This window comes from Clostridium chromiireducens (assembly GCF_002029255.1).
GTDB lineage: Bacteria > Bacillota > Clostridia > Clostridiales > Clostridiaceae > Clostridium > Clostridium chromiireducens.
Genome location: NZ_MZGT01000004.1, coordinates 1 through 57,671 on the forward strand (window position 1 = coordinate 1; position 57,671 = coordinate 57,671).

The following is a 57,671-nucleotide window of genomic DNA, read 5'->3' on the forward strand; positions in this document are numbered from 1 at the left end:
TATTATGGCTTTACAAATTGTATATAAATAAAAATGGGGGAGAGGCGATTAAATATTGAAGTTAAATACTTCATTATTATTTATTACCATATTAAATTTATTTATACATATTTTAGAGTGAAAATTTTATTATTGAATGGAATGATTACTTTAAAGTCTTGATAGCTAATATTTTACATAAACTATAACATTTTTAAGGCATCGCATAAAACTTTTCCAAAAGAATCATTAATGACTAAATCAGCTTTAGAATCAGCTGAAGTAGAACTTTTATTTATCAGCACAAGATTCTTACCTTTAAAATAATTTATAAGCCCTGCCGCAGGGTAAACAACAAGTGATGTTCCACCAATGATAAGTGTATCAGCTTTAGAAATTGCAGCTACTGCACTGCTAATTACCTTATCATCTAGGCCTTCCTCATAGAGAACCACATCTGGTTTAACAGCTCCACCACATTTAGTACAGGTAGGAACTCCTTCAGCGGCTAAAATAAATTTGGCATCATAGAATTCATTACACTTAATACAATAATTCCTATGAACAGATCCATGAAGCTCGAATACATTCTTGCTGCCAGCCATTTGATGAAGTCCATCTATGTTTTGAGTTACTATAGCTTTTAACTTTCCCATTTCTTCAAGTTTAGCTAATGCTAAATGTCCATTATTCGGTTTAGCCTCAGGATAGATAAGTTTTGATTTATAAAACCTAAAAAACTCTTCTGGATATCTAATATAGAATGTATGTGATACTAATTGTTCTGGGGTAAATGTAGCGTTTAATTTTTGGCTAAATAAACCTGTTGAACTTCTGAAGTCTGGAATATTGGACTCAGTGCTAATACCAGCTCCGCCGAAGAAAACTATGTTATTACTTTCCTTTAAAATCTTTGATAATTTTTCAATACTCATAAAAAACCTCCAATTATGATTTATTTTAATTCTTTAAAATACTGGTTATTAATTTTATTATTGCACAATTATTGGAAAAGATAAAATAGATATATTTCTCTAAAAATAATTGCTAAATTAAACATTTGATGATAAAATGGAAAAAATAATAAAAAGTTTAGTGTAAAAAATTAATACAATTAAAACTGAAAAAAGAAAAGAATTTATCATAAAATGATGTTTACCTCAATTTTGTTATTTTTAGTTATTTAGTACTTAGATTTTGACAATATGGAGGAAAATATAAATATTAGTTTAAGAAAGAGGGGAAGTAAAATGATTAGTTTAAAACATCATATTTTTGTTTGTGCAAGCTGTAGAGTTAATGGAATGCAAAAGGGAATGTGCTTCAGTAAAGATTCGGTAAAGGTTGTGCAAAAGTTTATGGAAGAAGTCGAGGATAGGGATCTAATAAATGAAGTAATGGTTACTAACACTGGATGCTTAGGAGTATGTAACAAAGGACCAATCGTAGTGGTTTATCCAGAAGGTACTTGGTACGGAAATGTAACTATTGACGATGTTGAAAGAATTATGGATGAACATATTGAAGGTGGAAAAGTAGTAGAAGAATTAGTTATCTAAAGAATCTATTTTGCATATAAAGAAAGAAGTCTAAGTATGAAATTGCTTACATTTTACATATATGCTCAATCTAAATGGAAAGAAGAGGTATACATGCCTCTCTTTTTTAGTTTATTAGAAAAATTTATAGTAGAGAAATTTCAATATTTCTAGTTGCAATATATAATCAAAAATATATTTTAACATCAAATAATAAATAATGATAAATTAGCTTAATTAAAAGATATAGAAGTTTGCTGTATTAATTTAGTTAAGATATGATGCACAAAATGTACTGGCGTTAATTTTTTATATATTTAAGATAAAATTAGTGATTTAATATGTAGTGCATGAAGAATGTACTTTTGATTTGAAAAAATTATTAAAAAAATTTGAGAAATGTGTTGACATAATATCCATATCTCGATATAATACTACTTGTATCTGGTGATGACGGCGTAGAGGTAACACTCCTTCCCATTCCGAACAGGAAAGTTAAGGTCTACAGCGCTGATGGTACTGCATGGGAGACTGTGTGGAAGAATAAGACGTTGCCAGGTAATATGGCTCGATAGCTCAGTCGGTAGAGCAGAGGACTGAAAATCCTCGTGTCACTGGTTCGATTCCAGTTCGAGCCACCAAAATAAAAAGCACTAACTTAAAGTTAGTGCTTTTTATTTTTAGAATAATGTCTGAAATAAGTGACATTTAGAATAGCAAGATTGCACTTCTAAATAGCACTTATTAATTTTTTAGGTGTTAAGGAATGTTAAACCGTACATTGTTCAACATTTATAGAGTAGTTACCACAGCTAGGACACACTGTTACGCTAACTATATAGCTATCATCAATTTTGCCTAAGCCAAAAAGTTTGTTGAAAGATGTATTTTTGTATTCATTACTAATAGTATTAATTATATACTCATTATCCTTTGTATAAATGTAATAGTGGTATTCGAGATAACGATATGATTTATTTATTTGTTCTTGAGCATCGCAGGAACATTTATCAGCATAATATTCATTTGAAAAACTTACTTCTTCGCCTTCGTTTAAAGCATTTAAGACCATATCTACTGATAAGCCATTAACTTCGCTTTCGTCAGCAAAAAATATTCCGTCACAATTATTTTGTGTTAGTATGTATTCTTTATTATCATAGGTAAATTTATAATCCATAAAATAATCCTCCTAAGACTAGAGTCTAGATTTTATATTTGGATACTCAAGCTTACTAAGCCAAGATACTTAATTGAGTTTCCATATAATCATTATACACTAAATAAATTAGTTATTAGTGCAGCCCTTAATATTTTTTCTCATACATGTGAGCATATTATAAAGAATAACATAAAGTAAACAGATTTACTTTATGTTATATTTTTATATATTTTCAATTTGCCAATCAATTGGTGCCTGGTTTGTAGATATGAGGAATTCATTTGTTTTTGAAAAAGGTTTGCTGCCAAAGAATCCTCTTGCTGCTGATAATGGACTAGGATGAACAGATTTTATTATGTAATGCTTAGAATTAGTAATTAAGCTAGTTTTTGAAATGGCATTATTCCCCCAAAGAATAAAGACTATAGGAGTATCTTTTTTATTTAAAATTTCAATGATTTTGTTAGTGAACTCCTCCCAACCCTTATTCTTATGAGAATTAGCTTCTCCGGCTCTAACTGTAAGTACTGTATTCAATAATAAAACACCTTGATCGGCCCACCTTTTGAGATATCCATTGTTTGGAATATAACAACCTAAATCAGTATGTAATTCTTTATATATATTAATTAAAGATGGTGGTGCTTTCACACCGGGATTAACAGAAAAACTTAATCCGTGTGCTTGATTTGGACCATGGTAGGGATCCTGACCAAGTATAACAACCTTGACATTTTTATAAGGTGTAAAATGAAGTGCATTAAAAAGATCATACATATTAGGATATATAACTTTAGAGTTATATTCATTTACTAAAAATTTTCTAAGATTAATATAATAGTCTTTTTGGAATTCAGATTCTAAATAATTATTCCAATCGTTTTTTAATATTTCAGACATAAAATCACCCAATAATTATTATAACATTTTATTACAAGTTTATGTATAATGTATCTTTCACTATGTAAATTTCAAATTTATTTAGTTATATTATTGTTAGTCACGGCAGATACTGTTAAAATGAAAGGTATATAACAAAATGTTAAGTAATATAAAAAATAAGTATATAAAGGAGAATTTACATGGAAAATAAGGTATTAGCTATTGCAGCAGGAAATGAAATAACAGAAAAAGACTTAAATGCGATAATCTCAAGATATCCTCAAGAACAAAGAGGGGCTCTACAAAATGAAGCAAAAAGAAATCAATTAATAGAACAATTAATCTCATTTGAGTTAATGAATAAATTTGGAAAAGAAATAGAATTAGATAAAACACAAGAATATAAAGAAGCTATGGAGAATATATCAAAAGAAGTTATAACTTCAATGGCAATAAATAAAGTATTAGGTGATGTTACTGTTACAGATGAAGAAGTTAAAAAGTATTATGAAGATAATAACGAATCTTTTGGTCAACCAGCAACAGTTGCTGCTAGACATATATTAGTTGAAACAGAAGAAGAAGCTAATAAAGCAAAAGAAGAAATTTTAAGTGGTAAGATATCTTTTGGTGATGCTTCGATGAAATATTCAATGTGTCCATCGAACCAACAAGGTGGAAGTTTAGGCGAATTTTCAAAAGGAATGATGGTTCCAGAATTTGAAGAAGCTGCTTTTACAGCAGAAATAGGTGTGATAACTGAACCAGTTAAGACTCAATTCGGATATCATTTAGTATTAGTAGATGCAAAAAATGAAGCATCAGTTAAAAGTTTTGATGAAGTTAAGGACGATGTTTTAAATCAATTAATAAAAGAAAACCAACATAAGAAATATGATCAAATACTAAAAGAGTTAGAAGGAAAATATGGAGTAGAAAGAAAGTAAATCCATATACAAAAGGTATTGTGAAGAACTTAAAGTGAAGCAATGAACAACCGAAAGAGAATACATATATGTTCCACAGAGCTATGAAAAATTTCGCTGAGCATATCTAAATGGAAAGTTGTACCCACGTCTGCGTGTTCCTGTGACAAGCACAGGACAGGCAGACGTGGAACAACTTCCCGTTAAGATATGCAGCAGCTTATTTTTCAATGCTTGTTCCACATATATGTATTCTCTTTCTTTGTTTTGCTATCACTTTAAGTATTTCACATATACATATTAAAGAATATATGAGTATTGTATTATAAATATATAAACTATATGAAAAGTCTTGAATATTAATTCCTTAAAGGTATCGTAGCTAGAGAAATATAAAAATACCTGTATAAATATATTCCATTTCGGTTGATTATAAGTAAACTTAAAGTATCATCATTCTATATTTCGGTACTACACAATACCTTTCAATAGGTGAACTTTTACAGTAAATCTAGAAAAGAATCAATATATTTATCGGCATATTTAAGAAGCTCGTCCTTAGGAGCGGAGCATTCATAATCATTTACTGCAATTACTTTCATGTTGGCAGCCTTTGCTCCTTGCATTGCTGGAAGTATATCTTCAAATACTAGACAATCCTCAGGATTAATTCCTAACTTAGTTGCTGCTAGTAGGTAGACATCAGGAAAGTTTTTACCTTTGGTAACTTCATCTGTAGTTGTAATTGAATCAAAATAAGCATATATCCCATTATTTTTTAAGCAGGATTCTAATAGGGGAATAGAGTTACTAGTAGCTAGAGCAATTTTTATATTTAAAGATTTTAAGTGATCCAAAAACTCTTTTACACCTAATTTAAGTTTAACATTATTAGAATAATGATTAAACGCCATATTGTGCCAATCAATTAATATTTTCTCGATTGAATCGTCAATGTTAAATCTTTTTTTGAAATAGACAGCGGTCTGCTGAAAGCTTAAATGCTCAATCTCGTTTCTTAAGTCGTCAGGCATAGAATGGCCTTTCATTTGAAGATAATCAACATCAATTTGGGACCAAACCCACATGGAATCCACTAAAGTGCCATCTAAATCAAATATTACGCCTTTTATATTAGTTAACATGGAAACCTCCTAAATTTGTTTGGTATAGTTTTATTACTTATCTGAATCTTATAGGATAGTTAGCATCGTATATTATCATAAGTGGTAAAATAAAATTGTACTATTTTGAATGTGTAATATTAAAAATAGTAAATAAAAAAACTTAAGGATTTTTCCTTAAGTTATAAGAATTTTTAATTATATTCTTGGTCGGGGTGACAGGGATTGAACCTGCGACCTCATGGTCCCAAACCACGCGCGCTCCCAGCTGCGCCACACCCCGATATATTTATAATTATATGATCAAGTATAGTTATTGTCAAGTTTTTTAGTTAGGATATGAGATTAAATTTAGTATAAAAAAATAGTCCTTCGGTATAAAAAGGAAAAATATTTTGAAAATAATGGAATATAACTATTGATGTAAAGGTTATGATTGAGCTATAATAAGAAATGTAAAGAATGACTTAGAAAAAGAGGGGAATCCGGACGATATATATATATTATTAGAATAAACTAAGTATTCGCCATATAGACGAATTGTCCATCTTTACTGAAAGTGTTATAATTATGTAGTAATTTAGAAAAAATGGAGGAGGGAAGGTTTTAAAAGACCGATGATAGATGAGAAGTAGAGTTTTAGCTATTATGTTAGCTACCGTAATCGTTATAGGTAATTCGGTACCAGCGTTTGCGACGCCAGATAATCAACAGTTAAGTGATTCGAGACAGAAATATGCAGAAATTGAAAGCAAGATATCAGACATCCAGAATAAGATTTATGATTTAGATATACAAATAGAGCCACTACAATTAACGGTGGATAAAAACACAAAGGAAATAAAAAGTATTAATAATGTCATTGATAATACTACAAAAGATATTGATCAATGCAAAAAGGAAATTAATACGTTGGATTTAGCTTTAGGACAAAGAGTTAAAGCAATGTATATGTCTGGTGATTTAGAATTCAGTTATTTGAACTTTATACTTGAATCAGAATCAACAAGTGATTTCTTTTCTAGAGCAGAGGCAGTAAGCAAGATTATAGGTAAAGATAAATCTGCAATAGAGGATATTACAAGTAAAAAAGAAGAATTAAACAATAAGATACAGTCTTTGGAAGATAAAAAAGTTGAAATAGACAAACTTAATAAAGAAATAAAAGCAAGTTTAAATGAATTAGATGGAAAGAAAAAAGAAGAGGAAGCATTAGCTGTTCAAGCTAAAGAAGAAAAGAAGAATTTTGATGCACAATATTTATCACAGCTTGAAAAAGATCTTATAAAGCCTCAAATAGATGCATTAAATAATTCAAATGCTTCAGCTGCAGAACTTCAGGCGGCAATCGATCAACTAAGAAGGATTAGAGATAATCAAATTAAGAGTGAGATTGTTACTAATGAAATTAATGATAAGATAGAAAAGGCTAAATTAGTAGTAGCATCAAAAAAAGCGGCTGAAACAAAAATATCTAAACCAAGTAGAGGTGGAAAAGTATCTGTACCATCAGCAGGAAATGCTCAGGCAATTTTAAATGCGGCATATGCTCAGTTAGGAAAGCCTTATCAATGGGGTGCAACAGGTGTATCAACATTCGATTGTTCAGGATTTACACAATATGTATATGAAAATGCTGCAGGAGTTGATATATCAAGAACAACATATTCACAAATCAATGAAGGACAAGCAGTTAGCCAAGGTGATCTTCAACCTGGAGATTTAGTATTTACTCATCCAGGCCATGTTGGTATATATGTTGGTAATGGGCAAATGATCCATGCACCACAAACAGGAGATGTAGTTAAAGTAGGTCCTGTTTATAGTTTCTATGCAGGAAGAAGAATTGTAAAGTAGTTGACATAAGAAATTAGTTGTTAATATATGATTTAAGGCTAAAGCCCTTCTGTAACCACACAGAAGGGCTTTTTTTATTTAATGTGTGATGCTATAATGTGAAATGTATGATTAGTAATAATTTTTCATATGATAGAATTAATTATCCAAATTAATGAAGTGTAATTAAACACATTTATAAAGTAAGGGAAGAATAATATGAATGGTGAATTAGAATATATAAGAGAAGATGAAACTATAGATGATCTGCAACTTAAAGGTTTAAATCTAATCCAAAAAAAGGATGGATTTAAATTTGGAATAGATGCTGTTTTGCTATCAGATTTCGCTAATGTAAAAAGTAAGCATAAAGTAATGGATCTATGCACGGGAACAGGGATCGTTCCATTTTTGTTATATGGAAAGTATGGGCCACAAAGCGTATATGGATTAGAAATTCAAGAAGAAATGGTTGACATGGCAAAGAGAAGTGCAAAATTAAACTTACTAGGAGAACAAATTAAATTTTTTCAAGGAGATTTAAAAAATATAGGCAAATTAAAGCAATTTGAAAAGTTTGATGTAGTCACTGTAAATCCTCCTTATAAATTGAATAGCGCTGGAATTATAAATACTAATGATAAGTTAGCGATTGCTAGGCACGAAATATTATGTAATTTAGAAGATGTAATTATTGCATCTAGGATTTTATTAAAGGATAATGGGAGGCTTTTTATGATACATAGGCCTGAAAGATTAGCTGATATTTTCACTTTGATGAGAAAATATAAAATAGAGCCTAAGAGAGTAAAAATGATCCATCCTAAAATAGGTAAAGCTCCTAATATAGTATTAGTTGAAGGACAAAGGGATGGAGGAGCATACTTGAAGTGGGATGCACCATTATATGTTTATGATGATAATGGGAAGTATACTAAGGAAATAGACTCAATATATTGGAGGATATAGTATGGAAAATGGAAAATTATATTTAGTACCAACTCCTATTGGTAATCTGAAAGATATAACACTAAGAGCATTGGAAACTTTGCGGGACGTAGAGATAATAGCGGCTGAAGATACTAGGCAGACGTTAAAATTATTAAATCATTTTGAAATAAAAAAGCCTTTATTGAGTTATCATAAATTCAATGAGCAAATCAAGAGTGATAAGATTATAGAAATGCTTACTGAAGGGAAAAATATTGCATTGGTATCTGATGCTGGAACGCCTGGGATATCAGATCCAGGAAGTGTAATAGTAAAAAGGTGTATAGAAGAAGGACTTGATTTTGAGGTGCTTCCAGGAGCAACTGCTATAACTACAGCTTTAGTTTATTCAGGATTAGATACTACGAAATTTTTATTTAGAGGATTTTTGCCCAGAGAGAATAAGGAACGCAGAGCAATAACGGATCAACTTATGTTAAGTCAAGAAACGATTATATTTTATGAGGCGCCGCACAGATTAATAGATACATTAACATTTTTAAAAGAAACTTTTGGCCATAGAAATATTGCAGTATGTAGAGAATTGACGAAGATATATGAAGAAATTTATAGAGGAACTATAGGGGAAGCCATAGAATATTTTTTGAAAAGTAAACCAAGAGGAGAGTTTGTACTTGTATTAGAGGGAAAAAGGATTGAAGAAATAAAGGAAGAACAAAAGGAAACTTGGATCAATTTATCTATTGAGGAGCATATAATAAAATATATAAATGATGGCATTCCAAAGAAAGAAGCTATAAAGCTTGTTGCTAAAGAAAGAGAATTGCCAAAGAGTGAAGTATATAAATTCTCGACTAATATATAAGTACACCAAATTGTAATCTATATTTTGGTAAGATAAAAACTTCAATATTAATTCAAGAAAGCAAAAAAATACTTAGTTCTATTTTGTTGAATTCCATAATGAAAAAATAGACTATCTCGATAAAGGAGATAGTCTATTAAAAATCATAAATCTATATGATAATGGAAATTAAGTGTGTAAAATTTATCTATTAGTTTTAATTTCATCTAAACATTTAGTACAGATATTTTTACCTTTATAGTTAATTACATCTCTTGCATCTCCACAGAAAATACAAGCTGGTTCATATTTCTTTAAGATTATTTGTTCGCCGTCTACATAAATTTCTAATGCGTCCTTTTCAGCGATATCTAAAGTCCTTCTAAGTTCTATAGGAATAACTATTCTTCCTAACTCGTCTACTCTTCTAACTACACCTGTTGATTTCATAAAAAACTCCTCCTAATTCCATGATTCGACATTCTACTATGATATATTACCAAGTATGTAATATAAAGTCAATGGATATTTCACTTTAATTTATTAAAAAATTACAAATTTCAACGTTAAAAAACATCTTACATAAAATATACTACCATATTTTAGAAAAGTCAAGAGCATTTATTTGTAAAATTATAATATTTATTTTAAAAAAGCAGATTAAGGAAGTTTAGAAGAAAATCATCAAATCACCTAGAATACTGCATTGAGGATAAAATTAAACTTTTGGTACTAAGAATTGTTTTACATATAAAAGCATAAATTGAATTTATAGGGTAAAACATGAAAATGAGGATAATGTAAATAATTATGTCGATTGGTTACATAAATTAGATATTTTTTATGTTTTCTATTTAAAAAGATGTATATCTGCCGTATAATAATAATAGCTTAAGGAGAGTTTAGAATCATAAAGAATAAGTTTGTTAATGATGTTTGAGGTACCTTGTAATCAGTTGATGACTACTATATAATATATTTAAAATTGGAAAGTATAGGTGTATAGGGATGGAAAAAAATTTTGACTCTAATTATATAAAAGATTTGGCAGAAGAAATGTCTAAAAGTAGTTCGATTTCATATGAAGATCTTCCGAAGTATGATCTGTTTTTATCTCAAGTCATAGATTATCTAAACGATAAATTTGCAAATGAAAAGTTTACAAATAATATAGTTCAAAATTATACCAAAAGTGAGGTTATAACTAAACCAGAAGACGGTAAGAAAAGAGGATATACTAAAGTACACTTAATACAATTGGTTTTATTAAGTCACATGAGACCTCTTTTAACTACAGAAGAAATAAAAAAAGTTTTTAGACTAGCGTTTAATGAAGTCAACGATAGAACAGATGACATATTGTCTTGGGAAGAGACCTATAAAACTTTTGTGCAAATTCAAAAAGAGAGTTTTGATGATTATTTAGTTGCATCATTAAATAATGAAGATAGATTAGAAGAGTTAATAAAGAATTTTGATTTAAAAGAAAAAGACGAAGAAAGAATAAAAATTTTCTTATTAGTATTATCATTAATAGCAAAAGCAAGTGTTATTAAGAAATTAGTTCAAAGAATAGTTAACGAATATGAAACAGAATAGACTGTATAAGGATAGATAAATATAAAAGTTAAAACACTTACTTAATAAGCGGTTGTATTATTCAAGCTTATTAAGTAAGTGTTTTATAGATATAGTAGAATTAAAAGTACTCGTGATTTTAAGATATTAAAATTGATTACAGAGGGGAATAGATTATGGAAAAGATTGTTATAAGAGAATCTGTAAGAAATTTAGTTGAGTTTTGCTTAAAGAAAGGTGATATAGACAATAGATTTTCGGGAAGTGCAAGAGCTACAGAAGGTATAAAAGCACACCAAAAAATTCAAGAGGATAATGGGAAGGTCTATGAGGAATATCAAAAAGAGGTGTATCTATCTCATGAGTTTGAAATGGATAGAAGCATAATAAATATTGAAGGGCGAGCAGATGGAATAATTCAAGATGATAGAGTTATCATTGAGGAAATAAAATCTACATATAAGAGTTTTGCATATATTGATGATTCTAATGAGGTGCATTGGGCACAGGCAAAAGTATATGCTCTTATTTATGGAAAACAAAATGGAATTCAAGAGATTTATATTAGGTTATCATATATGCAGCTTGAGACAAATGAAGTGAAAAGCTTTGAAAAGAAATTCACAATAAATGAGCTAAACATATTTGTTTTTAATATATTAAAAGAATACGAGGAATTTAGTATTTTAGTTCTGGAGAAAAAAAATGCTAGAGATAATTCTATAAGAAGTATAAGATTCCCGTTTGAAAGATATAGAGAGGGTCAAAGAAAATTAATTAATATATCCTATCAAACAATAAAGGCTCAATCAATGCTATTTACTCAGGCGCCTACAGGGATAGGTAAGACCATATCAACTATTTTTCCATCTATTAAAGCATTAGGGGAAGGGCTAGGAAACAGGATAATATATCTAACTGCTAAAACTATAAACAAAGAAGTGGCTGAAGATACTTTCGAAAAATTAAGGCAAGGTGGTCTGAAATTTAAAAGTATTGTAATTACTGCAAAAGAAAAAGTCTGCATAAACACTACTTTTGATTGTAATCCTGAAAAATGTATATATGCTAAAAATTACTATGAAAAAGTGAAAGATGCAATATTTTACATTATTGAGAGAGAAGAAAGAATTTCCTCGGAAATATTGAAGAAATATGCTGAAAAACATGAAGTATGCCCGTTTGAACTTTCTCTAGATCTAAGTCTTTATTGTGATGGGATTATAGGCGATTATAATTATGTCTTTGATCCAAGGGTGTCGTTAGGAAGAATATTAGATAGTAAAGGGAATATAATTTTAGTTGATGAAGCACATAACTTAACAGACAGGGCAAGAAATATGTATTCAGCATCGCTTTCAAAAAGTCAAATACTAAAATGCAAAAAGCTAGCTAAAGGTAAGTTGAGTAAATTGCATTCTGTGTTGGGTAAAATTAACAATTGCTTTATTGATTTAAGAAATGAATGCGATCATAAAGAGGTTGAATGGTTTTATGAAGAGGATGCTCCTAAAGAATTGAGTAAGTACTTACAACTCTATTTAAAAGAAAGTGAAGAGATATTAGTAAGAGGAAATAAATTTGATGGTTATGAAGATATATTACAGTTATACTTTGATATAAATGCATTCACTTCCACAATGCAATTATATGATGAAAATTATAGGACTTGTATAGAAAAAGAATCTCAAGAACTTAAAGTGACATTGTTTTGCGTAGATCCATCTAAAAACTTAAAAGAATATTTAGGAAGATGCTATTCTGCGATTTTCTTCTCAGCGACTATATCACCAATTAAATATTATATAAGTATGCTTGGAGGGCATGATGAAACATATAGATTAAAACTTCCATCACCATTTAAAAAAGAAAATCTAAAGGTCTATATTAGTGCAATTAATATTAGATATGCCTATAGGCAAAAAACGTTGCAACTAGTGAAAAGTAAAATTTACAATTTTGTAAATGAGAAAATTGGAAATTACATTGTATTTTCACCTTCATACGCGTACATGGAGATGTTGTATAATGAAGTCAATAATTCAAATATAGAAAAGTTCGAGATTTTAAAACAAAAACCTAATATGAGTGAGGAAGAAAAAAGTGAGTTTTTACGAAGTTTCAAGAACTGCAATAACCTAATAATGTTTTGTGTGCTTGGAGGTATGTTTTCAGAGGGAATCGATTTGCCAGGAGAACAATTAATAGGGAGTATAATAATTGGGGTTGGATATCCAATGATAGATATGAAGAATGAAATAATAAAAGATTTCTATAAGGAAAATGGATATGACTATGCTTATGTATTTCCGGGTATAAATAAAGTCCAGCAGGCTGTAGGACGAGTAATACGAACAGAAAGTGATATGGGGAGAGTTTTGCTTATTGATGATAGGTATATAACTAGTAAATATAATATGCTGCTACCTAGTGAGTGGTATCCTATAAATAAATATTGACAATATTATGCATATTAAAGAAAATAAAAAAGTCTATTGTGCGATGAAATGTTATTATATGCAGCGTAGCTGCTCTCTTTCAATGTATATATGTTTCTCAAGCAGAGAAACATATTTGCCCAATAGGCTATTAGTAAATATACTGATAAAATTTGAGCAAAATAGATTAGAATGTAGAATTGTTATTTTTTGAATATGCCTTAAACTTAGTAAAACAAAAAGTTTATTTATCTATTTAAGTATGTTAAAATATTCATGTTGGTTTTGTGGAATAAAATGTACTATTATTAAATGTATGATATTTAATAAGTTTAATTTAGTTATTAACACAACCAAGAATTTTTCAAAATGTGGAGAATTCTAATTATTATGAGTAAATAAGAATAATATTTGAAGTAGAATTAAGGAGCGAGGAAAATGAACATTCCATTAATTGATTTAAAAGCTCAATATAAGTCTATTGCTGAAGATTTAGATAGAGTAACTAAAGAGGTACTCTCTTCTGCAAATTATATTATGGGTAAGAATGTAATAGAATTTGAAAAAGAATTTGCGGAATATATAGGAGTTAAGCATGCCATATCGGTAGGAAATGGAACTGATGCGTTGGTTATTGCATTAAAATCTTTAGGAATAGGAAATGGAGATGAAGTAATAACTTCAACATTTACTTATTTTGCTTCAGCAGAAGCTATTTCAGCAGTGGGTGCAACACCTGTTTTTGTTGATGTTGAAAAGGAAACATTTAATATAGATCCGACTAAGATAGAAGAAAAGATCACAAAAAAGACAAAAGCTATTATACCAGTCCATATTTTTGGGCAAAGTGCTAGAATGGACGAAATAAATGAAATAGCAAAAAAATATAAACTAAAAGTAATAGAAGATGCAGCTCAAGCGGTAGGTTCCAAATATAAAGGAAGAATGGTAGGAACTTTAGGTGATGTGGCTTGTTTTTCGTTTTTCCCAACTAAGAATCTTTCGTGTGCCGGTGATGGTGGAATGATAGTTACAAATGACGATAGTATTGCTACTATAGCAACGGCACTAAGAACACATGGAAGTGGAGAAAATGGGCAAAGAGCATACAATTTACTAAATAACATAACAGAAGAAGTAGAAACTTTCAAAGGCGGAGATGACACTGTATATAATCCATTAAAATATTATAATTATTTGATTGGATTTAATTCAAGACTTGATGCTATTCAAGCGGCAATTTTAAGAGTTAAGCTTCCGCACTTAAATGTTTGGAATGAAAGAAGAAGAGAAATCGCTAAGATATTTGATAGAGAATTAAAGGACTCAAATGTAGTAGTACCTACTATTGATAAGGAAAATGAAACTGTATATCATCAATATGTGCTTCAAAGTGATGATAGAGAGTCTATGTTAAGTAGGCTTAAAGAAAAAGGAGTAGCTACAGGAGTGTATTATCCAATTCCATTACATTTACAAAAGGTATATAAAGACCTTGGTTACAAGGAAGGTGATATGCCTGTTGCAGAATACTTATCAAATAGAACATTTGCAATACCAGTTTATCCAGAGTTAACAGAAAATGAGATAAATTATATAGTTGAAAGTATAAAAGCATAGTATTAAGATTGAATGTGAGGATTAATTTATGGATAAGAATTATTTTGTACATGAGTCAAGTTATGTAGATAATAATGTTAAAATAGGTGATGGAACAAAGATATGGCATTTCTCTCATGTGATGAGTAATTGTGAAATAGGTGAAAAATGCAATATTGGACAGAATGTCGTAATATCACCCGGAGTGAAAATTGGAAATGGAGTAAAAATACAAAATAATGTATCTGTTTATACAGGCGTAATTTGTGAAGATGATGTATTTTTAGGACCATCATGTGTATTTACTAATGTTGTAAATCCAAGAAGCTTTATTGAAAGAAAAAATGAATATAAGGATACCATAATTGGAAAAGGTGCATCTATCGGTGCCAATGTAACGATTGTATGTGGTCATAACATAGGAAAGTATGCTTTAATAGGAGCTGGAGCTGTAGTTACAAAACATATACCTGATTATGCGTTGGTGGTAGGTAATCCAGCGAGCTTGCTGGGATATGTGTGTCAATGTGGAGAAAAGCTAAGGTTTAAGGATAATCAGGCAATATGTAGTGTTTGCGGAAAGAAATATAGCAAAGATAAAGAAAAAGTTGACTGTATATAGTGATAAAGGATTATTGTAATTATTAGCAACATAATATAATTATGCATGGATTAACTTTATAAGTTGTGTTGTTAATAAATATTGTAGCTGTGAATTACAGGAGGTATAAAATGTTAAAACAACAATTATTAGATAAAATAAATAATAAAACTGCAAAAGTTGGCGTAGTTGGACTTGGCTATGTTGGATTACCATTAGCAGTAGAAAAAGCTAATGCAGGTTATCAAACTATAGGGTTTGATGTTCAAGAAGAAAAAGTAAATATGGTTAATGAAGGTAAGAATTATATTGGTGATGTTGTAGATGAAAATTTAAAAAAAATAGTTAAGGATAAGATTTTAAGAGCTACTACAGATTTTAGCTTCGTGAAAGATGTTGATACTATTTGTATATGTGTACCTACTCCATTAGATTTATATAAGCAACCAGATTTATCATATGTTGTAGATTCAACAAAAAGTGTAGCGCAATATTTACACAAGGGGATGCTTGTTATACTTGAAAGTACTACATATCCAGGGACGACTGAAGAGGTCCTTAAACCAATTCTAGAAGAGAGTGGACTAAAATGTGGAGAAGACTTTTTCTTAGCATTTTCACCAGAAAGAGTTGATCCAGGTAATAAGGAATTTAACACCAAAAATACTCCAAAGGTTGTTGGAGGATGCACAGCTGACTGTACGGAAGTTGCAGCTGCACTATATAAAAATATATTAGAAGGTGATATTCATACAGTATCATCACCAGCTGTAGCTGAAATGGAAAAAATCTTAGAAAATACCTTTAGAAATATAAACATTGGTTTAGCTAATGAAATGGCTATTCTTTGTAACAGAATGGGAATAGATGTATGGGAAGTTATAGATGCAGCAAAGACTAAGCCTTATGGATTTATGCCGTTTTATCCAGGTCCAGGTTTAGGAGGACATTGTATTCCGCTTGACCCATTTTATTTGGAATGGAAAGCTAAAGAGTATGATTATCATACAAGATTAATTGAAACTTCGGGAGAAATAAACGATTCGATGCCTGAGTTTGTATTAGATAATGTAATGAAAATATTAAATAAGAATAAGAAGGCACTAAATGGAGCTAAAGTTCTATTATTAGGTGTTGCATACAAAAATGATATTGATGATTATAGAGAATCACCAGCATTTAAAGTTATAGAATTATTAGAAAAGAATGGTGCTGACCTTATGGTAAATGATCCTTATTGCCCAATATCGAAGTATAAAGGTAAAGTTTATCATTCAGTAGACTGGACAGAGGTTATAGACGATGCGGACATAGTTATTATAACAACAAATCATGGCTGCTATGATTATGAATCAATCGTAACTAGAGCTAAGGTTGTATATGATACAAGGAATGCAACTAAGAATGTTACGAATAACAGAGAAAAGATTTATAAATTATAGTTTGTGAAATACTCAAAGTGAAGAAATGAACAAGCGAAATAGAATACATATATGTTCTGCAGTACTGTGAAAAATTTCACTGCCTGCTTCACATATATGTATTCTATTTGTGTTTTGTTGCTACTTTAAGCATTTCGCAGACACCTACCTAAATATTATATATTTGATTTATTATTAAAAGTATATATACACATTAGTAAAGATAGTAAATATTCTTTAATAAAGATATTGGTATTTAGTTTCTTTCAAATATCTTAATTTAATATTAAATTTTTTATATTAATGAATGCTTTGTTGACACCACTATAAATGAATAATATTATAAGTATAGAATAAATTAACTTTAAATATTAAATATTATAATTTTGCCATAGTTTAACGACAAAGAGGTTACTATAAAATGAAAAAAGTACTTAGTATATTGATACCTATGATAATAGCTGTTTTTATAACAACTTTAATAAATTCAGTATTGGATGAAAAGATAAATGTGTTAATAAAAGAAAAAGATATTAATTTAATGGGAAAAAAATTTTCAGATAACATAAAAGATAAAAGCTCGTTAGATAAGAAACTGCTATCGGATGCAGGAGATTTATTTATGCTTGGCTCCTCTGAAATGGGAGTTGATGTACCTCAAAACCCATTGAAGTTATTTCCTTTTAAGGGAGCAGAATATAATTTCAGTTGCTTTGGAAGAGCGTATTCTCAAAATTTGCAGCAAGCTGCCTATTTGGGTGGAGGAGATATAAAAGATAAACAAAAGGTTGTGTATATTCTTTCAATTCAATGGTTTGAGGATAAGAATGCTGTGGAACCTTATAATTTTGCGGTTAATTTTTCGGAAACACAATTTTATGCATTTTTAAATAATTCTAGAATAAGCAAGGAAAATAAGGAATACTATGCTAAGAGAGTATATGATTTTTTAACAAAAGCTAAAAAGTACCCGGCAGAGGCCTATTATGCAAAACTTTATCTAGATTCGGGCGTATTTGCAAATATTCAGAAGGCTGCATTTGAACCATACTATATAGCCAAAAAATATTTATTAAATATTCAAGATAAAGCATTAATTTATAATGAGCTCAAAGATTTACCAAATAAAAAAGATGGACAAACATTAAGAGAAATTGACTGGAATAAAGAATATGCAAAAATTGATGAGGAAAATAATAAAATAATATCTACCAATCAATTTAATTTAAATGATGAATATTATAATAAAAATTTAAAAGAAGAAATTGATAAGCATAGAGGTGAGAGTAAGTCAGAAAACCTTATGGAATCCAAAGAAATGGATGATTATAAATTCTTCTTAAGTGTTTGTAAAGATCTTAACATAGCACCATATATCGTGTTGCCACCAGTTAATGGATGGTATTATGATTATGTAGAGCTTACTAAAGATAAAAGGGATGAGTATTACAAAACCGTTAAAAATATAGCTGGAGAAAATGGATTTGATGTTCTTGATTTGCATGAATATGATTATAAAAAACAATTCTTAACAGATGCAAAACATCTAGGAAAAGAAGGGTGGCTTAAGGTAAGTGAAGAAATTTATAAGCATTTTAATAAGCAATAAGGATTTAAATAGGGGAGTAATATTTACTACTGTATTGATTTCAGCATTATTGGTATACTTTTTCTATTCGGCATCAGATTTGCCATTTGTATATAGTCAATTTTAATAGGGTAGAGGGATGAAATTATGAAAGTATTAGAAAGTATTGAAAGATTCGCACTAACTAATAGAATAGCAGTTGAATGTTTAGATAAATGCTTAAGTTATAAAGAATTAAAAGAATACTCAGATAAAATATCAATGTATTTATTAAAAGAATTTGGCGAGGATAGAACTCCAATTATTATATATGGTAATAAGGATAATTATATATTACCTGTAATGATGGGAGCTTTAAAGTCAGGTAGAGCATATATACCTCTAGACATTACATTTCCAGAAAACAGAGTGAGAGAAATTATAGAGGAGGTAAAGCCTAAAGTTATATTTAACTTTACTAATATTTCTTTGGAAGAAGATTCAGCATTAGAAGTAAAGGGAGATCAGATAGAAGATATTCTAAATATTTATTTTAGCGAATTGGCATCTAAGGAAACTTGGGTTAAGGATGAGGATAATTGTTATATATTGTTTACTTCTGGAAGTACAGGAAAACCAAAAGGAGTACAAATTACTAAAAGAAATATTGATACATTTGTAATATGGTTTGAAGAGTTTTTAGAGTTTGATGACAGCGAAGAAAAAGTTTTAAATCAAGTGTCGTATTCTTTTGATGTTTCAGTAATTCCTATTTTTATTGGTTTAGGTAATGGTAAAACATTATTTTCTCTAAATAAAGATACATTAGAAGACTTAAAATCACTATTTACGCAGCTAGCAAGTTCGAATATAAATCATTGGGTATCAACTCCTGCACTAGCGGAAATTTGCGTTACATTTGATGATTTCAATAGTATGAGAATAAGTGGATTATCAAAATTTGTTTTTGCAGGGGAAGTATTAACTAAAAAATTAGTTAAAGAGTTAATGAATAAATTTCCTAACGTTAAAATTATAAATGGTTATGGACCGACAGAGGCTACAGTGCTAATTTCAGCCATAGAAATAGATAATAATATGATAGAGTCAGAAAAAGGAATACCAATAGGATATCCGATTGATAGTTGTGAGCTAGGTATAATAGATGAGTCAGGGAATAGATTAAAACCAAAGGAAAAAGGCGAGCTTGTTGTAATTGGGAACAGTGTTAGTAAGGGATATTTAAATAATATAGAAATGACAGATAAGGCATTTTTCAAGGATAAAGCAGGAAATCAGGGATATAAAACTGGAGACTTAGCATATTATGAAGATGGGATAATATATTATTGTGGAAGAAAAGACTTTCAAATAAAATTAAATGGATTCCGAATTGAAATTGAAGATATAGAGAATAATTTAAGAAAAGTAACAAATATAAAAAATACAGTAGTCTTTCCAGTTTTTAACGAGGAACATAAAATCTCGCATTTAACAGCGTTTGTGGTTCTAAATGAAGATAATGAGTTATCGAATTTAAAAAACTCGACTCTTATAAAAAGCGAGTTGAAAAAGTTTATACCATCATATATGATACCTAGAAATATAAAGATTGTAAAAGAATTCCCATTAAATACAAATGGTAAGATAGACAGAAAGAAACTTATGGAGGATTTAAAATGACATTAGTTCAATACGGTGATTATTTTTATCTGTATGTGCTCGTGCTTGCTCTGATTCCAGCGGTTATTTTGGGAGTATTAGAAAAGAATATTAAATATTATGGAGTATTCATATCGATTTTAATGATTATAGCAGTTATGGGTATGGGTAAAATATTTCCGCTGTTTTTAATTGGAGAGATTGTATTAATTAAAGGCTATTCTGTTTTAAGAAAAAAAACAGATAACAAGTATTTATATTATATAGTTTTATTTTTGTCAATGTCGCCAGTAATTATTTTCAAAGTATCTGCTATTACAATTGAAAGAAGTATTGGGTTTATAGGTCTCTCATATCTAAATTTCAAGGCTATACAAATGATTATTGAGATATATGATGAAGCCATTAAAGAAGTTAGTATTATTAAAACATTATATTTCTTTTTGTTTTTTCCAACATTGATTTCGGGTCCGATTGATAGGTCAAGAAGATTTGAAGATGATCTAGAAAGAAAGATAAGTAGAAACGAATATATTAATGAATATTTATATCATGGAATAAAGCGCATAATTAGAGGTATTGTATATAAATTTATTTTAGCAAATTTAATTAATGCATTATGGATGAGTAAGATTTCAGAACATATAACGTTCAGCAGTTCCTTAAACTATATGTATGCATACAGCCTGTATCTTTTCTTTGATTTTGCAGGTTATACAGCTTTTGCAGTGGGAACAAGTTATATTTTGGGAATAAGGATGCCTGAGAACTTTAACAAACCATTTTTGAGCAAGGATATGAAAGAATTCTGGACTAGATGGCATATATCTTTATCTAAATGGTTTGGAGACTATATATATTCTAGATTTGTGCTAAACAGTATGAGAAAAAAGAGATTTAAAAATAGATTTGTAGCATCTCACATAGGACAGTTGCTTACTATGTTGATTATGGGAGCCTGGCATGATTTAAAGTGGTTCTATATTATATATGGACTTTATCAGGGGGCGGCTTTAGTAGGAACAGATATATATCAGAGGAAATCAAAGTTTTATAAAGCGCATAAAAAAGAAAAATGGTTTCAGTATATTGAAATAGTAGCTACATTTCATATAGCTTGCTTTGGGCTATTATTATTTTCAGGATATTTATTTGGCTCCTAGTTGAAATAATATGTCTGGTAATTCAGAAATTACTAATTAATATAGAGTGAAAATGTTTATCTTTATTAGAGTGATTATGCACATCAAATAAAATTGTATTTATGTACTATAGTAGGAGGGATTTGTAGTTATGGAAGAAAAAGTGTTAAATATATTAATAGAAGTAAGTGGTAATGATGATATTAGGGATGAAAAGGATGAGGATTTATTTGAAGCTGGTTTGCTTGATTCATTAGGAATTATAGAAGTTTTATTAAAAATTGAAGAAGTTTTTGGTTTGAGATTACAGCCTACAGATTTGGAGAAAAAGGATATGGCAACAGTAAATAATTTAGTAGAATTTCTAAATAATAAACTGAATTAGTATACATAATCAGTATATAACTTGGGTTTATAAATATAGTTTGCCGAAAGAAAAGTTATTCTGTCGCTTCGGTTGCTAGAAAATGGATATGAATTTCTACCAGTAAAAGTTTTAACCATTCCTGCATGCTCCTGAGATACAGCTCGGGAGCATGCAGGAATGGAACAACTTTTACTGAAGAAATCTCATATCCATTTTTTTAACGCAACACTGAGCAACAGAATAACTTTTTATTCTAGTATATTATATATTTCAAAATATAGAGACTAAACTCTTTGATTGTATACCTATATCATTTTTAAATGAGGATATTTTGATTTTAAAGAGAATTATTTTATATTTATAAAACTACATATAAATATAAAAATAGAATAAAATAAGTATTATATCTTAAATAAATTTTTAGCTATAGACAATAATTAGGAATTGGTGATTTTATGATAACTACAAAACATAAGTTAGATTTATTGATACATCTTATAGTAAAAGTAAAGAAGGATGATGTTTTTGCGTTGGCATCTCAATTAGCATATTATTTAGTATTATCATTTTTTCCATTCATGTTATTTTTAATGACGTTAATTGGATTTAGCAATTTGAGTTCTGGCGATATATTAGGACAATTAAGTGTTATGTTACCTAAAAGTGTAATAGAGTTAACTCAATCAACAATCATGGAAGTGTTTGATAATCAGTATACAGGACTATTAGGGATATCTATTGTATTAATGATATGGACATCTTCATCTGCTTTTAAGGCTATAATTAAAAGCATAAATAAAGCTTATAATTTCAAAGAAAATAGATCATTTATTAGGCTTTCTTTTATTTCTATGATGGGAATATTAGCGTTAGCTTTAACAATTATGCTAGCATTAACAATGTTGGTATTTGGTAATGTAATAGGTGAATATATAAGAAATATCAGGCCATTTTATAGAATAATGCTGATTATATGGAATATTTTTAGATATGCTTTTATATTTGTAATAATGATATTTATATTTGTAAGCATTTATAGATTAGCGCCAGCTAAAAAGCTTAGGTGGAAGGAAGTTTTTCCGGGTTCTATATTTAGTACATTAGGTTGGGTTTTGGTATCTTTTATTTTTTCGTTTTATATTGATAACTTTAGTAATTACTCTAGATTTTACGGGAGCCTTGGTGCGGTATTTATACTTATGTCTTGGCTGTTTCTAATATCGGTCATTTTTATTTTAGGAGTAGAAATAAATTTTGTTATAGCTGAAATTAAAAATAGAAACCGTTACTTATAGATTTTAGAAGTATTTTTTATTTTATTGAATATAAATCCTTTAAATGGGTATAACTTTAGAGGAAAAATATTCAGGAGGTAAAAAATGAATAAGATAATATTATTAGGAAGAGTAGTTAAGGACCCTGAACTTAGGCACACTGAGAATGGAGATAAAATCTATACTAAATTTACAATTGCTGTGCAAAGGAATTTTAGATTACCTGATGGAGTTAGAGAAGCGGATTTTATACCAATTAAGGTTTGGGGTAAAAAAGCTGAAGTGATAGTTAAATATGTTAAAAAAGGAAGTCTTATAACTTTAAGTGGAAGACTTAGAACAGGTAGTTATGAAGATAAGGAGGGAAATAGGAAGTATATAGCAGAAGTTGTTGCAGAAGATTTTAAATTCTTAGAAAATAAGAAAAATCAAGATCAAGTATTAGAGAATTAATAAATAATTTATGTGGATAATGGAATTTATCTAAGGTAATGGAAATTATAAAAAAAGTCCTTAGATAAAGTCCTCTAAATAGAAATATTATTCTATGTTTAATGATATTAAATGTAGAATAATAAAATATTTGATTAAAAAGTGTTGTAATTATATATGAATGTGTTATAATAAATATGTAAACGATATCTAGGAATTATTTTTCAATTATGGTGAGACAAAAAAAGAGATTATGAGGTAAAAAAAGAGCTAAAAGCTCTTTTTTTATTTGTAAAATGATAATAAATGATTGTTGTTAAAAAATGTTATATTATATCAGAGAAATAATATCTAAATTAAGGATTCTATATTCAATAATTATCATGTTTCGACAAAACATATTTTAATAAAGAGAGTATGGGAGATCTAAATGTTGTAAAAGCAAAAGCAAGAAGTTTTATTGTCAATAAAAAAAATATAATTTTTAAAAACATGGACAGGCTTTGACAATTTATTAATATATTATGTGATAGTATAGGTATGTAAATAGGATTTATGATTGAGGGAGGAGTATACATCTATAAATAGTGATTCGGATGTGGAATTTAGATATGCTTATAGACTCACAAAAAGGGAATTTAGGGGAATAACTGCATATGGTATTGAAATCGAGAGAAAAGACTATGTTGGGTTGAAAAGTGTTAATTTAGAAAGAGAAAGTATAGATATAATTTCAATTCATAGGCATAAAGTAAAGCAATTACTTATGAAATTATATAGTAATCAAGTATCTCCAGTACATCTAATTGATATTGTTGGTAGTTATGCAGATGAACATGCTTATGAGTTTGATCTTGGAGTGGACGAAAAAGTTATAAATTAGAATAAAAGTATAGAAATAATTGAATATTTACGCTAGTATCATAGTATAAAATTACTAAGAGAGGCGATAAATTATGATTATTGGAATTGGGACAGATATAATAGAAATTGGTCGAATAGAAAAAGTGATAAAGAGAACAAGTAGTTTTATTGAAAGATCATTTACAAGTAATGAAGTAGAGTACTTTAAATTAAAAGGGTTAAAAGGGAATGTAATAGCTGGAAACTTTGCGGCTAAAGAAGCTATTAGCAAGGCGATGGGAACAGGGATTAGAGGGTTTGGATTGAAAGATATTGAGGTATTGAGAGATGATTTAGGAAAGCCGATTGTAAATTTGAGTGACAGGGTTTATACACTATTAGGTATAAAAGAAGAACTCAAAATACACGTTAGTATTTCACATAACAAAGAAAATGCAATAGCATATGCAGTTATGGAGGTAATATAATGTTTGAAATTTTTTCGGCTAATCAGTGTAGAGAAATGGATAAACAGAGTATTGATAGCGTGGGAATTCCAGGGATTATACTTATGGAAAATGCTGCAATAGGTCTATTTAGAGGGTTAATGGATAAAGGTGAGTCGTTTCTAATATTATGTGGTAAAGGCAATAATGGGGGTGATGCCCTAGCATTATGTAGACACTTAATAGAAGCAGGAAAGCGAGTACGGATTCATATTGTAAGTAGGGATGAAAATTACACAGAAGATTTTAAGACTAATTTTAATATCTTAAAACACATAATTAATGCTAAAGATATTTTATTTATTAAGTCAGAGGATGACATAAATGAGTATATTATTGATGATTTGAAGAGCTATGATGTGGTAGTTGATGGGATTTTTGGAGTTGGTCTTAATAAAGACCTAACTGGAATGTTTAAGGAAATTATACAGTATGTAAACCTATACGCTAAGTTTGTGGTGTCAATAGATATTCCGTCAGGGTTAGATTGTGATTTAGGAATTGAAAGAGGAATAGCTGTTAAAGCGAATATTACTTATACATTTGAAGTCATCAAACAGGGATTTTTAAATTATAAAGCGGTCCATTTTATTGGGGAAGTTATCGTGCTAAAGATAGGTATTCCTGAATTTATAAAAAACAATAATTCTAAAAAAGTCTGGATTTTAGAAGGTCAGGAGTATAAAAAATTACTTCTTAAAAGGCAAGTCTATGGCCATAAAGGGAATTATGGAAGAGCATTAGTAGTAGCAGGGAGAATGGGATTTACAGGGGCTGCTTTCATTACTACAGAATGCACTATTAGATCAGGTGCAGGCCTAACTACGTTGTTATGCAATAAAGAAGTCCAGATGGCATTATCAAGTAAGCTCATAGAGGCTATGACGTTAACTTGGGACAATAACAATGTGGTGGAGATCATTAAAAGTGCGAATTCTATCGCTTTTGGGCCAGGGATTGGAACGGGAGAAGAAGAAGCTAGGCTATTAAAGCAAGTAATTAACAATAGTAAATGTCCTATTGTAATTGATGCAGACGGAATAACCTTAATAGGGAATAATAAAGCATTATTAAGAAATTTAAGGGGAAGAGCAGTTATTACTCCACATCCAGGTGAGATGGCCCGCTTTTTAGGAAAGACTATTGAAGAGGTGGAGTCAGACAGAGTTAACATAACAAAAGAAGTTGCCGAAAAATACGGAATAATTGTTTTGTTAAAAGGATATAATACTGTAATCTCAAATGGAAGAGATACTTATATTAATCCAACAGGAAACAGTAAAATGGCATCAGGCGGCATGGGTGATGCATTGACAGGAATAATAAATGCATTTCTTTCACAAGGAATTGATTTAGAGAAAGCTACTCTTTTTAGTGCGTATGTTCATGGTAACATAGCTGATAAATTAGGAAAAGAAGTTTACATAGTAAATGCAAGAGATATTATAAAAGAATTACCTAAAGAAATTAACAGTATTATTATTTAATTAAGAATAAATTCTCCAAACTTTTCATAAATAGTATTAATGTACTAATAATATTTGGAGGAATTATGAATTTAAAAAACAATATATTAAATAAGATATTAATAATAGGTGCTGTTTTGTTGATTCCGGTGTTTATAATACTGGTGGTGATTTTAGGAAGACATGTAGTTACGCCGTCAAATGAAGACATAATAAATGGGTTGAAGAATACAAAATATTATAGCAGTAAAGTAGATTATGTATTTAAGAACTCAAAGGCACAATTTGAGGAAAGCACAATGCAATACCATAGCGCAGATAAAGGATCCAGAATAGAATTTCAGGAAGGGTCAGGGAGAGTTAAAGTTTACAATGGTGGAGAAATTAGAGTTGAAGGAAATGAGGATAATGAATATACCATTGAAAAAGATATAGATGTTATTTATCCACTAGCATTTATGGAGAATATACTATCAAATTCACAAATCGATGAAATTAAAGAGGTTAAGGCAGAATGGGGTGATGGGGTATATTTACAAGTTAACATTCAATATCAAAGTCAAAATAAGCATTTAAGCAAAGCGGAATTTTATATTGATAAAAATAAAGAAGCTCCAGTATTGTTGAAAGTTTTAGATGATAGTGGAAAGGAAAGAATAATAATTAACTATAAAGATTTTAAAAAAGAAAAAAGCTTAAGTGATGATTTATTTTAATTAAAAGGAATTGTAAAAATTGAGTCAAGCCAACATTAACATTATACAATGATAAACAAAGCTGAAAAAGGATATAATCAAGCGTACATATATAAATTGAGGAAAATAAAATTGTAATAGAAAGTAAAAGGATGTAATTAGCCATAACATGGTAATTGAGTAATACAAATCCTTTGACAAATTGACATAATTTGCAATATAATCATAGTAATAAGAACTTTTTACTGCTATGGAGGAGAAAATATGTCAATAAACAATCTAAATATTATGAAAAACAAAAATATAAAAAGTAATAAAATTAAAAAAAGTAGTGGAATTATGGAGAAATCGTTAATACAATATATTAACGAAGGATTTTCAGCTGATTTTGAGATGTTAATGAAAAACGGGTATCAAGAAATGGCTGAAATCAACTTAGAATATTCTAAATTAGGTTTTGAATATATGTTAGATGATGTTAATGAGTATGAGGCATGGATTTGCGGAGTGTGATTATTTAAAAATGGCAAACATTGTAGTAAAAAGAGGGGAAATTTTCTACGCGGATTTAAGTCCAGTTATAGGATCCGAACAGGGCGGTATAAGACCTGTTATTATAATACAAAATGATATTGGAAATAGATATAGTCCTACTGTTATTGTGGCAGCAATAACATCTCAAATAAATAAAGCTAAGCTTCCTATTCATGTTGAAATTTCATCAGAGGAGTATGGATTAAATAGAGATTCTGTTGTCTTACTAGAGCAAATAAGAACACTAGATAAGAGAAGGTTGAAAGAAAAGATTGGACATATGACTGAAGCAGATATGAAAAAGGTTGATAAGGCTTTAGCGGTTAGCTTGAATTTGAGCTAAAGAATAGGAATAATTATATAGGTATCAAATAAGAGTAAATATAATCAAGATAATAAATATATTGTTATCTATATGATATTTCGAAGAGTAGCGTAATTGAATAAATATGCTACTCTTTTTGCGTTTGATAACATAATATATTGATATTTATAACGATAAAAGTATAACACATTTATTATTGATGTATACAAATAATATTTTCTATGTTAGAATAAATATGTTAAAAATAGAACATACTATGAATGAGCAAATGAATTAATAACAGGGGGTTGTACAATGAGTAATGAATATAAACTTGAAGAAGTTGCAAAGCTAATGAGAAAAGATATTGTCTCTATGCTTACAGAATCAGCATCAGGACATCCAGGAGGATCTTTATCTATAGCTGATATAATGGCAGTATTATTCTTTAAGGAAATGAATATAGATACATCTAGGGTGAATGACCCTGATAGAGATAGATTTGTTTTGTCAAAAGGGCATGCAGCGCCAGCTCTATACAGTGCTTTAGCTAGAAAAGGATATTTTGAAGTTGAAGAATTGAATACTTTAAGACAAACTGGCTCTAGATTGCAAGGTCATCCTAACATGAATGATTTACCGGGAATTGATATGTCAACAGGATCTTTAGGTCAAGGAATTTCTGCAGCGGTAGGAATGTCGTTAGCCGGAAAACTTGATAAGAAAGATTATAGAGTTTATGTAATTCTAGGGGATGGAGAGCTTGAAGAAGGTCAAGTTTGGGAAGCATCAATGTCAGCAGCTCACTATAAGTTAGATAATTTAACTGCGTTTATAGATAATAATGGACTTCAAATAGATGGAAATATAGAAGATGTAATGAATCCAGGTCCTATAGATAAAAAGTTTGAAGCTTTTGGTTGGAATGTTTTGGCTATTAATGGACATAACTATGATGAAATTATAGATGCTATTGAAAAAGCAAAAGAATGCAAAGGAAAACCAACTGCGATTATATGTAACACAATAAAAGGTAAAGGTGTTTCGTTTATGGAAAACAATGCAGGGTGGCATGGAACAGCTCCCAATAAAGAGCAATGTGAGCAAGCGTTAAAGGAAATTGGAGGGGAAAACTAATGGGGAATAAAATTGCAACAAGAGAGGCTTATGGTAAAGCGTTAGTAAAACTTTCAAATATGAATAAAAATGTTGTTGTATTAGACGCAGATTTATCAAAATCTACTAAGACAGCAGATTTTAAAGCTGTTTCTCCAGAAAGATTTATTAACATGGGGATAGCAGAGTCAAATATGATGGGAGTTGCAGCTGGTCTTTCAACTTGTGGAAAAATTCCATTTGCAAGTACTTTCGCAATGTTTGCAGCAGGAAGAGCATTTGAGCAAATAAGAAACTCAATATGTTATCCAAAATTAAATGTTAAGGTCTGTGCAACTCATGCAGGAATAACAGTTGGAGAAGATGGCGCTACTCATCAATCAATAGAAGATATATCACTAATGAGAAGTATCCCTAATATGACTGTAATAAATCCAGCTGATGCAATAGAAACAGAAGCAGCAATACTAGCAATAGCAGAATATAATGGACCTTGTTATGTGAGATTAGGGAGATTAGCTGTGAGTACTATAAATGATTCTGCAAATTATAAATTTGAGATTGGAAAAGGTGTAACATTAGCGCAAGGTGATGATGTTACTATAGTTGCTACTGGTATGATGGTTGAGTTAGCGCTAGAAGCTAAAGAAGAATTAGCTAAAGAAGGAATTAATGCTAGAGTAGTAAATATACATACAATAAAGCCAATTGATAAAGAATTATTAGTAAGTGCTGCTAAAGAAACAAAAGCAATAGTTACTGCGGAAGAACATAGTGTAATTGGAGGCTTGGGTTCAGCAGTTGCTGAAGTTATAGCAGAAGAATATCCGGTTCCAGTAGTAAGAGTAGGAATAAAAGATACCTTTGGTGAAAGTGGTAAACCAAATGAACTTTTAAAAGTTTATGGTTTAACAGTGGAAGCAATTGTAGAGCATACTAGAAAAGCTATTTCATTAAAGAAATAATTGATGCTTAAATTTTTAATATAGTCAAAATAATTTTAGGTTAAATATAATAAAATATAATATAGTAAAATACAGGATATAAGGCTCATGAAATAGCTAAGTATCCTGTATTTTTTATTTTTGAATAACGAAAAATAAACAGAGAAAACTATAAAAGATAATTTAATATAAATAAAAATTGAAGGGGAAGATGAAATGAAAATATCAAAATTCAAAGAATACATTGTAATAACATTAGGAATAGCTCTAGTCGCATTTGCAATAGAATATTTTCAAGCACCAAACAATATAGCGGCAGGTGGAGTTACAGGAATAGCAATAATTTTAAATGCTGTTATACCAAGCTTATCAATAGGTATAGTGAGTCTAGTACTAAATGTATTGTTGTTTATTGTTGCTATTATATTTATTGATGGAAAATTTGGAGTGAAGACAATTTATGCAAGTGTGGGCCTATCATTAATAATATGGGTAATTGAAGAATTTTTAAAACCAGTTGCAATTACAAATGACTTAATGATGGCAACTATTTTTGGGGCACTGATTTCAGCTTTTGGGATGGCGATTGTATTTAACGAAAATGCGTCAACAGGGGGAACTGATATATTAGCAAAAATGTTAAATATATTTTTTCATATAGATATAGGAAAAGCTATATTAGCAGTTGATTTTTTAATAACACTTGTAAGTGCTTTAGTATTTGGTGTAGATGTTGCTTTATATTCCATGCTAAGTATCATATTACTTGGGATAATAATTGATAGAGTTATAGAGGGATTTAATGTGTGTAAAAGTATATTCATTGTTAGTAAAAAAAGTGAAGAGATAAGTAGATATATAATAGATACGTTGGATCGTGGATGTACTTTTTTAAAAGGAGTGGGTGCATATACAGGAAAAGAAAGCGATATACTTTATGCAGTTCTAAGTAGGAATCAGTTCATAAAATTGAAAAAATATATAAAAGAAGTGGATCCAGAAGCTTTCATAACAGTAGGTGAAGTGCATGAAGTGTTAGGAGAAGGATTTAATGATATAAAATAACAGTAATTGTAATAAAAGCTATAATATTTAATAAATTTGTATAACATTAAAAAGAATTCTTATGTTATAATTAATTTTGTAGGTTTTGCAATTAATTTGCAAAATATACAATAAAGAAGGAGTGTTTGAGTATGATTGAATTTAGAGGAATATCTAAAATTTATGATAATAATGTGAAAGCTTTGTCGGATGTTAATGTTGAGATAGAATCAGGAGAATTTGTATTTTTAGTAGGACCAAGTGGATCTGGTAAATCTACTTTTATAAAAATGCTTTTAAAAGAAGTTGATCCTACCAATGGAAAGGTAATTGTCGGGGATAAGGACTTATCAGCAATAACTAGAAAACAAATACCATACTATAGAAGAAAAATAGGAATGGTATTTCAAGATTTTAGATTAATTCAAACCCTTAACGTATACGAAAATGTTGCATTTGCAATGAGAGTTGTAGAGGCTTCGCCAAAGGATATTAGAAGAAGAGTCCCAATGGTGTTATCATTAGTTGGGTTATCTCATAAATACAAAATGTTTCCAAATGAGTTGTCAGGGGGAGAACAGCAAAGAGTTTCCTTAGCAAGAGCATTGGTTAATAATCCATCTGTTTTGATTGCGGACGAGCCTACAGGTAATTTAGACCCAGATACAGCAAGAGAAATAATGTCATTACTTGAGGATATAAACAAGGCAGGAACCACTATTTTAATGGCTACTCATGCTAAAGAAATTGTTGACTATATGAAGAAAAGAGTTATAGCTATAGAAAAAGGAGAAATAGTTAGAGACGAGAAAAGAGGTAAGTACGAAGATGAAAATTAATACTATTACACATTTTATTAAAGATGCTTTTACAAGTTTAAAAAGAAATAAAACTATTAGTATTGCTTCAATAATTACTGTTCTTATAACCTTCTTTGTTTTGGGGATATTTATGTTAATCGCAAATAACATAAATAAAGGAATAAATAATGTTCAAAATAAGGTTGAACTTAAGGTTTTCCTTAAAGATGATATAAAATTAATTGATCAAAGGGAAATCGAAATTAAATTGAGGGAAATTGATGGAGTAAAAGACGTGATTTATCTATCAAAAGAAGACGAATATAAAAACTTCCAAAGTACTACCAATGATAACGAAGGTTTATTAAAAGGATACACGTTACAGAACAATCCATTTAATGCTTCATTCACAGTGAAATTGGAGTCTCCGGAATATGCATCTAAGGTGACAGAAGGATTAAAAGATTTAGAAGGAATAGAGACTGTAGGTGATCAACAGGAACTGGTTGATAGAATCATAGGAATTGTGAACGGTATTAAGGTCGTTGGTTTTGGATTGTTTGTAGTTCTTGTAGGGGTTTCAATTTTCTTAATAATGAATACAACAAAGTTAACGGTTTATTCAAGAAGAAGAGAAGTTGGAATTATGAAATTTGTAGGAGCTACTGATTGGTTTATTAGATGGCCATTCGTTATAGAGGGCATGGTAATAGGATTTGTCGGAGCAACTTTAGCTTGTGTCGCATTGTATTTTGCATATGACTTACTAGTTAAATGGATTGCTTCTCAATTAGTGTTTATTAGTCTTGTACCAACAACTTATGTTTTATCGACACTATCATGGGAATTTATGATTGGTGGAATTGTAGTTGGTGGAATTGCTAGTATAATTGCACTAAGAAAGTTTTTAGTGGTATAATTTTTGCAAATAAGTATAAATATAAATGCTATAGGGATAAAATAATAAGACACCATAAAATCTTGAAAATAAGCTACATAATAATCCGCCTTGCACTATAAAGATGTTAACTAAAGGATTATATGTATAACGCATATGAAAGGAAGTCTTTATAGGTGAAGGAATCAAGAAAATATATATTTGCAAATAAGAGAGAAAAAAGAAAAGTATTTTTAATATTGCCTATGTTTTGTCTTATGGTAGCTATTGCTTGTGCATGTTTTTTTGCAGGGAATTATATTGCTACAAAAGGTGTATTTTTAGTAAAAACATCGCCAGAAGTTGTAAGCACAGCAGGACAAATTAATGATCGGAGTAAATATTCTGCACTCTTTACAGTTAGAGATAAGTTAATAGAAAAGTTTGATGGAGATATAGATGATGATGTCCTCTTAGAAGGAGCTATCAAGGGAATGACAAAGTCATTAAATGATCAATATACTGTATTTATGAATAATAAGGAATTTGATGATTTGATGAAACAAAGTAGTGGTAATATTACTGGGATAGGTGTTACTGTGACGTTAAAGGATGATAAGGTTACAATTATAGAAACGACTAAAGGGGCACCTGCTGAAAGGGTTGGATTAAAAGAAAATGATATAATTGAAAAGATTAATGATACAGATGTATCTGGAAATGATCTTAGTAAAGCAACATCTATGATTGTTGGAGCTAATGGCTCTGAATTAAAACTAACTATTAAAAGAGCAGGTTCAGAAGATTTTGATGTTAGCGTGGTACCTGAAAAAGTGAAAATTGAGTCGGTGAAGAGCAATATGATTGATTCGTCCACAGGGTATATTCGCATAATGACTTTTATGAATGAAAATACTACGGAAGACTTTAAAACGGCTATTGAATCATTAAGGACTCAAGGAATGAAAGGTCTAATACTTGATTTAAGAGAAAACCCAGGAGGATTGCTAGTGGAAGCAGTAGGGGTAGCATCTCAATTCATTCCAAAGGATAAAATAATAACTTATACAATTGATAAATATAATAATAGAAATGATTCATTATCGGTTGGTGGTATTGCAGAAGGAATTCCATTAGTTATCTTAGTTAATGAGAATAGTGCAAGTGCTTCAGAAGTTGTTACGGGAGCTTTAAGAGACTATGGAGCAGCAACGATAGTAGGTAAAACCACATTCGGAAAAGGAATAGTTCAACAATCATTTAAGTTTAATGATGGAATTGGCGGTCTTAAAGTAACTGTTTCAAAGTATTATACCCCTAATGGTGAGAATATTCATAAGAAGGGAATAACTCCGGATGTAGAAGTCGCAACGCCTGTAGGAATAAATGAGAATGGATATGATAAGAATTCAGATGATCAACTGAAGGCGGCAATACTTAAAATACAGGAAAAGATGCAATAGGGGGGATGAAATGAGTTTATTTATATACACGTTAAGAAATATAGCAGGTGCTATAGTAACTCCCCCACTTGTATTTTTACTGGTTGCGCTAGGAACAACATTATATTTAAAAAATAAAAGAATAGTGACTATGCAGAAAATAATCTTAGGAGGTAGTGTGAATTCAACCATTGAACTTACACTATCTCAACTTGTTTTAGGGATTATAGGGGGATGCGTAGGAAGTTTGATATTAACTAGTTTAGGTGTAGTATTTAATGAAAGTTCGGGAATTGCCTATTTGTTGATATTGTCAATATTGTTAATGTTCATAAAACCGAGATTAATATGTTTTGCTTATTCTGGTGCTATAGTAGGGTTTATAAGTATAATCATAAAGGGCATGGGCCAATTTTATGAACAGTTTTGGAATAATGGTTTTTTAGTAGTTGATATACTTTATTTAGGTGTTTTTATAGGAGTTTTTCATATAGTTGAGGGAATATTGGTTATGTTTGATGGTGATAGAGGAGCAGTGCCGGTATTCACCAGCAAGAGTGGAAAAATTTTGGGGGGATATGCTTTAAAAAGATATTGGGTATTACCAATATCAATAATGATAGCGCTTGCATCTAATAATCCAGCTATTGATTATTCAACTTCACTTATACAAAATCCAGAATGGTGGCCGTTAATTAAAACAACATCAGGGTTGAGTTTAATAACAAGTGGTATTATTTCAATATTGCCTTTTTATACAGTTCTTGGTTATTCATCGATTACATTTACAAGAACTAAGAGAGAGAAGGCTATATCATCAGGATTATATGTATTATTTTATGGTATAGTTTTAATTATGGTAGCTCAGATTGCAAGATTTGGTATTATAGGTGAAATGTTAGTTATAATATTAATGCCTTTTGGACACGAGTTTATGCTAAGAATCCAAGCTGAGGATGAGGAAAAAAGAACACCAAAGTTTGTAAGTGATGAAGAGGGATTAATTATTTTAGAAATTTCATCTGATTCAAAAGTAAGAGAATTTAATGTATGTATAGAAGATAAGCTTGTATCCGTAAATGGTAAAGATGTTAATTCGGAAGCAGAAGTGTATTCGATTTTAAAAGAAAGCTTATATAATACTGTTTTAGAAATTAAGAATTTTGAAGGAAAGCTAAAAAAGGTTGAATTTAGACATAGCAACAATACTAGGCTAGGGGTATTAGTTGTGCCTAGAAATGTAAATGAAGAAGATGTAATACCAGTTGATGATAGCAACTTTAAAAGTGTCTTAAGTTCAATTATGGATTCGGATAACAATGAATGTGAAAAAAATAAAGTTGATAAGGATAGATAAAATTGAATATACTAATTTAAATATATTAAAGTGGCTTAGCCACTTTTTTCTTTAAACAGATTATAATACTTAGTGTTTTTGGATAATACTTAAAAAGTTATAGTTACTTAGAAAAATTTAATAGTATAATTTGTTGACTTAATACTTAATGAAAAGTAAAATATACATATATATACGAATGTCTGTTCGAAATGGAGGTAGTATAATGGGAGAATTTAAAATACATTCTAAATTTAAACCAACTGGGGATCAGCCTCAAGCTATAGATAAGCTGGTTAATTCAATAAACTGCAATAATAGAGGGCAAACATTGCTGGGAGTAACAGGTTCTGGAAAAACATTCACTATGGCAAATATTATTGAAAAATTACAAAGGCCTACTATAATCTTAGCCCACAATAAGACTCTAGCGGCTCAATTATGTTCAGAATTCAAGGAATTTTTTCCAAATAATATAGTTGAATATTTTGTATCATACTATGATTATTATCAACCTGAAGCATATGTACCTCAGACAGATACATTTATCGAAAAAGATGCTTCCATAAATGATGAAATTGATAAATTAAGGCATTCAGCTACTTCAGCTCTTTTTGAAAGAAGAGATGTAATAATTGTTGCATCTGTTTCATGTATATATGGACTTGGTAATCCTGATGAATATAAAAAGTTGACTATAAGTTTAAGAACTGGTATGGAAAAAGAACGAGATGAAATCATAAAGAAACTTATAGAAATTCAATATGAAAGAAATGATATAGATTTTTCAAGAGGAACCTTTAGAGTTAGGGGCGATTCTTTAGATATAATCCCAGCATCATATTCTAACAAAGGAATTAGAATTGAATTCTTTGGTGATGAAATAGACAGAATAAGAGAATTTGATGTATTAACAGGAACTATACTTGGGGAAAGAAATCATGTGGCAATCACTCCTGCATCCCACTTTGCAACTTCAAGAGAAACAGTTGATAAGGCAATTGGCATGATAGAAGGGGAATTAGAGGAAAGATTAAAAGAGCTTAATGCTCAAGATAAGCTTCTTGAAGCTCAGAGGTTAAGACAAAGAACTAATTTTGACATTGAGATGATAAAAGAGATGGGATATTGCAGTGGAATAGAAAATTATTCAAGGATATTAGATGGTAGAGATCCTGGAACACCACCTAAAACATTAATAGACTATTTTCCAGAAGATTTTCTTATGTTTATTGATGAAAGTCATGTAACACTACCACAAGTTAGAGCAATGTATGCTGGGGATAGGTCAAGAAAGAATACTTTAGTTGATTATGGCTTTAGATTACCATGCGCATACGATAATAGACCTTTAAAATTTGAAGAGTTTGAGAAAAAAATGAATCAAATAGTTTTTGTAAGTGCAACACCAGCTGCTTATGAAATAGATAATTCAGAGGAGATCGCGGAGCAGATTATAAGACCTACGGGATTACTAGATCCAGAGATTATTGTAAAGCCAATCAAAGGGCAAATAGATGATTTATATGGGGAAATTAATAAGACTATCGAACAAGGTTTTAGAACGCTGATAACAACTTTGACTAAGCGAATGGCAGAAGATTTAACTAAATATTTAACTGAGCTTGGTGTAAAAGTAACATATATGCATTCAGATATTGATACAATTGAAAGAATGAAGATTCTCAGAGATTTAAGACTTGGCGAGTATGATGTGTTAGTAGGAATAAACCTTTTGAGAGAGGGATTAGATATACCAGAAGTTGCTTTAGTTGCTATTCTTGATGCTGATAAAGAAGGCTTTTTAAGATCAGAAACATCATTAATACAGACGATTGGAAGAGCTGCTAGAAATTCAGAAAGTAAAGTTATAATGTATGCAGATAATATAACAAAATCAATGGATAAAGCAATGAAAGAAACAGAAAGAAGAAGGAAACTGCAAAAAGAGTATAATGAGAAAAATGGAATAACACCAACAACAATAATTAAGGATGTAAGGGATATTATAGAAGCGACAAGGGTTGCAGAAGAAGTAGAAGAATATAAGACAGTTGATAAGAAAAAACTTACGAAGAAGGAAAAGGATAAGTTAATTAAAGATCTTACAGAAGAAATGCTTTTAGCTGCAAAAAATCTACAATTTGAAAGAGCCGCAGAACTTAGAGATATTGTTAATGAAATTAAGAATGGGAAATAACAAGGGATATACAATTGCTAAAACATAATGCACAACTTAAGTTGTGCATTGTGTATTAAATTAGGAGGTTAATGTAATGAACGATAAAATAGTAATCAAAGGTGCGAAAGTTAATAATTTAAAAAATGTCAGTTTAGAAATACCAAGAGACAAATTAGTTATACTTACAGGTTTATCAGGCTCTGGTAAGTCATCTTTGGCCTTTGATACATTATATGCAGAAGGGCAAAGAAGATATGTGGAATCTTTATCCTCTTATGCACGACAATTTTTAGGACAAATGGATAAACCAAACGTTGAGTATATAGAAGGTTTATCACCGGCTATATCCATTGACCAAAAAACAACAAGTAAGAATCCAAGGTCTACAGTCGGCACAATAACTGAAATATATGATTATTTAAGGTTATTGTATGCAAGAGTTGGAATTCCACATTGCCCAAAGTGTGGTAAAGAAATTACTCAACAATCTGTTGATCAAATTGTTGATAAAATTATGAGCAATGGGGATAAAACTAAAATTCAAATATTATCTCCTGTAGTTAAAGGGAGAAAAGGTACCCATGAAAAGATATTAGAGAATATAAAGAAAAATGGATATGTTAGGGCTAGAATTGATGGAGAAATTTATGATTTAACAGAAGAAGAAGTGAAATTAGATAAGAACAAAAAACATAATATAGAAGCTGTTATAGATAGAATTGTTTTAAAAGAAGGAATTGAAGGTAGACTTACTGAGTCTATAGAAGCGTCATTAAAGATGGGAGAAGGGCTAGCCATAGCAAGTATAATTGGAGGAGAGGAAACTCTTTTTAGTGAGAATTTTGCTTGTGCTGATTGTGGTATAAGTATTGATGAGTTATCACCAAGATTATTCTCATTTAATGCTCCATATGGAAAGTGTGATCATTGTGACGGACTTGGAAGTCTAATGGAAATTGATGAAAAACTAGTTATACCCAATAAAGAATTGAGTGTCATGGAAGGTGCAATAGCAAGCTGGGGAAGTGGGAGGCTTAAGGAGGATTCTTGGACGTATGCAATCCTTCAAGCATTAACAAGAGAATATGGCTTAGATTTGAATACACCTATAAAAGACTTAGATAGAAAACACATTGATTTAATACTATATGGAACAGAGGGCAAAAAACTTAAAGTTGAATATGTTAAAGAGGGAATCAAGGCCATATATAATTACGCATTTGAAGGGGAAATTAATGCACTAGGCAGAAGGTATAGGGAAAGTAACTCGGATCTTATTAAAGGTGAAATAGAACAGTATATGAGTAATGATTTCTGTCCTAAATGTAAAGGCGCTAGGTTGAAAAAAGAAGTATTAGGAGTTACTATTGCTGGAAAAAATATATATGAATTCACGAGCATGTCAATAAAAGAAGAATTTGAATTTATAAATGGAATAGAATTTTCTGAAAAGAATAGAATTATTAGTGAGCAAATTGTAAAGGAAATTAAAAATAGATTACAATTTTTATTGAATGTTGGTTTGGATTATTTAAGTTTATCAAGAAATTCTGGAACACTATCAGGAGGAGAATCTCAAAGAATAAGACTTGCCACTCAAATTGGTTCTGCTTTAATGGGTGTATTATATATTCTAGATGAACCTAGTATTGGGCTACATCAAAGAGATAATGATAGATTAATACATACTCTAAAAAATTTAAGGGATGTTGGAAATACTGTAGTTGTTGTAGAGCATGATGAAGATACTATGAAGGAAGCAGACTATATTGTTGATATCGGTCCAGGCGCAGGTGAACATGGTGGAGAAGTAGTTGTTGCGGGGACTCTTGATGAAGTTAAAGCCTGTGAAAAATCCATAACAGGACAATATTTAACTGGGAAAAAATCAATTCCTGTTCCAAGTATAAGAAGAAAAGGAAATGGACAAAATATAAAGATTATAGGTGCTAAAGAAAATAATTTAAAGAATGTAAGTGTGTCAATACATCTTGGTACCTTAACTATGGTAACTGGGGTCTCAGGATCAGGTAAGAGTACATTAGTAAATGAAATACTTTATAAGGGATTAAATAGATTAGTAAATAGGAGTAAAAACCCTGTAGGAAATCACAAAGAAATAGTTGGTTATGAAAATGTTGATAAAATAATAGATATAAATCAGAGTCCAATAGGAAGAACTCCACGATCTAATCCAGCGACTTACACAGGTACATTTGACATAATAAGAGAACTCTTCTCACAAACTACAGAAGCGAAAATGAGAGGTTACAAGCAAGGACGTTTTAGTTTTAATGTTAAAGGTGGAAGATGTGAAGCTTGTGCTGGGGATGGAATAATTAAAATTGAGATGCAATTTTTATCAGATGTGTATGTACCATGTGAAGTTTGTAAAGGAAAGAGATACAATAGAGAAACTCTAGAAGTTAAGTATAAAGGGAAAAATATAGATGATATATTAAATATGACAGTTGAAGAAGCGTTAAAATTCTTTGAAAACATACCAAGAATCGAAAATAAATTAAGAACATTAAATGATGTTGGACTTGGATATATAAGATTAGGTCAGCCGTCAACTCAATTATCAGGAGGAGAAGCTCAAAGAATTAAATTGGCATATGAATTATCTAAGAGAAGTACAGGAAAAACACTATATATATTAGATGAACCAACAACTGGGCTACATGTAGATGATGTTAACAGATTAATAGAAATACTTCAAAGCTTAGTTGATGCAGGAAATACTGTTGTTGTAATTGAACATAATTTAGATATGATAAAGTGTGCAGATCATCTAATTGATTTAGGGCCAGAAGGTGGAGACAAGGGAGGAACTATTATTAAAATAGGAACTCCAGAGGAACTGTGTAAAGTTGATGCTTCATATACAGGGAAATATTTAAAGAATATTCTTAAATAATAGTATGAAAATAAGAGTAATATTTAAAGATTATATTATTAATACTACTAGATTAATGTTTGCTACTACCCAATTGTCAATAATTGAAAATTGACAATTGGGCTCTTATATAACAAAATATTAAAAGTAGACATTATAAAAACAATTGATTAATTATGAAAATAATCTTAATAAGTAGTGCTTTTATATGTCATACCTGTTTTTTTGTTGTATAATCATAGATAAGGTATATTGAGTGATTAAGCAATTATAAATATATCTTTTATAAAATTATTTTCCATATGATTATGATACAGAAATAAATATTGAGGTGAAAATATGAGTTTTTCGAAAATGATTGCTGGGATTTTTGGAGTAGTGTTTATTATTATTTTATATGTAATAATATACTATGCACTTAAGATAATGTATAGAGATGTTAAAAATGGTGGAAAGAAAAGAAGACCACCTATTGCCAAGGGGAATTTTGGGCTAGAAATTATAAATTCTGGAGAAGGTAAGGACTTAAAGGATGGATCAATTATTCCTATAAGATCAGATTTAACAATAGGCAGAAAAGATGATAATTCAATTGTATTGGGAGATCCACATGTTTCTGGGAATCACGCAAAGATTATTGTTAGGAATGATTTACTATTTATAGAGGATTTGAATAGTACTAATGGTACTTTTCTAAATGGAAGTAAGCTAAATGGTAAAGCAAAGTTATCTAATAAAGATGAGATAATGATTGGAACTGCAGTTTTTAAGATTTTAAAATAAAGACTATTATAAAGGAATTATAATATAGATTAATAATTATGTTTTTATGAATGAATTATTCGAAGTTTAAAAAACAGTGAGGCTCAGCTGGAGATTATTGACAAATCTTCAGCTGAGCCTTACAAGAAATTTTGTGAAGTTATATTTAATAAATTAGTTTAAGGAAGTTCAAAATTCAAAATGATCTGTTTAGAACAAGAATGCCATTCTATAATGTTTAAGAGAGTATTTATTAAAGAAATGGAAACAATGAGGTGATAAAAATTGAAGATAAAAATGGATGAGGTAAAGTTATTGATTTTAACCTATCTTTTATGCATGGCACTTTTTGTAGATATAGCTATATTAAAGGAGCCTATGGATATAGGGGCAATATATATGGGAGTGGTAGTATGTGTATTTTTAACAATTACACAAATTCTAATTAGAAAGTTTTATCCGCAGGGAGATAAGTTTCTAATTACTTTTGCATGTCTATTGTCTGTTATAGGAATGGCAGTATTATATAGATTAGATTCCAGTATTGCAGTGAAACAATTAATTTGGTTTACTGTAGGGATTATTATATTTATTGCACTGGTAGCGGTAATACCAGATTTAAGGGATTTCGCAAAATATAAAAAAGTTTATTTAATAACTACTATAGTTTTTATGCCAATGGCATTAGTACTTGGAACAGAAGTCTATGGAGCAACTAACTGGGTATTTATTGGCGGAATGGGATTTCAACCATCTGAGTTTGGTAAAATCAGTTTTGTAGTCTATTTGGCATCTGCATTAAAAGATTATGAGGATAAAAACAACATTATAGAGGATTTTAATCAACTTTGGCAGCCAGCGCTTGTAGTGATGTTTTCTTTAGGCTGTTTGGTTATGCAAAAGGATTTAGGATCTGCCTTAATATTTTTTGGAATTGCAATAACAATGCTTTATGTTGCAACTGGAAAGAAAAAGTATGTGGCAATTACATTCACTTTATTTGTAGTAGGCTCATTCCTTGCATATAAGATATTTCCACATGTGAGACAAAGAATTATGATTTGGCAGAATCCTTGGGGTTATAAAGATACAGGTGGATATCAAATAGTCCAAGGATTATATTCAATATCTTCAGGTGGGATGTTTGGATCTGGCCTAGGTGAGGGTTATCCAGGTTTTGTACCTGTTAATACTTCAGATTTGATTTTTGCAGTAATTTGTGAAGAATTTGGTATGGTATTTGGTATGGGAATTATGATAATATATTTTTTGTTTTTCTACAGAGGAATGAGAGCTGCTTTCAGAGTTCAAGATAAGTTTTCACAGTTGGGAACTATAGGAATGAGTGCGATGATAGCTTGTCAGGTGCTGGTTATTATTGGAGGTGTTTTTGCGGTGATACCTCTTACAGGAATAACATTACCTCTCATAAGTTATGGTGGATCTTCTATGATAAGCATGTTTTTTGCGTTGGCTGTACTTCAAAAGATATCGGAGGAGGGATAAAAATTGAAAAATATTTCTGATAGTATAAAACAAGTAATGGTAGTATTTTTATTTTTATTCGTAGCTCTTATTTCATATATTGCATATTTTCAGGTTTTTTCAGCGCCTAATATAGCTGATCAGCAAGGAAATCAGAGACTTTGGGCAAGAAGAAATGAGGTATTAAGAGGAACTATATATGATAAGAATAAGAATCCACTAACAACAAGTGCAAGAGTAGATGCTCTTACACAAAAGAGGACTTATGTTAATGGAGATTTATATGTTCATGCTTTGGGATACGTTGATCCTAGATATGGATTAACAGGATTAGAAGCAAGCTATGATACTGAACTAACAAGTTACAATAAGATTACGAATAATTTTATGAATTTGACTAAAGATTTTAGTATTGCTAAATTAAAAGAGATGTTTGAGAGTAGAAAAGAAGATGAAGTTAAGATTGGTAATGGCGTTATAACTACATTAGATCCAAACCTTCAAAAGGCAGCATATGATGCGCTCGGTGATAACAGAGGTGCTGTAGTTGCATTGAATCCTAAGACTGGAGAAGTACTTGCAATGATTTCGAAACCAACATATAATCCAAATGATTTAGAAAAATCTATGAAAGCAGCTAATGAAGGAACAGCAGATAACAGCCCTCTTATTAATAGGGCAACATCTGGATTATATCCTCCAGGATCAACATTTAAAACTGTTACATTAACAAGTGCATTAGATAATATACAAGGTGTTACTAATAGGACATTTCAGGATGATGGAAAGATAGTATTTAATTCTAAGCAGTCATTAAGTAATGCAAACGGTGCTGTTTATGGAACTTTAGATTTGAGGGAAGCACTAAAGGTATCAAGTAATGTGGTATTTGGTACTTTAGCAATGGAGCTTGGTAATGAAAAATTGAAAACCACAGCGGAAAGTTATGGGTTTAATAACAGTATAGAAGCAGAAGGTTTTAATATTGCCAAAAGCCAATTTCCAACATTAAAGGCAGCTGAAGTTGGAAGTATAGCACAAACAGGAATAGGTCAAAGTAGTATCTTAGCTACACCAATGGAGATGGCATTGATATCAAGTACTATAGCTAATAATGGAAAAATGATGCAGCCAACGCTAGTTAGCAAAATAGTAGATAAGGATGGAAATGTTGTAAAATCTATTGATTCAAAGGTGTATAAGCAAGTTCTTAGTCCAACTAATGCAGCTATTATAAAAGATTACATGAAGTATTTAGTTGATTCTAAGGTTAACAGCAGTTGGACTTACTTTCAAGGAACAGAAGCAGCTGGTAAAACTGGTACAGCAGATTATATTCTTCCAAATGGACAAAATGCAACTCCTCATTCATGGTTTATAGGATTTGCACCAGCAAGTAATCCGAAGATTGCAGTTGCAGTAATTGTTGAGAATGGTGGATATGGATCTATAGCAGCAGCCCAAGTTGCAGGTAGAGTCATAAAGACCGCTATTCCCCAATAAATATATAATTTACAATGCACAATAAACAATAAATAATTGAATGGACTGATAAGTCATAATAGCGTTTATGGCATTTTTTGATTATGAGTTGTGAATTGTGCATTATTAATGGAGGTGAATATTATGTTTGATTTCAAGGCTCAGTTGAAGATTCTACCTGATAAACCTGGTGTTTACTTGATGAAAAATGCTCTTGGCGAAATAATTTATGTTGGTAAAGCAAAGGTATTGAAGAACAGAGTGCGACAGTACTTCCAAAATTCAAAAAACCATTCAGAAAAAGTGAAAGCAATGGTGAAAAATATTTCTGAATTTGAATATATAGTTACAGATTCTGAAATGGAAGCTTTAATATTAGAATGTAATTTAATTAAAAAATATAGCCCCAAGTATAATATTTCACTAAAAGATGATAAATTTTATCCATTTATAAAAGTAACAACTAATGAAGATTTTCCTAAAATATTTATAACAAGAAATCATGCTAGGGATGGAAATAAATATTTTGGACCTTATCCTAATGCAGGGGCTGTCCATGAAACGATAAACTTAATTAGAAAAATATTTCCTTTAAGAAATTGTAAAAAGTTAATCGTAGAAGGTGGAAAGCCGACAAGGGCATGCTTGAATTATCATATAAAGAAATGTAATGCACCTTGTGAAGGACGCATTACAAAGGCTGAGTATGGAAAAATGATTAATGAGATAATGGATGTTCTAAGCGGTAGAGATAAGACTCTATTAAATAAATTAAAAAAGGAAATGCAGGAATGTTCAATCAACTTAGAATTTGAAGAAGCTGCTTCATTAAGAGATAAGATTTTAGCTATTGAAAATATAGCAGAAAAACAAAAGGTGTTCAAATCTCAAGAAAGTGATGAAGACTTTATCAATATTTATAAGGATGAAAAAGACTGCTGTATTCAAGTATTCTTTCTAAGGGATGGAAAAATAACAGGAAGAGAACACTTCATGATTGAAGATAGTGCTCATGAGGAAAATAAGACAATTATTTCACAATTTATGATTTCATTCTACAGAGGAACTCCAAAAGTTCCTAAAAATATTTATATTCCTGAAAGTGATGAAATAGAGGCACTAGAAGAGTTTTTAAGTATTAAACGTGGGGCGAAGGCATATGTCAAGATTCCGCTAAAAGGTGAGAAAAAAGATATGTTGGAACTTGTCAAAAATAATGCGAAAATTACTCTTGATCAATTTAAAGACAAAATTTTGAGAGATAAAGAAGTAAATAGACTTTCTTTAGAACATATAAAAGAATTGTTAGGGCTTGATACTTTACCGTTTAGGATGGAAGCCTATGATATATCCAATATACAAGGAGTGGATTCAGTTGGATCAATGATTGTATTTGAAGATGGAAAAGCTAAAAATAGTGACTATAGAAGGTTTCGTATAAAAACTGTAAAAAGTGCTAATGATTATGATAGTATGAGAGAAATACTGGAAAGAAGGTTTTCTCATGGATTAAAGGAAATACATGAAATTCAAGAAAAGAAGATTAATTTTTCTAATGGAAAGTTCTCGAATTTTCCGGATTTGATTATGATGGATGGCGGAAAGGGCCAAGTGAATGTAGCACTTGAGGTTTTGGCGAAATTAGGTATAAATATACCTGTATGTGGGTTAGTAAAAGACGATCATCATGCAACCCGTGGAATAATCTATAATAACAATGAATTGATAATAAATAGGAATTCTGATTTAATGCAGCTTATAAGAAGAATTCAAGATGAAGTTCACAGATTCGCAATTACATATCATAGGAGTCTAAGGGATAAGAGGACTTTACATTCAATACTTGATGATATTCCTAATATCGGGCAAAAGAGAAGAATGGCGCTTCTTATGAAATTCGGAAGTATTGATAACATTAAGAAGGCTACGCTTGATGAACTACTTGAAACCGAGTCAATTGATAATAAAGCTGCTAATAGCATTTTTACATATTTTAGAGATACGAAAGCTAGTGAGACTTAATTTAAGTGAAAACTAGTATAAAGTTATAGCTTATTTGAATCTATCTGAGGATAAGATAACAAGTTAAAGATACTATGTATATTCTGCACTAGATAAGAAGTGAAGTTTTTGTTATGAAAGGACCAAGCTAACATATCAACGTAGTATAGTGCAGAATACATTAATATACTAATTGTTATTTTTTTGAATGTGACTAAAAACATGAACAAAATAAATAAATTATGCTATAATAGTACGGAATAAAAATTTACGTGGTTAAATTTAAAATGAATAAAAAATTTACTTGTGTTAGATTAATATATGCATTATTCTATATCATGTAAATTGAAGCACAAACAAGAAAATAATAGACCAGTATGCTTGCATATTTCGCGTCATAGCGGAAGCTTGACTCGCATATGTTTGCTGAGTTCGCACAAATAAGCGACCATAATCAAATCATAGATTTAGGTTCTTTGCTTATCAGCAAATTCTACCAATAGCTAGCTATGAGCAGAATTTACTTCCTTGTCTGACACGAAATATGCATTTCATCTTTGGTTTATTATTTTCTTTTATGTGCCTAATGTGATTAATATAAATGTTTGAGGAGTTTTAGCATGAAACATTATCAAGAATACAAGAATTTGTTCAGTAACATATATAACGAGGCACAAATTCAATTGGATGCGAAAATGAGTGAACATATATACTTTAAGGTTGGGGGACCAGTGGATATACTCTTAACTCCAAACAATATACAACAAGTCAGAGAAGCTATCGAGATTTGTAAAGGAAATGAAATTCCATTTTATGTTATAGGAAATGGATCAAATCTTTTAATTAAAGATGGTGGTATTAGAGGCGTTGTGATAAAGTTATGCGAACTTAACAAGATAGAACGAGTAGGAAATAGAATTACTGCGGAATGTGGTGCATTACTTAAGGACGTTTCAGCAGCAGCGACGGAAGGGGCCCTAGCAGGTTTTCAATTTGCATGTGGCATTCCGGGTAGTGTAGGCGGAGCCGTGTTTATGAATGCGGGAGCTTATGATGGAGAAATTTCCTTTGTCATTGAAAGTGCACAAGTATTAGATGATAATCAGGAAATTAAAATTCTTTCTAAGGAAGAATTGAACTTAGGGTATAGACAATCTGTTGTTATGCAAAAGGGATATATAGTTTTAAGTGCAACATTTGCCTTAACGCCTGGTGATAAAGAGAAAATTCAGGCTAGAGTTGATGAATTAACTAAAAGAAGAGAAGAAAGACAGCCATTAGAATATCCATCAGCAGGAAGTACATTCAAAAGACCGGAAGGTCATTTTGCAGGGAAATTAATTGAAGATGCAGGATTAAAAGGATTTACAATTGGTGGAGCTTGTGTTTCTGAAAGGCATGCGGGGTTTGTTATCAATAAAGATAATGGAACAGCGAAGGACGTATTAGGAGTAATAAATCATGTTAAAGAGGAAGTTAAGAGACAATTTGGCGTAGATTTATATCCTGAAGTTAGAATATTAGGTGAGGATTAATGTAAATATAAGAGCATATTAAACTCAAGAGTTTTGAGACTTTTGGGTTTTTTATGATTTAATATTAATAGTGTGATATAATTTTAATATTAATGCACATTAGACAAGAGGTTTATGTGCTTTGAAAGTATCTTTGGCAAAAGGGAGTGTTTAATATGAGATTTGTTATAGTTACAGGATTATCGGGAGCAGGAAAAACACAAGCAACAAGAACTCTAGAAGATTTGGGGTATTTTTGTGTAGATAACCTTCCACCAAAGTTAATATCAAAGTTTGCAGAGGTATGCACACAAAGTAGTGGAAATATTGAAAAAGTTGCTTTAGTTATAGATATTAGAGGTGGAATATTCTTTGATGATTTTTTTGAAGCTTTGAATTATTTGAAGCAGAATGAATTTAAATATGAGATATTATTCCTAGAGGCAACAGATGAAGTTCTTATAAAAAGATTTAAAGAAGCAAGAAGAAGTCACCCGTTATCACCTGATGGAAGAGTACTGACAGGAATTACTCAAGAGCGTGAGAAGCTAAGAGAAGTCAAAAATGTAGCGGATTTTATAATTGATACATCTAAATATGAAATAAGGCATTTAAGGGAAAAAATAAATGAAACGTATGGAAATAATACTCATCCAGAAAAGCAACTATCAATTACGGTATTAAGCTTTGGTTTTAAATATGGAATACCTGTAGATTCGGATTTAGTTTTTGATGTTAGATTTATACCAAATCCGTTTTACATACCAGAATTGAAGCAGTATTCAGGTAATGATGAACCAGTCAAGGAATATGTATTAAAGCAGCAAGAAACTATTACATTTGTAGAGAAATTGGTGGATATGCTAAAGTATTTAATTCCTAATTATAATAAAGAGGGAAAAAGACAATTAATAATATCGATTGGTTGTACAGGTGGAAGACATCGTTCTGTTGCAATCGCTAATGAGGTTTATGAAAGATTAAATAAAGAAAACTACAATTCTAAAATAGAGCATAGAGATGTAGCAGAAGATCTTCATAAAGGGGAAAAGAAACTATGAGGATACGCGATTGGCTTAAGGCAGGTATCAAAGTAAAACGGTGGCTGGCATTTGGTGTATTTGGAATATTATTAATAGCATTTGGTTTTACAGAATTAGTTACTCATAGAGTTTATGACTTGTACTATCGAGTTTTTTATGTATGTTTAAATATTACAGGAATATTTGTTTTATATATTTCAGTTACAGAAACCATGAAGTCTATGATTGCATTAGTTAATAGGGGGTATATCAAAGTTTCTCTTGATAGTAGAAAGATAGAAAGTTTAATATACGAGAAAAGGTTGCTGGTAAAAGGACCTAAAATTGTTGTAATTGGTGGAGGCACTGGTCTTTCAACAATGCTTAGGGGATTAAAGTATTATACATCAAATATTACAGCAATAGTAACTGTTGGAGATGATGGTGGCGGATCAGGGGATTTGAGAGAAGATTTAGGCATGTTACCACCAGGAGATATAAGAAACTGTATTTTAGCATTGGCAGATACTGAGCCTATAATGGAAGATTTACTTCAATATAGATTTCCAGATGGAAGGTTAAAAAATCAAAGTTTTGGAAATTTGTTCTTAGCAGCTATGGCTGGAATATCAGATAATTTTGAGGAAGCAGTACAAAAAATGAGCTCAGTACTTGCCGTAACAGGGAAAGTTATACCAGTTACTTTAGATAATATGCAGTTAGTAGCGAAGCTTCAAAATGGTAATATAGTAAAGGGTGAATCTCAGATTCCAGAAGAAGCTATTGAGCAGAAATCAAGAATAGAAGAATTAAAGATAGTACCAGAAAATGCAAAAGCGTTACCAGAGTCGTTGCAAGCAATTAGGGAAGCAGATGCAATAGTTATGGGTCCAGGAAGTTTATACACAAGCATAACATCTAATTTACTAGTTAAAGAAATTGCAAAAGAGGTTAGAAAAAGTGATGCAATCAAAATCTATATATCAAATATAATGACTCAGCCTGGAGAGACTACAGGGTTTAAAGTGTCAGATCACTTAAAAGTATTGTTCAAATATGGTGGTAAAGATATCGTAGATTATGTGATTGCAAATACAGGTGAAATAACAGACGAGTTAAAAGAAAAATATCAAAAAGATGGAGCAGAGCTTGTTAAGTTAGACAGGGAAGATATAAACAGCTTGGGTGTAAAAATAGTTGGTGAAGATTTAGTTAAAATTAAAAATGGTTTAGTAAAGCATGATTCAGGTAAGTTAGCGGAAATATTAGCTGATACAATAATGGAAAAGAAATTATTATATGATAAGAAGAAAATTATAGAGTACATGTATTTATCTCAACGTATTAAAGAGAGAGTAAGGGAAGAAAAAGGCCAAATAATTGATTAATTTAGTCAATTAGGAAATCTACAGGTAAGGAAGGAAACAAAATGTCATTTTCATCTAAAGTTAAAGGAGAAATATGCAGATATATAGATATTTCAAAGGAAGAGGCATTGGCAGAAATATCGGCAATAATGAAAGTTAGTGGAACATTAGCTTTTAGTGGAAGTGGACTTAGTTTTAAAATGACCACAGAAAATCCAGCTAGTGCTAGATTAATTTTTACACTTCTAAAAGATCACTTTGATATCCATTCAAAGTTAATGGTAAAGAAGAGTAATTCATTAAAAAAGAATAATATTTATATGGTGGTCATTTCGGAAGAAATGGGTGTTAGAGGACTATTAAGCGAAACAGGTATACTTAGGGAAATTAATGGGATAATGAGTTTAGATTATAGAATAGAGGATTATATATTTGAAGGGGATAATATAAAAAAAGCTTATATAAGAGGTGCCTTCATAGGGGGAGGAAGTATAAGCAACCCTGAAAAGACTTATCACTTAGAATTTGTGACTCATAGTGAAGAGTATGCTAAAGACTTATGTAATCTTGTAAATACATTTAATCTAAACTCTAAAGTGATACAAAGAAAGAATAGTTTCATTGTATATATTAAAGAAGGAGAGCAAATTGTAGATTTGCTCAATGTAATTGGTGCTCATGCGTCTTTATTAGAAATTGAAAACATTAGAATAATGAAAGAGATGAGAAATAATGTTAACAGATTGGTTAACTGTGAAACTGCAAATCTTTCAAAAACAGTAAATGCAGCAGTGAGACAGGTCGAAAGCATAAAATTAATACAGTCACAAATTGGTCTTCAAAGATTGCCAGATAATTTAAGAGAGATTGCTGAATTAAGATTAAATTACCCAGATGAATCTCTTAAAGAACTAGGCGAAATGCTAGAACCGCCTGTAGGTAAATCGGGAATAAATCATAGATTAAGAAAAATAGAGAAAATAGCAGAAGAGCTAAGAACAAGCAAGTAGTCTAATTAAAAGGAGAGAGTGATTATGTTTACACACATTGTATTATTTAAGTTGAAAGAACCAACAAATGAAAATATAAGTTTTGTAGAAAAAACTTTATTATCTATGAATGGAAATATAAAAGAATTAAAGCTGCTAGAAGTAGGCGTAGACGTAATAAAAAGTGATAGAAGTTATGATATCGGAATCATAACTAGGTTTGATAAAGAGGAAGATTATCTTGCATATGATATAAATGAATTTCATGTAGAAAAAGTAAAAAAGGTTATAGGACCGTATATGGAAGCAAGTAAAACATTAGACTTTTAAGCAGGGAACACAAATCTATGATTTGAGTACATGAACTTAGTTAACTCATTAGTAAGTAAATCTGTTAAAAAATAAGGGTTTGTATAGATTAGTTACTTAGGGAGTAAAATCAATTAAGTTTTTTAGTAAAATAATAAATTGACTAGGCAAAGAGGAGGTGGGGAACATGATGGAAGAAAAACAATTTTGTCACTTACATCTACATACGGAATATAGTTTGTTAGATGGTTCTGGGAAAGTTGGAAAGCTCATGAAAAGGGCAAAAGAACTTGGGATGAAGAGTATAGCGATAACTGATCATGGAGTTTTATATGGTCTTGTGGATTTTTTCAAAGCAGCAAAAGATAATGATATAAAACCAATCTTAGGATGTGAAGTATATGTAGTGCCAAAGTCTAGACATATAAAGCAGCCGGATAAAGAAAATTCAACGTATCACTTAGTTTTATTAGTAAAAGATAAAGTAGGATACGAAAATTTGATGAAGATAGTATCTGTGGCATCAATAGAAGGATTTTATTATAAACCGAGAGTTGACTATGACTATTTGAGAAAGCATAGTGAGGGGCTGATTGCTCTAAGTGCGTGCTTAGGAGGAGAAGTACAATCCTGTCATCTAAAAGGAAACTATGAAAAGGCGAAGGAAACTGCTTTAATATACAAGGAAATCTTTAATGGTGATTTTTATCTTGAAATACAAAATCATGGGATGGAAGAACAAAAAAAGGTAAATGAAGAGAATATAAAATTATCTAAGGAAACTGGAATACCATTAGTAGCAACTAATGATGTTCATTATATAAGCAAAGAAGACTCCAAATCTCATGATATCTTAATGTGCATACAAACAGCTAAAACCATAGATGATCCTCATAGAAGAAGATATCCCTCAGATCAATTTTACTTAAAATCGGCAGAAGAAATGTGGGATATGTTTTCTTATGTTCCAGAAGCTATAGAAAATACTATCAAGATTACTGAACAGTGTAATTATGAATATAAATTTCATGAGTCAAAATTGCCTAAATTTCCGTTAGAAGAAGGGCAAGACCCATTTGAATATCTTAGGGATACCTGTTATAAAGGACTTATAGAAAGGTATGATGTATTCGAACAATTGAGAGATTCAGATCTGGATTATAATAAGATTAATGAAATAATATTAAAAAGAGAAGAAGCTAAGGAATACATAGATAGATTAGAATATGAACTTGAAGTAATAGGGCAAATGGGTTATGTTGATTATTTCTTAATAGTTTGGGATTTCATTAGATTTTCATATGAAAGTGGAATACCTACGGGTCCAGGTAGAGGATCTGCTGCAGGATCTATAGTGGCCTATACATTAGGAATTACAAAGATAGATCCTATTAAGTATAGCTTAATCTTTGAGCGTTTTTTGAATCCTGAAAGAGTGTCTATGCCTGATATTGATAGTGACTTTTGTTACGAAAGAAGGCAAGAAGTTATTGATTACGTTGTTGATAAGTATGGGGCAGACAATGTTTCACAAATAATAACTTTTGGTACTATGGCTGCGAGACTGTGTATAAGAGATGTTGGAAGAGCTATGAATTATAGCTATGCTGAGGTTGATAGAATTGCTAAGATGATACCAACAATGTTAGGTATTACTATTGAAAAGGCGTTAGACTTAAATCCTGAGCTTAAATTAGCTTATGATAGTGATGAAAGGGTAAAAGCTCTAATAGATGTTTCAAAGGACTTAGAAGGGCTGCCAAGGCATTCATCGACCCATGCAGCTGGTGTTGTTATAGCATCAAGGCCATTAGTTGAATATGTCCCATTGCAGAAAAATGATGAGATGATTGTAACTCAATTTGGAATGAACACATTAGAAGAACTTGGGTTACTTAAAATGGACTTTTTAGGCCTTAGAACATTAACTGTTATGAATGATGCAGTTAAAATGATTAAAGAAAATAGAGGAATAGATGTAGATTTAGACAAGATAGATTTTGAAGATGAAGAAGTTTATAAGATGATTGGAGACGGCAATACAGCAGGAGTATTCCAATTAGAATCACCAGGAATGACTTCATTTATGAAAGAACTAAAGCCTGATTCTTTTGAAGACATAATTGCTGGAATCTCGTTATATAGACCTGGTCCAATGGCCGAGATACCAAGATATATAGAGGGAAAGAGGAATCCAGAAAAGGCTACTTATCTAACAAAAGAGTTAGAACCAATATTAAAGGTAACTTATGGCTGTTTAGTATATCAGGAACAAGTAATGCAGGCAGTTAGAGATCTGGCAGGATATTCCATGGGACGAAGTGATATGGTTAGAAGAGCTATGTCAAAGAAAAAGCACAAGGTAATGGAAGAAGAAAGAAAGAATTTCATTCATGGTATTGTTGAAAATGGTGAAGTGGTAGTGCCTGGTTGTGTTAGAAATGGAATTTCTGAAGAGGTGGCCAATAAAATATTTGACTCTATGATGGACTTTGCGTCTTATGCATTTAATAAATCGCATGCAGCGGCATATGCAGTCGTGGGATATCAAACAGCATATCTCATGAAGTATTATCCAGTGGAGATGATTGCAGCTATGCTTAATTCAATTATGGGAATAAGTGAAAAGGTAGCCTACTATATTGGAATAGCTGAAGATCTAGGGATACAAGTTTTACCACCAAATATAAATGAAAGTTTTTCAAGGTTTACTGTTAAAGGGAATAAAATTAGATTTGGATTAGCAGCTATAAAAAATGTAGGAGCTAATGTTGTTGATAGCATTGCAAAGGCGAGAGAAGAAAAAGGAAAGTTTGAATCTTTGGTGGATTTTATAAATAAGATGGATCCATCATCTATAAATAAACGTGCTGTTGAGTGTTTGATTAAGGCTGGAGCTCTGGATGATTTTAAAGTATTTAGGTCAAAAATGTTGGCAGTTCATGAAAAGTTAATTGATAATATTTCTAGTGATAAGAAAAGAAATATAGATGGACAAATAAGTCTATTCGCAAGTGAAGAATTAAAGAATCCAGAAGTTAATTATCCTAATATTAAAGAATTTAATAAAAGAAATTTATTAGCTATGGAAAAGGAAATGACTGGACTTTATATTACAGGGCATCCGCTAGATGATTATGCTCAAAGTTTAAAAATGCAGACGACAAATGAGATTTCTAAAATATTTTTAGTCCAAGAAACTCTAGATGATGCACTTGAAAGTGATATTGGAGAGGTTAATATTTTTAATAGACAAGATACTCTTCAAGATAATGATAGGGTAATTCTTGGAGGAATATTAGCTAGTGTTAATCAAAAGGTAACTAGAAATAATTCCATAATGGCATTTTTAAAACTTGAAGATTTGACAGGGACAATTGAAGTTATAGTTTTCCCTAAGACTTTAGATAAAGTCAAAGAATTATGTGTAACAGATAGTTTAGTAATAGTAAAAGGTAGATTAAGCCTTAAAGAAGATGAACCTCCTAAACTTATATGCGAAAGCATAGAACCTTTGGAAAAGATAAATTCATCAAAAGTATATTTAAGAGTTGAAGATACAATAGCAGCAAAAGAACTTAACAAAAAACTTAAAGAGTTGCTAGTAAAGGAATATATTGGAGATACTCCTATCTATATATTTGCCAATAAAGAAAAGCAAAAATTTAGAGTACCAAGAGATCGATGGATATCATTGGAAAGTGATGCTATAAGTTTATTAAAAGACAATCTAGGTGAAGAAAATATAAAAATACAAGATGCATAATCAAATTAGAAATTAATCACACATATAGATATACAATATACATCTTAAATTTATGTGATAACTTGTCGAAATAATAAATATTTAATTTGGATACCTATAATGCCTGATAATTTGACATATGTGTAAATAATAAATATTGCAAAAATAAATATGACAAATTTTATATAATTTTATATAAATTAATCGATTATTGGGTATAATGAAAATGGTGAATTAAATTTCTCTAACAGTAGTTAAGTAATATTATATTTAGATAAGTTAATGCTAGAATAAACTATATATTGATACCGTGCAAAAAAATAATAATTATGTAAGGCATAGATAAAGAATTAACTATATTTTTGGAAATGTATGTATGGAATAAAAGTTTTCATAAAATTGAAACATTTATTTTAGAATAATATCAGAAATTAGTCAAATATGATTGATAATTGATAGAAATTTATGTACAATAATTCTTGATTAATAAATTATGGTTATATTATGTACATAAGGGTCTTTAAGGGTCCCTTAACGGTATTTAAGGAGGAAATATATATTATGAAAAAGATAGCTGTGTTAACAAGTGGTGGAGATGCACCAGGAATGAATGCTGCAATTAGAGCAGTTGTAAGAACTGCACTTCATAACGGAATTGAAGTTATGGGTGTACAAAGAGGATATAGCGGATTAATCAATGGAGAGTTGTTCAGCATGGACAGAAATTCAGTATCTGATATAATCCAAAGAGGTGGAACAATTTTAAGAACTGCTAGATGTCCAGAATTCAAAAATGAAGAAGTAAGAAAAAAAGCTGCTAAGATTTTACAAGCTTATGGCGTAGAAGCTCTAGTAGTTATAGGTGGAGATGGATCATTTACAGGAGCAAAATTATTATCGAAACTTGGAATAAAAACAATAGGTATTCCAGGAACAATAGATAATGATTTAGCATACACAGACTTTACTTTAGGGTTTGATACAGCCTTAAATACTGTTGTAGATGCAATAAACAAAATCAGAGATACTTCAACTTCTCATGAAAGAGTTTCAATAGTAGAAGTTATGGGTAGAGATTGTGGAGACTTATCTTTATATGCAGGTATATGTAGTGGTGCTGAAGCAATATTAATACCAGAAATTGACTTTGATAGAGATTCACTTTGCAGAACTATTTTAGAAGGTAAAAATAAAGGAAAAATGCATAATCTAATAATGCTTGCAGAAGGAATTGGAGGAGCATTTGAACTTGCAAAATATGTAGAAGAAGTAACAGGTATAGAAACAAGAGCAACAATCCTAGGCCATATTCAAAGAGGTGGAAGTCCTAGTGCAACAGATAGAGTTTTAGCTTCAAGAATGGGTGCTAAAGCAATAGAAGTGTTACTAGAAGGGAAAACTTCAAAAGTAATAGGAATTAAAGATAATAAGATCATTGATCAAGATATAGATGAAGCTTTAGATGTTGAAAGCACTTTTGATAAAGAGTTGTATGATATTGCTAACGTATTATCATAGGAATTAGCTTATAGTTTATTTATATAAATTCTATAAATAAGGCACAATCGAAGAAGTAATAGACTAGTATGTTTGTTTATTTTACGCCATTCTATGTCAGTGATTTCTATTAATATGTTTGTTATGAGCAGGAATTATTTTCTTGTTTGACGCGAAATATACGTCGCATCTCTGGTATGTTATTGTCTTTTATGTGTCTAATCCAAGAAAGAGGAGTGTTAGTTTAATGAGAAAAACTAAAATGATTTGTACTATTGGCCCAGCAAGTGAGGATATGGAAATATTAGAAAAGGTTATGCTTGCAGGCATGAATGCATCAAGACATAATTTTTCACATGGTGATCACGAAGAACATAAAGGAAGAATCTTAAAGGTTAGAGAAATAGCTAAGAAACTTAACAGAGAAATAGCTGTTATTCTTGATACTAAAGGACCAGAAATAAGAACTGGTAAATTTGAACCAAATAAAGTTGAATTAACTAAAGGTACAGAATTTACAGTATATGCTGGTGACATGTCAGTAATTGGTGACACTACTAAGTGTGCAGTTACTTACGAAGGATTAGCAAACGACGTTAAACCAGGAAATACTATCTTGATAGATGATGGTTTAGTAGGATTAACTGTTAAATCAGTTGAAGGAAATGCTGTAAAGTGTGAAGTTCAAAATACTGGATTAGTTGGAACTCATAAAGGTGTTAATGTACCTGGAGTATCAATTAAATTACCAGCACTTACTGAAAAAGATAAATCAGATTTAATCTTTGGTTGTGAAATGGGCGTAAATATGATTGCTGCTTCATTCATAAGAAAAGCATCTGACGTAGAAACTATCAGAAACATACTTAACGAAAATGGTGGAGAAAGAATACTAATCTGTTCAAAGATCGAAAATCAAGAAGGTGTTGATAATATCGATTCAATCTTAGAAGTTTCTGATCTTATAATGGTAGCTAGAGGAGACCTTGGTGTTGAAATTCCAATAGAACAAGTTCCTGCAGTTCAAAAAATGATTATTCAAAAATGTAACGCTGTTGGAAAGCCAGTTGTAACTGCAACTCAAATGTTAGATTCTATGATGAGAAATCCAAGACCAACAAGAGCAGAAGTTTCAGACGTTGCTAATGCTATCTTAGATGGTACAGATGCAATCATGTTATCTGGTG

At 30.4% G+C, this 57,671-nt stretch carries 48 protein-coding genes, 2 tRNA genes and 1 rRNA gene (1 of these 51 running past the window's edge); 45 read left to right on the forward strand and 6 right to left on the reverse strand.

Annotated elements, in window-relative coordinates; genetic code table 11:
* Positions 1–182: 182 nt before the first annotated feature.
* Positions 183–914 (reverse strand): NAD-dependent protein deacylase, encoded by a 732-nt coding sequence (locus CLCHR_RS01690; RefSeq protein WP_079437928.1) that lies wholly within the window; start codon positions 912–914, stop codon positions 183–185.
* Between the two features lie 315 nt (positions 915–1,229).
* On the opposite strand from CLCHR_RS01690, the gene CLCHR_RS01695 reads away from it, so the two are divergent.
* The 3 genes from CLCHR_RS01695 (at position 1,230) to CLCHR_RS01705 (ending at position 2,158) form a co-directional block, all read left to right on the forward strand.
* Positions 1,230–1,538, forward strand: coding sequence for a 2Fe-2S ferredoxin (locus tag CLCHR_RS01695; RefSeq protein ID WP_079437929.1), 309 nt, complete (start codon positions 1,230–1,232; stop codon positions 1,536–1,538).
* A gap of 422 nt (positions 1,539–1,960) precedes the next feature.
* A 5S ribosomal RNA gene (rrf, locus tag CLCHR_RS01700) occupies positions 1,961–2,077 on the forward strand.
* A gap of 5 nt (positions 2,078–2,082) precedes the next feature.
* Positions 2,083–2,158, forward strand: a tRNA-Phe gene (locus CLCHR_RS01705).
* Positions 2,159–2,286: 128 nt separating this feature from the next.
* Here the strand turns inward: CLCHR_RS01705 and CLCHR_RS01710 are convergent.
* Together CLCHR_RS01710 and CLCHR_RS01715 are read right to left on the reverse strand one after the other, a co-directional pair.
* The gene (locus CLCHR_RS01710; RefSeq protein ID WP_079437930.1) at positions 2,287–2,697 is read right to left on the reverse strand and encodes a DUF3785 family protein; all 411 of its coding nucleotides are present in this window, start codon (positions 2,695–2,697) and stop codon (positions 2,287–2,289) included.
* Positions 2,698–2,901: 204 nt separating this feature from the next.
* On the reverse strand, positions 2,902–3,579 hold the full coding sequence (locus tag CLCHR_RS01715; protein WP_079437931.1) for a uracil-DNA glycosylase: 678 nt from the start codon (positions 3,577–3,579) through the stop codon (positions 2,902–2,904).
* A 182-nt stretch (positions 3,580–3,761) separates the two neighbouring features.
* Between CLCHR_RS01715 and CLCHR_RS01720 the strand changes: the two genes are divergently transcribed.
* Positions 3,762–4,508, forward strand: coding sequence for a peptidylprolyl isomerase (locus CLCHR_RS01720; protein WP_079437932.1), 747 nt, complete (start codon positions 3,762–3,764; stop codon positions 4,506–4,508).
* A gap of 479 nt (positions 4,509–4,987) precedes the next feature.
* On the opposite strand, the gene CLCHR_RS01725 is transcribed toward CLCHR_RS01720, so the two are convergent.
* Together CLCHR_RS01725 and CLCHR_RS01730 are read right to left on the reverse strand one after the other, a co-directional pair.
* On the reverse strand, positions 4,988–5,632 hold the full coding sequence (locus CLCHR_RS01725; protein WP_079437933.1) for an HAD family hydrolase: 645 nt from the start codon (positions 5,630–5,632) through the stop codon (positions 4,988–4,990).
* Positions 5,633–5,818: 186 nt separating this feature from the next.
* Positions 5,819–5,894, reverse strand: a tRNA-Pro gene (locus tag CLCHR_RS01730).
* 341 nt (positions 5,895–6,235) lie between these two features.
* Here CLCHR_RS01730 and CLCHR_RS01735 point away from each other — a divergent pair.
* The 3 genes from CLCHR_RS01735 to rsmI all read left to right on the forward strand — a co-directional run bounded on the left by CLCHR_RS01735 (position 6,236) and on the right by rsmI (position 9,263).
* Positions 6,236–7,468, forward strand: a complete 1,233-nt coding sequence (locus CLCHR_RS01735; protein WP_079437934.1) for a C40 family peptidase — start codon at positions 6,236–6,238, stop codon at positions 7,466–7,468.
* Positions 7,469–7,666: 198 nt separating this feature from the next.
* Positions 7,667–8,416 carry a tRNA1(Val) (adenine(37)-N6)-methyltransferase gene (locus CLCHR_RS01740; RefSeq protein WP_079437935.1) on the forward strand — a complete coding sequence of 250 codons (750 nt, stop codon included), beginning with the start codon at positions 7,667–7,669 and terminating at the stop codon, positions 8,414–8,416.
* A 1-nt stretch (position 8,417) separates the two neighbouring features.
* Positions 8,418–9,263 carry a 16S rRNA (cytidine(1402)-2'-O)-methyltransferase gene (rsmI, locus tag CLCHR_RS01745; protein ID WP_079437936.1) on the forward strand — a complete coding sequence of 282 codons (846 nt, stop codon included), beginning with the start codon at positions 8,418–8,420 and terminating at the stop codon, positions 9,261–9,263.
* A 183-nt stretch (positions 9,264–9,446) separates the two neighbouring features.
* On the opposite strand, the gene CLCHR_RS01750 is transcribed toward rsmI, so the two are convergent.
* Complete coding sequence (locus tag CLCHR_RS01750; RefSeq protein WP_012061035.1) at positions 9,447–9,692, reverse strand: AbrB/MazE/SpoVT family DNA-binding domain-containing protein; 246 nt, start codon at positions 9,690–9,692, stop codon at positions 9,447–9,449.
* 558 nt (positions 9,693–10,250) lie between these two features.
* On the opposite strand from CLCHR_RS01750, the gene CLCHR_RS01755 reads away from it, so the two are divergent.
* From CLCHR_RS01755 to pyk, 38 genes are all read left to right on the forward strand, one after another.
* Positions 10,251–10,841 carry a DUF1836 domain-containing protein gene (locus CLCHR_RS01755; RefSeq protein ID WP_079437937.1) on the forward strand — a complete coding sequence of 197 codons (591 nt, stop codon included), beginning with the start codon at positions 10,251–10,253 and terminating at the stop codon, positions 10,839–10,841.
* Between the two features lie 155 nt (positions 10,842–10,996).
* Positions 10,997–13,279, forward strand: a complete 2,283-nt coding sequence (locus CLCHR_RS01760) for an ATP-dependent DNA helicase (RefSeq protein WP_079437938.1) — start codon at positions 10,997–10,999, stop codon at positions 13,277–13,279.
* Between the two features lie 417 nt (positions 13,280–13,696).
* Positions 13,697–14,878 (forward strand): DegT/DnrJ/EryC1/StrS family aminotransferase, encoded by a 1,182-nt coding sequence (locus tag CLCHR_RS01765; protein ID WP_079437939.1) that lies wholly within the window; start codon positions 13,697–13,699, stop codon positions 14,876–14,878.
* Between the two features lie 28 nt (positions 14,879–14,906).
* The gene (locus CLCHR_RS01770) at positions 14,907–15,479 is read left to right on the forward strand and encodes an acyltransferase (protein ID WP_079437940.1); all 573 of its coding nucleotides are present in this window, start codon (positions 14,907–14,909) and stop codon (positions 15,477–15,479) included.
* Between the two features lie 110 nt (positions 15,480–15,589).
* Positions 15,590–16,900 (forward strand): nucleotide sugar dehydrogenase, encoded by a 1,311-nt coding sequence (locus CLCHR_RS01775; protein ID WP_079437941.1) that lies wholly within the window; start codon positions 15,590–15,592, stop codon positions 16,898–16,900.
* 400 nt (positions 16,901–17,300) lie between these two features.
* Positions 17,301–18,488, forward strand: a complete 1,188-nt coding sequence (gene dltD, locus CLCHR_RS01780) for a D-alanyl-lipoteichoic acid biosynthesis protein DltD (RefSeq protein ID WP_079437942.1) — start codon at positions 17,301–17,303, stop codon at positions 18,486–18,488.
* 126 nt (positions 18,489–18,614) lie between these two features.
* The gene (gene dltA, locus CLCHR_RS01785) at positions 18,615–20,129 is read left to right on the forward strand and encodes a D-alanine--poly(phosphoribitol) ligase subunit DltA (protein WP_079437943.1); all 1,515 of its coding nucleotides are present in this window, start codon (positions 18,615–18,617) and stop codon (positions 20,127–20,129) included.
* Positions 20,126–21,271: a D-alanyl-lipoteichoic acid biosynthesis protein DltB gene (dltB, locus tag CLCHR_RS01790; protein WP_079437944.1), complete on the forward strand. Its 1,146-nt coding sequence runs from the start codon at positions 20,126–20,128 to the stop codon at positions 21,269–21,271. The genes dltA and dltB overlap by 4 nt, the downstream gene beginning before the upstream one ends.
* A gap of 130 nt (positions 21,272–21,401) precedes the next feature.
* Complete coding sequence (dltC, locus tag CLCHR_RS01795; protein ID WP_079437945.1) at positions 21,402–21,635, forward strand: D-alanine--poly(phosphoribitol) ligase subunit 2; 234 nt, start codon at positions 21,402–21,404, stop codon at positions 21,633–21,635.
* A 437-nt stretch (positions 21,636–22,072) separates the two neighbouring features.
* The gene (locus CLCHR_RS01800; RefSeq protein WP_079437946.1) at positions 22,073–22,912 is read left to right on the forward strand and encodes a YihY/virulence factor BrkB family protein; all 840 of its coding nucleotides are present in this window, start codon (positions 22,073–22,075) and stop codon (positions 22,910–22,912) included.
* Positions 22,913–22,996: 84 nt separating this feature from the next.
* Positions 22,997–23,344: a single-stranded DNA-binding protein gene (locus CLCHR_RS01805; protein ID WP_079437947.1), complete on the forward strand. Its 348-nt coding sequence runs from the start codon at positions 22,997–22,999 to the stop codon at positions 23,342–23,344.
* Between the two features lie 538 nt (positions 23,345–23,882).
* The gene (locus CLCHR_RS01810) at positions 23,883–24,206 is read left to right on the forward strand and encodes a DUF6514 family protein (protein WP_079437948.1); all 324 of its coding nucleotides are present in this window, start codon (positions 23,883–23,885) and stop codon (positions 24,204–24,206) included.
* Between the two features lie 73 nt (positions 24,207–24,279).
* Positions 24,280–24,654 (forward strand): holo-ACP synthase, encoded by a 375-nt coding sequence (gene acpS / locus CLCHR_RS01815; protein ID WP_079437949.1) that lies wholly within the window; start codon positions 24,280–24,282, stop codon positions 24,652–24,654.
* A complete protein-coding gene (locus CLCHR_RS01820; RefSeq protein ID WP_079437951.1) occupies positions 24,654–26,159 on the forward strand; it encodes an NAD(P)H-hydrate dehydratase in 1,506 nt (501 codons plus the stop codon). Before acpS ends, CLCHR_RS01820 begins: the two co-directional genes overlap by 1 nt.
* A gap of 65 nt (positions 26,160–26,224) precedes the next feature.
* The gene (locus CLCHR_RS01825; RefSeq protein WP_079437953.1) at positions 26,225–26,854 is read left to right on the forward strand and encodes a germination lipoprotein GerS-related protein; all 630 of its coding nucleotides are present in this window, start codon (positions 26,225–26,227) and stop codon (positions 26,852–26,854) included.
* A 243-nt stretch (positions 26,855–27,097) separates the two neighbouring features.
* Positions 27,098–27,346 (forward strand): hypothetical protein, encoded by a 249-nt coding sequence (locus tag CLCHR_RS01830; protein ID WP_079437954.1) that lies wholly within the window; start codon positions 27,098–27,100, stop codon positions 27,344–27,346.
* 10 nt (positions 27,347–27,356) lie between these two features.
* Positions 27,357–27,710, forward strand: a complete 354-nt coding sequence (locus tag CLCHR_RS01835) for a type II toxin-antitoxin system PemK/MazF family toxin (RefSeq protein WP_009172938.1) — start codon at positions 27,357–27,359, stop codon at positions 27,708–27,710.
* A gap of 276 nt (positions 27,711–27,986) precedes the next feature.
* Complete coding sequence (locus CLCHR_RS01840; protein WP_079437955.1) at positions 27,987–28,808, forward strand: transketolase; 822 nt, start codon at positions 27,987–27,989, stop codon at positions 28,806–28,808.
* Positions 28,808–29,752 carry a transketolase family protein gene (locus CLCHR_RS01845; protein ID WP_079437957.1) on the forward strand — a complete coding sequence of 315 codons (945 nt, stop codon included), beginning with the start codon at positions 28,808–28,810 and terminating at the stop codon, positions 29,750–29,752. Before CLCHR_RS01840 ends, CLCHR_RS01845 begins: the two co-directional genes overlap by 1 nt.
* A gap of 195 nt (positions 29,753–29,947) precedes the next feature.
* The gene (locus tag CLCHR_RS01850; protein WP_079437959.1) at positions 29,948–30,796 is read left to right on the forward strand and encodes a YitT family protein; all 849 of its coding nucleotides are present in this window, start codon (positions 29,948–29,950) and stop codon (positions 30,794–30,796) included.
* Between the two features lie 131 nt (positions 30,797–30,927).
* Positions 30,928–31,614, forward strand: a complete 687-nt coding sequence (gene ftsE / locus CLCHR_RS01855; RefSeq protein ID WP_079437961.1) for a cell division ATP-binding protein FtsE — start codon at positions 30,928–30,930, stop codon at positions 31,612–31,614.
* Positions 31,604–32,494 (forward strand): permease-like cell division protein FtsX, encoded by an 891-nt coding sequence (gene ftsX, locus CLCHR_RS01860; protein WP_079437962.1) that lies wholly within the window; start codon positions 31,604–31,606, stop codon positions 32,492–32,494. Before ftsE ends, ftsX begins: the two co-directional genes overlap by 11 nt.
* 155 nt (positions 32,495–32,649) lie before the next feature.
* Positions 32,650–33,915 carry a S41 family peptidase gene (locus tag CLCHR_RS01865; protein WP_079437963.1) on the forward strand — a complete coding sequence of 422 codons (1,266 nt, stop codon included), beginning with the start codon at positions 32,650–32,652 and terminating at the stop codon, positions 33,913–33,915.
* Between the two features lie 10 nt (positions 33,916–33,925).
* Positions 33,926–35,251: a signal protein PDZ gene (locus CLCHR_RS01870; RefSeq protein ID WP_079437964.1), complete on the forward strand. Its 1,326-nt coding sequence runs from the start codon at positions 33,926–33,928 to the stop codon at positions 35,249–35,251.
* A 205-nt stretch (positions 35,252–35,456) separates the two neighbouring features.
* Positions 35,457–37,430 (forward strand): excinuclease ABC subunit UvrB, encoded by a 1,974-nt coding sequence (gene uvrB / locus CLCHR_RS01875; RefSeq protein ID WP_079437966.1) that lies wholly within the window; start codon positions 35,457–35,459, stop codon positions 37,428–37,430.
* Between the two features lie 76 nt (positions 37,431–37,506).
* Positions 37,507–40,332, forward strand: coding sequence for an excinuclease ABC subunit UvrA (gene uvrA, locus CLCHR_RS01880; protein WP_079437967.1), 2,826 nt, complete (start codon positions 37,507–37,509; stop codon positions 40,330–40,332).
* 318 nt (positions 40,333–40,650) lie between these two features.
* On the forward strand, positions 40,651–41,094 hold the full coding sequence (locus CLCHR_RS01885; RefSeq protein WP_079437968.1) for an FHA domain-containing protein: 444 nt from the start codon (positions 40,651–40,653) through the stop codon (positions 41,092–41,094).
* A 264-nt stretch (positions 41,095–41,358) separates the two neighbouring features.
* Positions 41,359–42,579 carry an FtsW/RodA/SpoVE family cell cycle protein gene (locus CLCHR_RS01890; RefSeq protein ID WP_079437969.1) on the forward strand — a complete coding sequence of 407 codons (1,221 nt, stop codon included), beginning with the start codon at positions 41,359–41,361 and terminating at the stop codon, positions 42,577–42,579.
* 3 nt (positions 42,580–42,582) lie between these two features.
* Entirely contained in the window at positions 42,583–44,061 is a 1,479-nt protein-coding gene (locus CLCHR_RS01895; RefSeq protein WP_079437970.1) for a peptidoglycan D,D-transpeptidase FtsI family protein, read from the forward strand.
* Positions 44,062–44,184: 123 nt separating this feature from the next.
* Positions 44,185–46,062 (forward strand): excinuclease ABC subunit UvrC, encoded by a 1,878-nt coding sequence (gene uvrC, locus CLCHR_RS01900; protein ID WP_079437972.1) that lies wholly within the window; start codon positions 44,185–44,187, stop codon positions 46,060–46,062.
* A gap of 599 nt (positions 46,063–46,661) precedes the next feature.
* A complete protein-coding gene (gene murB / locus CLCHR_RS01905) occupies positions 46,662–47,576 on the forward strand; it encodes a UDP-N-acetylmuramate dehydrogenase (protein ID WP_079437975.1) in 915 nt (304 codons plus the stop codon).
* A gap of 155 nt (positions 47,577–47,731) precedes the next feature.
* A complete protein-coding gene (gene rapZ, locus CLCHR_RS01910; protein WP_079437977.1) occupies positions 47,732–48,616 on the forward strand; it encodes an RNase adapter RapZ in 885 nt (294 codons plus the stop codon).
* Positions 48,613–49,965: a gluconeogenesis factor YvcK family protein gene (locus CLCHR_RS01915; protein ID WP_079437978.1), complete on the forward strand. Its 1,353-nt coding sequence runs from the start codon at positions 48,613–48,615 to the stop codon at positions 49,963–49,965. The genes rapZ and CLCHR_RS01915 overlap by 4 nt, the downstream gene beginning before the upstream one ends.
* Before the next feature lie 41 nt (positions 49,966–50,006).
* Positions 50,007–50,954, forward strand: a complete 948-nt coding sequence (gene whiA / locus CLCHR_RS01920) for a DNA-binding protein WhiA (RefSeq protein WP_079437980.1) — start codon at positions 50,007–50,009, stop codon at positions 50,952–50,954.
* 24 nt (positions 50,955–50,978) lie between these two features.
* A complete protein-coding gene (locus tag CLCHR_RS01925; RefSeq protein WP_079437982.1) occupies positions 50,979–51,263 on the forward strand; it encodes a Dabb family protein in 285 nt (94 codons plus the stop codon).
* A 169-nt stretch (positions 51,264–51,432) separates the two neighbouring features.
* Positions 51,433–55,008 (forward strand): DNA polymerase III subunit alpha, encoded by a 3,576-nt coding sequence (locus CLCHR_RS01930; protein WP_182629317.1) that lies wholly within the window; start codon positions 51,433–51,435, stop codon positions 55,006–55,008.
* A 540-nt stretch (positions 55,009–55,548) separates the two neighbouring features.
* Positions 55,549–56,505, forward strand: coding sequence for a 6-phosphofructokinase (gene pfkA / locus CLCHR_RS01935; RefSeq protein ID WP_079437985.1), 957 nt, complete (start codon positions 55,549–55,551; stop codon positions 56,503–56,505).
* Positions 56,506–56,731: 226 nt separating this feature from the next.
* A protein-coding gene (pyk, locus tag CLCHR_RS01940) for a pyruvate kinase (protein WP_079437986.1) crosses the window boundary here: on the forward strand, positions 56,732–57,671 show its 5' portion. It continues 482 nt past the right edge of the window; only the first 940 of its 1,422 coding nucleotides appear in the window; its start codon is at positions 56,732–56,734; its stop codon lies beyond the right edge, outside the window.

What these genes read in the sequence shown, in the direction of transcription:
- rsmI (WP_079437936.1), top strand. Translation starts at nt 8,418, where the DNA reads ATGGAAAATGGAAAATTATATTTAGTACCAACTCCTATTGGTAATCTG.
- CLCHR_RS01805 (WP_079437947.1), top strand. Translation starts at nt 22,997, where the DNA reads ATGAATAAGATAATATTATTAGGAAGAGTAGTTAAGGACCCTGAACTT.
- CLCHR_RS01750 (WP_012061035.1), bottom strand. Translation starts at nt 9,692, where the DNA reads ATGAAATCAACAGGTGTAGTTAGAAGAGTAGACGAGTTAGGAAGAATA.
- acpS (WP_079437949.1), top strand. Translation starts at nt 24,280, where the DNA reads ATGATTATTGGAATTGGGACAGATATAATAGAAATTGGTCGAATAGAA.
- CLCHR_RS01825 (WP_079437953.1), top strand. Translation starts at nt 26,225, where the DNA reads ATGAATTTAAAAAACAATATATTAAATAAGATATTAATAATAGGTGCT.
- CLCHR_RS01820 (WP_079437951.1), top strand. Translation starts at nt 24,654, where the DNA reads ATGTTTGAAATTTTTTCGGCTAATCAGTGTAGAGAAATGGATAAACAG.
- CLCHR_RS01885 (WP_079437968.1), top strand. Translation starts at nt 40,651, where the DNA reads ATGAGTTTTTCGAAAATGATTGCTGGGATTTTTGGAGTAGTGTTTATT.
- uvrA (WP_079437967.1), top strand. Translation starts at nt 37,507, where the DNA reads ATGAACGATAAAATAGTAATCAAAGGTGCGAAAGTTAATAATTTAAAA.
- CLCHR_RS01765 (WP_079437939.1), top strand. Translation starts at nt 13,697, where the DNA reads ATGAACATTCCATTAATTGATTTAAAAGCTCAATATAAGTCTATTGCT.
- CLCHR_RS01710 (WP_079437930.1), bottom strand. Translation starts at nt 2,697, where the DNA reads ATGGATTATAAATTTACCTATGATAATAAAGAATACATACTAACACAA.
- CLCHR_RS01915 (WP_079437978.1), top strand. Translation starts at nt 48,613, where the DNA reads ATGAGGATACGCGATTGGCTTAAGGCAGGTATCAAAGTAAAACGGTGG.
- ftsX (WP_079437962.1), top strand. Translation starts at nt 31,604, where the DNA reads ATGAAAATTAATACTATTACACATTTTATTAAAGATGCTTTTACAAGT.
- CLCHR_RS01930 (WP_182629317.1), top strand. Translation starts at nt 51,433, where the DNA reads ATGGAAGAAAAACAATTTTGTCACTTACATCTACATACGGAATATAGT.
- rapZ (WP_079437977.1), top strand. Translation starts at nt 47,732, where the DNA reads ATGAGATTTGTTATAGTTACAGGATTATCGGGAGCAGGAAAAACACAA.
- dltC (WP_079437945.1), top strand. Translation starts at nt 21,402, where the DNA reads ATGGAAGAAAAAGTGTTAAATATATTAATAGAAGTAAGTGGTAATGAT.
- CLCHR_RS01775 (WP_079437941.1), top strand. Translation starts at nt 15,590, where the DNA reads ATGTTAAAACAACAATTATTAGATAAAATAAATAATAAAACTGCAAAA.
- CLCHR_RS01715 (WP_079437931.1), bottom strand. Translation starts at nt 3,579, where the DNA reads ATGTCTGAAATATTAAAAAACGATTGGAATAATTATTTAGAATCTGAA.
- CLCHR_RS01755 (WP_079437937.1), top strand. Translation starts at nt 10,251, where the DNA reads ATGGAAAAAAATTTTGACTCTAATTATATAAAAGATTTGGCAGAAGAA.
- CLCHR_RS01725 (WP_079437933.1), bottom strand. Translation starts at nt 5,632, where the DNA reads ATGTTAACTAATATAAAAGGCGTAATATTTGATTTAGATGGCACTTTA.
- ftsE (WP_079437961.1), top strand. Translation starts at nt 30,928, where the DNA reads ATGATTGAATTTAGAGGAATATCTAAAATTTATGATAATAATGTGAAA.
- uvrB (WP_079437966.1), top strand. Translation starts at nt 35,457, where the DNA reads ATGGGAGAATTTAAAATACATTCTAAATTTAAACCAACTGGGGATCAG.
- CLCHR_RS01690 (WP_079437928.1), bottom strand. Translation starts at nt 914, where the DNA reads ATGAGTATTGAAAAATTATCAAAGATTTTAAAGGAAAGTAATAACATA.
- CLCHR_RS01850 (WP_079437959.1), top strand. Translation starts at nt 29,948, where the DNA reads ATGAAAATATCAAAATTCAAAGAATACATTGTAATAACATTAGGAATA.
- CLCHR_RS01840 (WP_079437955.1), top strand. Translation starts at nt 27,987, where the DNA reads ATGAGTAATGAATATAAACTTGAAGAAGTTGCAAAGCTAATGAGAAAA.
- whiA (WP_079437980.1), top strand. Translation starts at nt 50,007, where the DNA reads ATGTCATTTTCATCTAAAGTTAAAGGAGAAATATGCAGATATATAGAT.
- CLCHR_RS01925 (WP_079437982.1), top strand. Translation starts at nt 50,979, where the DNA reads ATGTTTACACACATTGTATTATTTAAGTTGAAAGAACCAACAAATGAA.
- dltA (WP_079437943.1), top strand. Translation starts at nt 18,615, where the DNA reads ATGAAAGTATTAGAAAGTATTGAAAGATTCGCACTAACTAATAGAATA.
- pfkA (WP_079437985.1), top strand. Translation starts at nt 55,549, where the DNA reads ATGAAAAAGATAGCTGTGTTAACAAGTGGTGGAGATGCACCAGGAATG.
- CLCHR_RS01770 (WP_079437940.1), top strand. Translation starts at nt 14,907, where the DNA reads ATGGATAAGAATTATTTTGTACATGAGTCAAGTTATGTAGATAATAAT.
- CLCHR_RS01800 (WP_079437946.1), top strand. Translation starts at nt 22,073, where the DNA reads ATGATAACTACAAAACATAAGTTAGATTTATTGATACATCTTATAGTA.
- CLCHR_RS01720 (WP_079437932.1), top strand. Translation starts at nt 3,762, where the DNA reads ATGGAAAATAAGGTATTAGCTATTGCAGCAGGAAATGAAATAACAGAA.
- dltD (WP_079437942.1), top strand. Translation starts at nt 17,301, where the DNA reads ATGAAAAAAGTACTTAGTATATTGATACCTATGATAATAGCTGTTTTT.
- CLCHR_RS01760 (WP_079437938.1), top strand. Translation starts at nt 10,997, where the DNA reads ATGGAAAAGATTGTTATAAGAGAATCTGTAAGAAATTTAGTTGAGTTT.
- dltB (WP_079437944.1), top strand. Translation starts at nt 20,126, where the DNA reads ATGACATTAGTTCAATACGGTGATTATTTTTATCTGTATGTGCTCGTG.
- CLCHR_RS01695 (WP_079437929.1), top strand. Translation starts at nt 1,230, where the DNA reads ATGATTAGTTTAAAACATCATATTTTTGTTTGTGCAAGCTGTAGAGTT.
- CLCHR_RS01870 (WP_079437964.1), top strand. Translation starts at nt 33,926, where the DNA reads ATGAGTTTATTTATATACACGTTAAGAAATATAGCAGGTGCTATAGTA.
- uvrC (WP_079437972.1), top strand. Translation starts at nt 44,185, where the DNA reads ATGTTTGATTTCAAGGCTCAGTTGAAGATTCTACCTGATAAACCTGGT.
- murB (WP_079437975.1), top strand. Translation starts at nt 46,662, where the DNA reads ATGAAACATTATCAAGAATACAAGAATTTGTTCAGTAACATATATAAC.
- CLCHR_RS01735 (WP_079437934.1), top strand. Translation starts at nt 6,236, where the DNA reads ATGAGAAGTAGAGTTTTAGCTATTATGTTAGCTACCGTAATCGTTATA.
- CLCHR_RS01845 (WP_079437957.1), top strand. Translation starts at nt 28,808, where the DNA reads ATGGGGAATAAAATTGCAACAAGAGAGGCTTATGGTAAAGCGTTAGTA.
- CLCHR_RS01830 (WP_079437954.1), top strand. Translation starts at nt 27,098, where the DNA reads ATGTCAATAAACAATCTAAATATTATGAAAAACAAAAATATAAAAAGT.
- CLCHR_RS01740 (WP_079437935.1), top strand. Translation starts at nt 7,667, where the DNA reads ATGAATGGTGAATTAGAATATATAAGAGAAGATGAAACTATAGATGAT.
- CLCHR_RS01835 (WP_009172938.1), top strand. Translation starts at nt 27,357, where the DNA reads ATGGCAAACATTGTAGTAAAAAGAGGGGAAATTTTCTACGCGGATTTA.